The organism is Bacteroides sp. AF39-11AC (genome assembly GCF_003474285.1).
In the GTDB taxonomy this organism is placed as follows: domain Bacteria; phylum Bacteroidota; class Bacteroidia; order Bacteroidales; family Bacteroidaceae; genus Bacteroides.
Genome location: NZ_QROH01000003.1, coordinates 115344 through 173014, shown reverse-complemented (window position 1 = coordinate 173014; position 57671 = coordinate 115344). Strand labels below are relative to the sequence as shown.

Here is a 57671-nt window from a genome sequence, read left to right as displayed (position 1 = left end):
TCGTCGGAGATCATATAACGCCAGTTGCGTCCGGGGAATCCCATAACGAACGTGAAGTCACCTTCCTTGTAGCCGGCAAGGCTGATCGTAAGGTGTTTCTTTACCTTCAAGGGTACATTATCTTTGGAGTATTCCGCAGGTTTTCCATCCTTGTCGGCATAAATGCGGAACAGGGAGAAGTCACCTGTATGGCGCGGCCACATCCAGTTGTCGGTATCTGCACCAAACTTACCTATGGAAGAAGGAGGTGCACCTACCATGCGGATATCACTATACGTAGTCTTGATGAACAGATAGTAACGGTTTCCGCCATAGAAAGCTTTCAGCTCCAGTTTGCGTCCCGGAGTCAGGGCAATGCCTTGTTCGGAAGAAAAACGTTCGGCCACTTCTTTCAGGTACTTGGGAGAGAGATAATTGGTACCATTCGGGTCCGGATCTATCTTCAACTGTTCGTTGACGTAATCAGTCACATCCAGTATCTCATCAATATAAGTGATGGTAAGTCCCTTGCAGGGAAGTTCTTCTTCACGGCTCATGGCCCAGAAACCATCCGTCAGATAGTCGTGTTCCACCGTGCTGTGCTGTTGGATAGAACCATAGCCACAGTGGTGGTTGGTCAATACCAATCCTTCGGCAGAGATGACTTCACCTGTACACCCTCCGCCGAAGTGGATCACTGCGTCTTTCAGTGCGATGCCGTCGGGGTTATAAATCTGGTTAGCCGGAATCAGTAATCCCAGTTCTGTCATAGCCACTTCGTTCTGCTTTTGCAGGTCGGTCAGCATCCACATACCTTCGTCGGCGTGTGCTGATAGCACTGTGAATGTCAGGAATAATGATAGTATATTCTTTTTCATATAAAGGAGCGTTAGAGATAGTTCAGAAAGGGGTAGAATCACTATACGACTGAATAGGGTTAAGTATACGACTGAACCCTATTCAGTCGTATACTCATCTATGTTCAGTTGCAGAGGCATCTTTCCACAGGGTGGTTGATTACTCTACAATGTTCATTTCCTTTATCAGATGCTCGCATCCTCCCAGTTTTTCGAGGATGAACAGTACATAACGGATATCCAGATTGATACAACGTTGCAAGTTGTTATCGAAATTGATGTCCCCACTCAGAGACTCCCAGTTACCGTCGAAAGCACATCCGATCAATTCACCGTTTGCATTCAGTACCGGGCTACCGGAGTTACCACCGGTAATATCGTTCGTGCTCAGGAAGCAAACCGGCATATCACCGTTTGGCAACGCATAGCGTCCGAAGTCTTTCTTCTGAATCAGTTCCTTCAATTTGGCAGGAACTACGAATTCACGGTCTTCGGGGTTTTCTTTTTCCAGAATACCGTCTGTAGTGGTATAGTATTTATAGTGTACGGCATCACGCGGATTGTAAGATTTTACATTACCGTAGGTCAGACGGATGGTGAAGTTGGCATCCGGATAAGATGGAACAGGCTCTTTCATTTCGCCCAGACCACGGATATATGCTTTGTGCAGCAAGGCCAGTTCTTTGGAAGTGCTGTTCAAATCTTTTGCCAGTGCCATCAACTTTTCAATCTTGGCACGTGAATATTGGGTTGCAATATCCTTCTCGATAGCTTTTACCGTAGGCTTCTTTAAGAACTTATCGAAGTTAGCCTGATTGGCCAGGATGGAGTTGTCATACATAGCATCGATGTAAGCATTGTAATCACCTTTGAATTCCTTTTCGATAGTCTGATAGAAAGCCGGACGCTGTTCTGCCGGAATGATTTCGGCATATACCGGGAAGATAGCTTTAGCCACTTTACGGTCTACTTCATGGTCATAGTCTTTGTTGTGGATATCAGCAAAAACTTCTTTCAACTGCTCTATGGATTTGTTGATAAGAGAGTCATTCTTCTCTTCCAGGCCTTTTTTCAGATTGTCCATAACCATGTACGGGCTACCGAATTCAATGGCACCGCTGAATGCTTCTGTCAGGTAGTAATACTGACCGGTCACCGGCATTGTCTGGCTCACAATCGCATCGATTTTTTCTACTACACCTTCGTATTCCGGCTTGCCTTTGGCGAACTCAGCGAATTTCTTCTCCTGTTCTGCTTTCGTACCCAGCACATCATTATCAATGATAGCCTTATTCATACCGATAGAGTTCTTCCAGTAGTTGCTGCTACCGGCATACTTGTTGGCATACTGAATACGAGTTTTGTCGCTGGCGGCCATCACTTCTTTCAGTACGGCAAGACGTGCGCCACGAATGGTGATGCGTGGCTGGTTCTGTGCCTCCATACGTTCTTTTACTTCCGATACGGTGAGGTAGCGGCTTGTACTTCCGGGGAATCCCATAATCATGGCATAGTCACCTTCTTCCAGTCCTTTGATGGAGATGGGCAGGTATTTCGGAGTTTTCAGGGGCACGTTTGATGCTGAATATTCTGCGGGATCACCATTAGCGTCAGCATAAATGCGGAACATGGAGAAGTCTCCCGTGTGGCGTGGCCACATCCAGTTGTCTGTCTCTCCACCGAATTTACCGATAGAGGAGGGGGGAGCAGCTACCATGCGTACGTCTGTGTATACTTTCTTGTAGAACAGGTAGTATTTGTTACCGGCATAGAATGGCAATGCTTGTACTTCGATGCCCTTCTTGTCCTTCAGATCGCTTTTTTCGAATAATTCCTTAGCCAGTTTGTTGAGGAACGGGCGAGTCATTGCATTCACTTCCGTCACTTCGCCGGCAGCGATTTTCTGGTTTACGATATCCGTGATATCTTCAATACGGTCCACGAACTGGAACTTCAATCCCGGAGTAGGCAATTCCTCGCTACGGTTTTTGGCCCAGAAACCATCTGTCAGATAGTCGTGTTCCACACTACTGTGTTGTTGGATAGAAGCATAACCACAATGGTGGTTTGTCAGAATCAAGCCTTCCGGTGAAATGATTTCACCCGTACAGCCTCCACCGAAGATGCCTACCGCATCTTTCAGTGAAACTCCACCTGGATTGTACAAATCATCCGCTTCCAGTTTCAGTCCTTGTTTTTTCATTAACTCAATGGAATTCTGCTGTTTCATCAACTGCAGCAACCACATTCCTTCGTCGGCACGCATTGCAGAGCCGAACGCCAGCGCAGAAAGCGCCACTAAATAGGTTCTAATTTTCATTCTTACTTGATTATTATGAGTTCGATTTTATGAAATCCATTACATTGGCGGGCGGGCGTTGATTCATCAACTCGTTCTTCATGAAGTCCATATACGGAGCCACATGACTGAAGAAGCGATGATACCCCTTGCAGAGATAGTTTAATCCCGGTTCGCCGGTTGCCGTCCGTGCAAAACGGTTCTTGGGGCATTCGCCATTGCAGGCAAACAGCCACTCACATTCACGGCACTGAGTAGGCAACGATTGCTGTTTCATCTGCCCGAAAGCCTGTTGCTTTTCACTGTACATCATTTCCACCAGTGTCTTCTGGTAAATGTTTCCCAGCTTGTATTCGGGGAATACAAAATGGTCGCAGGAATATACATCTCCGTTGAATTCCATTACTCCGGCATGTCCGCAGGTCTTTGCCATGGTGCATACCCCCGGCTGTTCGCCTATCCAGTTGGCCAGGGTAGAGTCAAACAACTGAATGTAATATGTGCCTACATCCTTTTTCACCCATTCGTCGAAGAGGGTACAGAGGAAATTGCCCCATTGCTCCGGGCTGACGGAAAAGTCCGCCAGTTCGGCCACCTCTTCACGATCGGCCAGTGAGGCCAGATGTCGTCCGTCCTGATGTCCGAATACGCGCTCTACGATGGGGGCAAACTGTATGTAGTGGCAGCCTATTTCCTTGAAGAAGTTGTAAAATTCCAGCGGATAATCGGCATTGTAGTCATTCACTACTGCCATTCCGTTCCATTCTACACCGTGCTTCTTCAATAAATTGATGCCTTGCATCACCTTTACGAAAGAGGGTTTTCCCTGCTTGTTTTTTCGATATTCGTCATGAAACTCCTGCGGCCCGTCGATAGAGACTCCCACCAGCCAGTTGTTTTCACGGAAGAATTCGCACCATTCATCCGTCAGCATGGTTCCGTTGGTCTGTATGCTGTTGTCTATGGTGCGTCCGCGTGCATATTTTTTTTGCAGCTCCATCGCCTTTTTGTAGAAAGACAACGGGCGCATCAGGGTTTCCCCGCCATGCCAGGTAAACATTACCTGCGGCATGGTTTGCGAATTAATATACTCTTCAATAAACTTTTCCAGCAACTCTTCGCTCATTACATGCTTTGGGTTGTTCTGGTATAGTTTGCTCTTTTCCAGGTAGTAACAGTAGTCGCATGCAAGGTTGCATACGGCGCCTACCGGTTTCAGCATGACGTAGAGTGGCTTGGCAAAAGGAGCATAAGTTGACATAGGAGACTATCTTGTTTCAGTAATAGGGTTTACATTTTGTTACTTATCACTGCAAAAATAAGTAAACTAAATGAAATATCCTTTCTTTTCTCCCTCCTTATAAGGATTATTAATGGAAAAAAGAGAGCAAAATTTAAATATTGATAAAAAGTTTCTTTACAGCGCGAATAGGTTGTACCTTTGTATCGTGTTTCATAAAAATCGTTTCCTGCATGATTAGAATGAATGTGAACCGTATTTTGCCCTTAATGCTTTTGCTCGTGCTTTTTGCTTCGTGCAGTCGCAAGTATAAAGTGGAGGGTGTGTCATCGGTGACCAGTCTCGACGGTAAGATGTTATACCTGAAAACGCTCCGCGACGGGCAATGGATAACAATTGACTCTGCCGAAGTGGTACACGGTTTGTTCTCAACGAGTGGCCCGTCAGACTCTGTAATGATGGTGACGCTCTACATGAATGATGAGGCTATCATGCCTCTTGTACTCGAAAACGGTAAAGTTGAAGTCTCCATATCCAACTCTCAACTCACCGCTAAAGGTACGCCGCTAAACAATGCTTTGTATGAATTCATCGAAAAGCGCAATGCGCTTGAGCTGAAGATTGAAGAACTGGAAAAGAAAGAGGCACGTATGGTTCTGGATGGCGCCGCATTGGATGACATCCACGAGCAACTGACTCAGGAGGGAGAGGCCTTGATAAAAGAAATGAATGACTATATAAAGGAATTTATTTCTGCCAATTATGAGAATGTCCTTGGTCCCAGTGTATTCATGATGATGTGCAGCACGCTGCCTTATCCTATCATGACCCCACAGATAGAGGATATCATCCGTACGGCTCCCCAGTCTTTCAAGAGTACTCCTTTGGTGAGGGAATTCCTCGATAAAGCCAAAGAGAATATGAAATTAATAGAGGAACATCGACGCATGGAGGAGAGCAATCATTGATCCTCGTTTTTTACCATTCCCTTGTATTCTTCCGGTAAAGCACTTTCTACGGCGGCGTAGGCTTCGGCCATCGTCGCCTTGATGTTTTCTATACCTTGCCCTTTGGGAGGGATAGGATCATGGATAGTGAGTATCATACGGTATGGGTGTATCCACTTGCCCGTGCGGGGGAGGATTTGGAATGATCCGTCGATAGTGACGGGCACCACTTCTAGCTGTAACTCGTCTGCCAATTGAAATGCACCTTTCTTGAAGTATCCCATGTGTCCTGTAAAAGTACGTGCACCTTCCGGAAATACCACCAATGATACGCCATCTTTCAGTGAAGCCTTTGCCTGACGAATGGTTTCCAGTACTTTCTTAGGTCCAGAACGGTCTACAAAGATGTGTCCTGCGCTTTCGCAGGCTTTTCCTACGAAAGGTAATTTCCGCAGGCTCTTCTTCATCATCCACTTGAAGTTGCGTCCCAGGAATCCGTAGATCAGGAAGATATCGAATGCACCCTGATGATTGGGTACGAATACGTACGACGTATGTTTATGTATCTTTTCCCGGCCGCGCACCTTTACAGGGATCAGCAGGAAAATGCAAATTAGTTGTGACCATATTTTTCCGGGATAATATCCCCAGATGTGTGCACCGCCTATCAGTGAGCCGACAATCGTGACCAAAGCCGTAAGAATAGTCAATACCAGCAGAATTGGCAATGCAAAACATATTTGGTAAATATAATAGAGTATCTTCATAGGTGTTGGATTTTTATTGCTGCAAAGATATGCATTTTGATTTAGATATACTACCCGGCAATGGCACTTTTAGTTTGCCCCGATAATACTCTTTCTGACAGGGCTACACCCTTTGCCCCGGATGGTGTAGCTATCTGCCCCAAAGGGTGTAGCCATCCGGAGTAAAGGGTGTAACCCTTTTTAATACCCTCTAAAAGGGGCTCCTGATGGGGTGATGCGGATGTTCAGGCAACGTTTGGTTGTGAATTTCTGATTTGTGAAAAACGAAAAAGGGAACAGTTATTCTTCCCTTATATCTCCTTACAGGAAATGTCTAACTAAATGTGTGGGATATTATGAAAAATGGAAACTTGAAAGGTATGAAATTAGTGTTAGGGCGCAAAATAAATGACTTGTGTTATGGTGGAGAGAATAAACGAATCATTATGAATTTGGATAGTGAATAGCAATTTGCTTATCTTGATATTGAAAAATACTTTAATGATTAATATGTGGTTAGTTTGTTAATGAAGTGATATCTTTCTGGTAATGTCATTTTTAATACTACAAACGATGTCATAATGTAAAACAAGTAATGTTGTGATACGAAACATTCTTTGTTTTGTATCATAACATTGCTTGTTGTCACCTCTCCTTTAAGGTAATTGAGGCTTAGAGGTTTTATACCTTACTGTATAATGGTCGTTTCTTTTATTGCCGGTTGTTTGTTTGCTATATTAAAAGAATGGAACAGTGAAAAGCTTTATAAAGACTTTGAGACGTCTTGCTGGGGGTCAAGTTAGGGTCAGGGTCACCTATAACCCCACTCGTAGATGAAAATATTCTTTTGATATTGGTATGTTGTTGTTGTACAGCGAGATGGATATTTGCTTGTGTGCTGAATATCGCTTTGGAATCTATTTTGATATATTGGCAATCTACATAGTTTTGATGATTCTTTATGGGTAAAAAAACGATATTGTGTGGCCTTGGTATATGTAAAAGTTTTTGGGAAGAATAAGGCTTATTTTATAGATTAGTTTTCTGTTTTATCTGTCTGCCTGTTGAGCGTTTATTTAGTAGGTACTTCTATACGGAATATTTCTTGACATGGGATGCAATCACTCTTTCCATTTGAGTAAAATGCGGGGGTATAGGTGACCCTGACCCCTGAATTGACCTCTTGGTTTCTTCTTTGTTGACTTTTAATATGTTGATAATCAGTGGGTAATAGCTGTTTTGAACTCCTATTTATTAAATTAAATGATGTATGTCTTTCAGGGGATATTGGACTGGATTCTTTAGATTTGCTGACTGAAAAAACTTTATTGTTGTAGTCTGAAAGGAGATTCTTTGAGTACATATAGATTATACCTGCCTATATCAGAAGATGTTTTTAAATGTGAAGCGATTTTATGATATAATTGCTTGATGATGGGTTTCTTTTTATGTACTTTTGTGGCATACACATTTATAAATGCCATGAAATACTATAAACAAACATTATACATATTGTGCGGATTGTTGTTGACTACTGTAGGCTTGCTTGTGTACTCACTGTACCTAAGCGGGGTGGAAAATCAGGGGAAAGATAAAATGACTGCTGAAATGTTATTAAAGGATGCAGCAACAGCCTGGGTGAGTCAGGAGCTTGAGCAACAGAGAATACCATTTTATTCGGCAGGCGGTAATAATGAAGAGAAGATTTCCAAACGTCGCATTGTAACAGCAACAGGACCACTAATTGTAGAAATTGATTCTGTAAAAGAAACGAAGAGATTACTTTCCTCGGATTTTTTGGCTTCTATGGCTCGTTATTTACTTATGTCTGGTGTTTCGTCTATTGATGGATTGAATGAACAATGGCAAAAGAAATTGAATGCGAGTTTACCTCATTATTATTCAGCTTTTGAATTCATACCTCAAATGTCCAATAATGAAGAGAATCTGAAACAAACTCTTGCTGGAAATCAAGCCTTTTGTCTGCCTGAAAATAAACTCGGAGATTATTATTTGGATAATATGTATTTTCTTGAAGTGAAGGCCTATTTGTCTGCACCATCTGTGTGGTGGTGTGCAGACTGGAGGCGTATGGATATTGTTTTATACATTGGAGGGTTAATATTAGGAATATGCATCTTGGCATTTCTACTTATATATAATAGGGATAGAATTCCAAATAATAAAGTGGATGTTCTGCCATCCGCTGTTCTTCTTCAGTATGATGATTTTTTATCTACTGATAAAATAGTATCAGAAGATGAAGTAGTCTGTAGCCTTGGTAATGCTAAATACCAACTACGTGAAATTCTTTTTAATGAAAAGGAAATGACCATAACTTATAAAGGGCAGATGAAACAATGTTCTAAGCAGCCGTATAAGTTGTTATCTGCTTTTATCCATGCTAAAGACCATTTTTTGTCGGATGGTAGAATCGCTGAAATTTGTGATTGGAATTTGGATGATATTGGTTTGGAAGGTAAAAGAAAAACTGCTATATCCAAGCTTCGGAGATTACTTGAAAGTGATAATTCGCGCGTGAATATTGTCCGTATGCGAAATGAAAAAGATGAAGTTGGCTTTGTTTTGTTATTGACAAAATAAATAAATCCTTAATTTTTAATTAAAAAAGGCGTTTTAAGGGGGTAAGAATTTTCTTACCCCCTTAAGGCGTTATAAAATCAATGAAACATATATGAAATATTTGTGTAATCTTTATATTTGCCACATTGAAAAATCAATAAAAAGTATGATTTATGAAAAACAGAATTAAAAAAAATCTGGTAATTGTATTAATAGTAGTTGCTATTGTAAGTGGATATATTGTAAAAAGTCAGCCATCATCGGAGGTGTCTCCTTTATTATTAGAAAATGTAGAAGCTTTGGCGAGGGGAGAGTATGATGGAGTTTATTGTTTCGGTATTGGAACTGTCGATTGTCCGTTTAATAATATCAAAGTAGATTCTTATTATGCTCCGTATAGCTTACTTTATTAGTATCCTCTTTTTTCTTCTTTCCTGTACTTCCCAATCAACTGTCTCTATGAATAATGGATATGTTGATTTCCCTGAAGTCCGGGAACTAAAAGCAAAGACGATACAACTGGATACAGCCTTATTTCGCTACCCCTTTCGGGTACATGCTTGGGACAATAAAGCTGTGGTGCTGGATTTGCATGGAACGGATCATTATTTTCATGCATTCAGTTATCCGGAATTTCGGTATCTGTCTTCCTTTGGTAAGAAGGGAGATGCCCCCGAAGAGATGCTTTCAGCAGAAAACTTCCGATGGAGTGAAAAAGGCTTGTGGATATTGGATGCAAATAAGTCGGAACTGACAGAGTTGGGTTTTACTTTATCCAGTGACACGTTGTTTTGTCAGGAAGTAGTGAAGTTAGATAAAGCAATCCTCCGAGCTTTAGATTTTGTAATATATGAGGACTCCACTTTTATCATTCCTGACTATACAGGTGATAACCGTTTCTGTCAGGTCAGTTCAGAGGGAAGGTTGTTACGGAAGTTCGGGGTAATCCCTTCTGCCAACGAAGAAGCTTTGGCAAATTCTCGTCCTGCATTGGCGCAGGCTTGGCGTAGTTTTATTGACTACAACCCTCGTAAGGGTGTGTTGGTTGCTGCTACCCAGTTGGGTGAGGTTCTGGAAATCTATAACTTGAAAGACAGTACGCATGTTGCCTGTATCGGTCCGCATGGCGAGCCGGAGTTTCAGGTCGCAGAGGGTTATGGCATACCGACAGGTATTATGGGCTTTGGCGATGTACAAGTGACGGACAATGCTATTTATGCTGTTTTCCAAGGGAAAAGTTTCAAGGATATTATGGAGAGTGCCAAACAGGGAAACAAATTACCGGATGGAGGACAATCTATTTATGTGTTTAGCCTGAAAGGTGAACCGCTTCGGAAATATGTGTTGGACCATTATGTTCATGGCATTTTTGTTGATGAACAGAGAGGTGTTATTACAGCTTTGGATGTGAATATGGATGAGCCGATATTGGAATACAGTATTAACTGTATGTTTTAATTGTGAATTGGTATGTTTTTGATTCTGTGCTAAATATAATTTTATCGGTGTATTATGTCTGTAATCTATTTTGTAGGAAAATGAATATTTTGCGTAAAATGAAGCTATTATTTACTGTAAGATAAACTCTATATCGGAATTGGTCTGAGTAGAGAATGTTTAATTTTAATATTTTATGATTATGAGAAGATTTTTTAAGTTTCTTGTGGTGGTAGTTGTTGTAGCTGTTAGCGCAAGTTTAGGTGTTTCAAAGAATGATGTTCAACATCCTGTTCTTCCATCACCTCTTGTTGAAGTAGAAGCAAGTGCAGCTTGTGAAACAAGTTCTAGTAGTTCGTTGAATTATGGACATTGTGTTTCAGACGTTAACAACAAACAAGAGTATTGTGCATCGGGGAAGGGTACGCCTGAGTGTAATGCGACGATTTAATCGTCCGATGAGAACTTTAAAGAAAGTGGTTGACATATATTTTCTTTAAAGTTCTTGTTTGGATGCAGAAACATGTAAGTTACTGAAGATTCTAAACCATTAATTTGTCTTTAGAATTTTTGCTCAGAGTCAGTCATTAGAAAATTAGAATCCTCTTTTAGCATATATTGCCAAAATAAGAATATGTGATATATATTGCAACTGACTTATAAAGGTTTGGTAATAGAGGACTCTAATGGCTGATTTACATTAACGGTTAATTGAATTAGAATATGATAAAGTGTGTAGCATTATGTTTAGGGTTGGGATTGTTGTATTCCTGCTCTTCTGGGAATAAGAAGCAGTTCTTAGTTCCCGATATTAATATTGAAGAAGCCGATGACATTGTTTTCGCATTGGATGATTCTACGGTGCAGAATATGGAATATTTACAATTATTCCAACGTAATGATTCTGACATATTAGCTTTTACAAATGAATATGACAATGCAATAGTCTTTTATGATTATAAGACAAGAAAATATCTAGGACGAACAGAGTTTGCTAAAGAAGGGAATAATGGGATTGGAACTATTTTTTCTTTTTATTATTTAAATCAGGATTCTATATATCTGTATAATTTTACTACTTATTCTTTATTTTTAGCGAATGCAAAGGGTGAGGTTGTGATGAAGAAGGATTTACATACAGTCCCTAATTTGTCGAAGGACTCCTTATTTTTCGCTCCACAATTATTTCCGCGAACGAATTCACCATTAAGAAAAATAGGAGATGAACTACTGATCGCAGGCTTTTTCATGAATGAACAGGCTGGTGAAAATTCTGTAAACCGTCCTGTTATGGCGTATTATAATTTATCCAAAAATACTTTGAGATTTTCTGATAGTTATCCTTCCATGTATCATAAAGGAAACTGGGGAGGCGATTTTACTTATCGAAATCCTTTTTATACGTTGTCTCCAAAGAATGAGATCGTATTGGGATTTGCTGCCGACCATAACATCCGGGTACATGGGAAGGATGAAATGGAGTATCATGAATATTATGCAGGGGTAGGTGGAGACTTCGAAATTACTCCAATAGCAAAGGATATTGCGATGAATACAATAGCACGAGAAATTGTTAATCGACATTATACCAGAACTTTGAGTTATCAGGCTATAGTGTATGATAAATACCGAAAAGTTTATTATAGGTTAGCTCTTCTTCCTGATCCGGATATAGATATTAAAGTTGGACTTATCAGGAAACCTATTGAAATTGTAGTCTTAAATGAGCATTTTGAATTAATAGGAAAAAGCGCTATAAAGAGGGAGCGTTATTGGATAAATCAATGCTTTGTAAGTCCAGATGGATTTCATATTCAAATAGAGGCTGATAATGATGATGAATTACGGTTTAAAACCTTTGTTTTGGGAGATTATGAAAAATAGAAGTTTTGTGTGTTTATTATTTATAATGAGTATAATACTATGCAATTGCTCTACAGAAGAGAAAGAATATGCGGAAACCGTTGTTACAACTTTGAAAAAGAATGATGTAAATCTTACAGAATATTCTCATGTAGTTGTTATTCCAAATGTAGGATGTGGAGGCTGTATTTCGGAAGCAGAACATTTTTTTCGTGAGAATAAAGCGCAAGATATATTATTTGTCTTTACTAAAATATCTTCAGAGAAAAGTCTGCGATTAAGATTGGGTAATATGATAAATCAAAAAAACGTTCTGATAGATTCAGAATGCATATATGCTTCTCAAAAGGAGGAAATAAACGTATATCCGGTTATTATTGATATAAGAAATGAGAATAAATATACATGGTGTTTTTTGGACCCTGGTGTTAGTTATGAGACAATTTTAACTTATTAATTACATGGAAAGGAGATAAATGCAATATTTGTATGATATAATGTATTCATCTCTCCCATTTATAGTTAAACTACTGCCATGAGAAAAAGTGTCAATTTGATCCTACTGTTTTTATTCGTTTGTTCTTGTTCTAATCGACATAGCAAGAACATTGATGTCCTATCAATGGCATCGGTTGAGTTGAAAACCGAAAGAGTTAATCATTCGGAAATCATAGCAAGAGGAGCTTTTCCGTTTGTTATGGTCGATTCTATGTTTTTCCTGTTTAATGGAGACCCGTCTTCCGGTGCAGTTGTTTTAAGGGAGTCGGATGCATCAGAAATTGCGCAGTTCCTGACGAAAGGAAATGGATTTGGAGAGTGTATAAATGCTGGCTATATGGGGCGCAGCAAAGATACTCTTTTCATCTACGAAGCATCAACTGTGAGGAAGATGACTTATTTGTTTTCCCTTTCAGGTGATAGCCTGAAATATAAATGTATAGAAGATGTTCGTCCCCAAAATGGTTCTGAATTTTGTTATGCTGTGCATCGTTTAGATAACGGTTTATCTGTGGGAGGCCGATTAATAGGTAAAGATCATTTGTTTGTACTGTTAGATGAAAATTTGGATACAATTACTACTTTTGGAAAAATACCTGTCGAATATACAGGCTCTAATATTATAACATTTACAGGTGATTTGCTGGTAGATGGCAATACGGTTTATTATGCAAGTAATAATTTCACTTATATGGCGGCTTATGAAATATCTAACAGAAAACCTATAGTGAAGTTTGAAAAGATGTTCGTTCCTCCCGTTCTTCTGACTTCAGGAGATAGAATATCTTTTAATAAAAACAAACATTTGGATGGTTTCCTTGCTCTAAAATCCTATAAAGATTATCTATTTGCAACTTATTCAGGGAAACCAAAAGCGGAATTAGATTTGAATGGATCTTCTGCCTTAGTTCCTACCACGATATTAGTATTTGATAAATCGGGTAATCCTTTAGTCAAGTTTACAACTCCATATAAAATTAGGAGCATTGCTTTTACAGATGAAAAGATGTATTTATTGGATTTGGATTGCAATATTGAATCCATTAATATGGATGAAGTGCTGAAATATTTATAGGTGAAAAGTGTCTGTCGCATTTGCTTAATATTGAAATTCATTGCTAATAATAAACGCTGAAATTGCGAATCGTTTTAAGATTATGAAAATTTCTTTTAGTGCATACATGGTTATTCTTATTCTATTTAGTTCTTGTCAAAATAGTAATAAGAACGAAATCATTTCATTGGTGAAGGAGTGGGAAGGTAAAGAAATTCTTTTTCCGACTGGTTCTGTCTTTACTATATTGGAAAGGGATACCGTAGAGCATGCCAAAAATGATGTAGACTACAAAATTGTAACTTATGTGGATTCTACGGGCTGTATGAGTTGTAAACTGCAATTGTCACGTTGGAAAGAGTTTATTCTGGAATTGGATACAATTAGTCCCAAGAAAATTCCTTTTCTGTTTTACTTTTATCCGAAGAATAAGTCAGAACTGAATTTTATTGTTTATCGTAATACTTTTAATTATCCTATTTGCATTGATGAAAAAGATTCCTTCAATAAGTTAAACCATTTCCCTGCAAATATGATGTTTCAAACATTTCTATTGGATAGGGATAATAGGGTACTTGCCATCGGCAATCCCATTCATAGCTCTAAAGTGAAAGAACTTTATCTGAAGATCATTCAAGGTGATAAAGTGCAGCCTAACAATAAGAAGAACATCATTCAAACAGAAGTGAGTGTTGATAAAACCACCATGTTTTTGGATCATTTTGATTGGCATAAGGAACAGCATGCAAAATTTATACTGACGAATACAGGAAAGGAACTTTTGATGATATATGATGTAACGACTTCATGTGGCTGTACTGAAGTGGCTTATTCAAAGGAACCTACGCGTCCGGGCGCTTCTGTATCATTGAATGTCACTTATAAAGCAGAGCATCCCGAACGGTTTGATAAATCCATTACCGTATATTGTAATGCAACATCTTCACCGTTGCAACTGAGGGTAAAGGGAGAAGCTGAATAATCTTTTTGCAAGAACCGGTAAACGAACAGAGTGAAAATGACGAAGAATAAACCCCATAAGAAAAAGAACTTAGGTTGGTATCTGGATCAGGCACTGAACCTGATACTGCTATTTGGGGGATTGGCATTGATTTGGATATTGCTTCAAGTGACCTGTATTGTTACATTCAAGATTCCTTCTGATTCGATGGAGCCTGCCCTACTTGCCGGAGACAATATTCTGGTGAATAAATGCGTGATGGGAGGGCGTCTGTTCAATGTATGGGATGCTTTGGGAGACAAGGAAGTAGACATATACCGTTTACCCGGATTAGGCAAGGTGAAAAGAAATGATGTGTTGGTTTTCAATTTCCCCTACTTGGAACAACGTTGGGACAGTGTCGCATTTAGGGTAATGAAATATTATGTGAAGCGTTGTGTTGCTTTGCCCGGTGATACATTTGAAATAAGTAGGGGGCATTATAAAGTACATGGCTATACCTCAGAATTGGGCAATGTGAAGTCACAGGATGATTTGATGCGGATTATTGAGCGTGGCCGGGAAGTGGACTGTGGAATTGTGATGAGGGGTTATCCTTATAGTGATATTGTGGATTGGGATATAATGAATTTTGGTCCTTTATATCTTCCGGCAAAAGGTGATGTGATAGAGATGACTTCCAAGCATGTTGCCTTGTATCGGAATGTAATAGAATGGGAACAAAAAAAGAAACTTTTGTTACGTGGAGATACGGCTTTGTTGAACGATAGTGTAATACACACATACCGTTTCAAGGAGAATTATTATTTTGTGGCAGGTGATAAGGTGATGAACTCTCAGGATTCCCGCTATTGGGGCTTGTTGCCCGAATCTTTTATTGTAGGGAAGGCTGTCAGGATATGGAAGTCTGTAGATAGAAATACGGATAAAATAAGGTGGAACAGGATATTTAAAAAGATAGAATGATAAAGTAAAGGAGGTGTTATCGAATGAAAAAGTAATATATTTCGGATGAGCAAGTAATATATTTGTTCATTCTGCGGAAGTCCTTTCCGAAAATAGAGGATGAATAATAAATTTGTTAATATTAAAGAGAAAATTATGAAAAAAGTACTTGTTGGTATTATTGCTGTTGTTGCAGCTGTTAATGTGTTTTTTAATTTGTACAATAGGAATGAAATTATAGGTTTGTCTTCTCTAAAAATAGAAGCATTGGCTTTTGATGAATCTCATGGCAGTAATCTGGGTCCTCTTTATCAATATGGATGTACAATAATAGAAAAAACGATAATGGGATATGATTCGGATGGCAATCCTGTAATTCAGGAGGTTCCATATCCAGGAGAAAGTGGTTATTGTGCTGGTTCAATAGGAGATTGTACTCCGTACGATTGCACTAGATATTATTAATAGGAATGGGGCTGAATAAAGAACAGCCCCACTTCTTAAATTTGAATATTACTATGAAATATTTGCTTTTGCTTTTAATTGTTTATACTTTTTGTGGGTGCTACACAGGGACCCAAAAAGTCGCTCATACTAATGAGATAAGAGAAATTTTAATTGACCCTGATAAATTTGAAACTTTTCTGGACTTATCAGAGATCCTGGATGATTCGGTAGAAGTGATTCCTTTGGAAATGAAAGAAGAATGTTTGATATCCCAAATTGTTCGAATTGAGTTTTATAAAGATAAGATATTGGTCTCTGATAAAGCGAATGCAAAGATTTTTGTATTTACTTCCGAAGGAAAGTATTTGAAAAGTATTGGAAAACAAGGACAAGGACCTGGTGAATACTCTTTTTTGGGTGATTTTACATTAAAAGGAGATTCTGTTGTTGTTCAAGATCGTTCTCGCAATAAATACATTGTTTATGATTTATATAGTAATGCATTTAGAGAAATCTCATATGATATGCTTCATTTGGAAGTAGTATCATTTGATGAGATAGCTTATTTTATTTCTAATTATTCACACTCGAAATACGGAGATTATAATCTTTTTCGATTCAATTTAAATACCTCTGAAGTGCTTTCTTTGGAAGTACCTTTTGGAGAAGACGGAATTGATAAATCTAGTTATGGTTTAAAGAGATATGCAAGTAAAAGTGATAGCACAGCTATGCTTATTTATCCATTGAATGATACTGTCTATACGTTGAATAAAGAAACAGTGTTTCCTTCTTATGTAATACATTATACTTCAAGGAATCTTCCAAGTGAAGTGAATGTTAGTAAGGAAAATATCTATAGGTATGTTCATGAAAATAAATATCTGAAAGGATGGGAGTTTATGCAAAATTCTCAAAATTATATGCTGGGCTATTATATTGATAATGGCTTTAAATATTTTGTATACAATAAACAAAATTCCAATATCCGTGTTGGGCAATGGTTGAAAATAGGTTCACTTAGTGAATTAATTTTTAGTGACTTTTATACTACTACTGATAATCAACTTTATTTTATTCAGTATGCAGCTGTATTATCATCTAATTGGAAGTTAACGCGGGCAAAAAGTACGAATGAACATTTTAAAAATAAAATGGATGCGATAGTTGCCTCTTTAAATGAAGATGCTAATCCTGTATTATTTAAATGTCATTTTAAAAATAAGTAGAATATGAAAAAGATTGAATATATATTGTTTGGCTTATTCACTATATTTTTAGTTTTTAGTACCTTTTATAGTTATATGCAATCACAAAAAATGTGTGAGTTTCGACTATTTCTTAATGAATTAAAGCAAAAATATAATACTCAGATTGGACGGATAGAAGCATTGAAGGAATATAGATTTAACGAGGTCATTTTGAGTGGTACCAAAATGAGTGCAGATTTTAACGTGGTGGACATTGGGGAAAATAAGAAAAAAATATCTGAAGTTATTTCGGATAATACCTTGATATTACGTTACTCAGAAATGCATTGTGAAGTTTGTGTTGATAGTATAGTGAAGCGGTTGAATGTTTATAAAGATTCTATAGGATTACAAAATATAGTGTTGCTTACTACTTCACAGAATTTTGGCTATATGAGAAGATTTAAGAAAATAAATAGGATTCCATTTGGCATCTATAATATTGATGAAGCTTTAGATTCTGTATTGGTTGATATTGGAATGCCATATCTATTTGTCTATTCTACTTTAAGTAAAAGAATAAATAATATGTTTATTCCACAAAAAGAGGATCCACAATTGACTGATGAATATTTGCATTCTATTTTGATGAAATATTATATGGATTAGTATTTTATGTTGTTAGTAGTGGATATTGTAAATAAAACATTTTTTTTTATAGCACTTGTTTTGTTATTGAGTGTAGTATGTATAACCACGCCCGAACTTCCGGCTGAAGAGAATGTGGGGCAGTGGGTATGGTTGGGAAAAGCACTATTGCTTTCGGGCAGCTGTATTCTTATTGCAGTCTTGTTACAGTTGATGGTAAAGGATAGCCGAAAACATGTATTATGGTTTTCTGGTTTTTCCGTTTATGTTTCATGGGGGATTTTATTCTGCGGTGCTGTTGAGGCTATTTGGGGATTGCGTCAGCTGTATGGTTTTGCTGCTTCCGGTCATTCCCGCTATGCACTTACGGGCTCTTTTTTCAATCCGGGACCGTATGCGGGGTATCTGGCAATGGTGTTGCCGCTCTGCCTGCATTTGTACTTATGCACTTATAAAGAAAAAACAGTGATTCGCAATTTGAAGAGAGGGATTGCTGCCATAATTGGTATCCTTATACTTTGTGTACTACCTGCTACAATGAGCCGCTCTGCTTGGATTGCAGCGGTTATGGGATGCGGCTGGGTGTCGTATATGCATCGTGATAGGCGGAAATGGCGTATTTTGTGGAAAAGGTATAGGAAACGTTATGTTTTATGGAGCATGGGAGTACTTTTTATAGTGGCATTAGGAGGGGGCGGAGCCTTTATTCTGAAACCTGATTCTGCATTGGGACGTTTGTTTATGTGGAAAATAACCTGTCAGGCGATAATGAACCATCCTTGGGGCAGTGATAAGGGATTTGTCTCTGCTTATGGAGAGGCACAGGAAAATTATTTTGCACAAGGGAATTACGCTAAATGGGAAGAACGAGTAGCGGGTAGTCCGGAGTATGCGTTTAATGAATATCTGTCACTGGCACTGATGGAAGGGATTATAGTTTGTGTCGTGGTTTTGGTAATCATTGGAATATGTTTATGGATGGGAGTAAAGCGTGGGCGCTATGGCATTTGCGGCGCTATCTTGTCTTTACTTGTTTTCTCTTTCTCTTCTTATCCAATGCATTTCCCGGCATTTGTGGTGGCTGGTCTAGGTCTGCTTCTTGCTTGTGGAGTAGGAGATATTATAGGTAAACCTCTTGTTTTATGTATCTGTCTTATTGTGTGGGCAAGTGGTTGTATGGAAAAGTGGCAACAGACGGAGAATGCCTGCCAAAAGTGGACGTATGCGCGGATGTTTTATCATTCGGGTGCATATAAAGCTGCCAATGAGGCTTATGGGAAACTCTATCCAATATTGAAAGACCGAGGGGTATTTCTGTTTGAGTATGGTCACAGTTTGCATAAGTCGTTTCTGTACAGTGAGTCCAATAAATATTTAAAAGAGGCTTGTCAACATAGCGTTGATCCCATGATACTGAACGTCATGGGTAAAAACAGTCAGGAGTTGCATTGTTATGAACAAGCAGAACTATCTTTTTATCGGGCTGTTCATCGCTTGCCAAGTAGGATTTACCCCTATTATCTATTAGCTAAACTTTATGCAGAACCGGATTTTTATAAACCCGACAAGCTGAAAGAAGTGGCAGACAGCGTACTGACTAAAGAACCTAAGGTGCACTCAACTGCCATAGATGAAATGCGTAGTGAAGTCAGGGAGATATTAGAAAAGATAAAAGTGAAATAATAAAAATGAGATAAGCTATGGATACATATAACGATAACTGGTGCTCTTGCCTGTTGTTCAGAAATAAACAACTGACTAAAGAATTAAAACGTTTTGAAGACTTTTCCGCTTTGTCCGGTTCTTCTTCGCGTATGTTGGCTTTGAGTCAACTACTCAAGCTACATCTGACTCCTGCCTATGGAATTATAAGGAATGAATACGAATGGCAGAATTTATTTGCAGTGATTGATTTGCTTTATGGTGATGATTGGCTTCCGGCTGATCTGGAGACAAACCATCTGAGCCAGCAAGAATTGAAGTTGTGCTATCTGGTGCGTGCCCGGTTAACCAATAAGGCTATTTCTCTTCTTTTTAATATTACTCCGAAGTCTGTACTGAAAGCAAAGCAGCGTATCAAGATAAAGTTGTCTTTATCGGGTACAGATAGTTTTGATGAATATATACGGCGGCATTGAGACTTTTATATCGATTGAAACCTCTATATTATTATCTAAATAATGACAGAATTATGCATAGGAACTTTTTTCTGATAGTTGTGGCTTTATTTCTCTTTTCATGTATGGATACCCAAGATCGCTTGGAACGGGCTTTGACCTTGGCCGGTGAAAATAGAACAGAGTTGGAAAAGGTACTCCAATACTATAAAGATGATAGTCTTAAGTATAAAGCAGCATGCTTTTTGATTGAGAATATGCCTTACCATTATGGTTATGAGGATGCGCGGCTGGACAGTGTGAAGGCGGTACTGGGTACTGCTCCATTGGGAGATGGTTATATTCCGGATAGTGAAAGAAAAAGAAAGTGGAAGTCTTTTAATTATAAATCATTGCCTATGTTGCAGGATGTGCAGCGAATGACAGCAGCTCTTTTAATAGAGAATATAGACGTGGCCTTCGAAACTTGGAATAGGGTGCCTTGGGCCAAATACTATTCGTTTGATGATTTTTGTGAATGGATATTACCATATCGTGTGGGTGATGAACCTTTGGAAAGTTGGCGGAAGGCTTATTATGATCATTACCATCCTATACTGGATTCTCTTTATCAGGGGGAGAATATCCTCGAAGCTGCCGATGCTTTGAATAAATACTTGAAGTATGAAACCCCTTTTTCTCCTAATTCAGATTTTGATTTACCGCATTTGGGTGCTAAATATCTGTTGAAATACAGGTTGGGCACTTGTAAGGAGACGACGGATCATACAGTATATATATTCCGGTCGTTGGGTTTTCCTGTGGGGATAGATGAATATCTGTATTCTCCTTCCAATCAAAATTCACATGTCTGGAATATACTTAAAAACACGGATGGAAAACCCCTTTCCTTTTGGTACATGGATTCCCGGGATCTGGCAGTCGGGATGACTGATGGGCGTAAAAAGGGAAAGGTTTATCGTATGCAGTATGGAGTTCAAGAGGAAAAATATCAGGGAGTATATAAGGATAATAATACTCCTCCGGTGGTTCGGAACCCTTTATTGAAAGATGTGACAGAGGAATATTTCGGGAGCAATGAGTATCCAGTCGGGATAGACGGGAAGGTTAAAGGTAGATTTGTGGCTTTAGGAATTTTTACACCGTTCGGTTATGTTCCGGTGGACGTAGCTTTACGGGATGGTGATCAGGCTATTGTGAGGAATATTGAGCCGGAGGTCATCTATCAGCCTTTGTGCAATGAGAAAGGACTTTTCCAACCATGCGGTTATCCGTTTATGATAAAGGATGATACGGTACGGACTTTTGTCCCGGATATGGACAAGAATGTTTCTCTGTCTATTAAACGAAAGTATCCATTGCAGAATCATATTCTTGAGTATATGTCGTGGATGACCGGTTCTAAAATAGAAGGAAGCAATGATGTCAATTTCCGCAATAAGGAAATTTTGTATTGTATTACGGATACACCGCGGGTGAATGTGAACTTTTATCCATCTCATCCTTCACGCCCTTACCGTTATGTACGTTTTGTTCCCCGTGATGGTTGGCGTGCGGAGGTTGCAGAGTTGGCTTTTTATGAGAATCTTCATGATGATGTGGCAATTTCTTCGAAGGCTATATTAAGTTGTCCTCCTGTTGATGGCAATCCTGCACATGCTATGGATAAAGCGAATGATGGTGACTGGCTTACATTTTTCTTTTCTGAGGAAGCAAATGGCACAGTAACGTTTGATTTACAAAATCCTACTTGGATCAGGAAAATATTGTTTGTTCCCCGTAATGACGATAATTTTATTACGCCCGGTAATAGCTATGAACTTTTTTATCAAGATGGTGTGATGGGCTGGAAATCACTTGGCAAACAGACAGCTACTACCTATGAATTGATTTATACGAATATACCGGATGGAGCTTTATTGTGGTTGCGTAATCTTACTCGGGGCAAAGAAGAACAAGTCTTCTATATTGAAGAAGGTAAGCAACGTTTTGTTGGGTATGAATGAAAATCTTATTATGTATTAGTTACGCAACGTCAGCACCGTAATTTCGGGCCATGCTCCAAAGCGGAATGGCAATCCGACATAACCGATACCTATATTGACGTATAGTCCCCGGTCACCTTCTGTATACATTCCTCCCCATTCGGGATAAATCAGTGACGCGAGTGAATGGCCGAACATAATGGCCTGCATTGCATGAGTATGTCCGGCAAGCATTAGCTCAATGTCTGTGTTCGGCAATACTTCCCGCCGCCAATGGGTAGGATTGTGGCTCAACAAAACACGAAACATACCGTCTGTTCCTTCAGCAGCCTTCTTTAAGTCGGCAAATTGGGAAAAGGGTGGTTCTCCATCATTTTCCACACCAATAAGGGCTATACTATCTCCCTGATGGTATAATGTAGTATGTTCATTATTCAGTAGTTTCCATCCCATTGCCTTTTCCATATGCACCAGGTTGTCGAGGTTATTCACCTGTTCTTTCAGGTCTTTCCAACGGTAGTAACTTCCGTAGTCATGGTTACCCAGAATAGAATATACTCCATCTTTGGCATGCAGTTGCGACAGAATATTTTGAAAACCTTCCAGCTCACAGCTTCGTTGATTCACCAAGTCACCGGTGAACACAATTAAATCTGGTTCTTGTTCATTGACCAATTTTACCAGTTCATGGACAGGCTTTTCATTCTCTATCCAGCTGCCGATATGTATATCCGATAACTGTACGATGCGGTATCCATCGAATGCTTTGGGCAGGTTCGGGTGATGGAACTCTATTTCTTTTACTTCAAACTTACTGATGCCTACCAGTGTGCCATAAAGGATATTGAAGAAACTGACTACTCCCAGCACCAATCCTACAGCTGTAAATGGCGAACGGGGCCAGCGCAGTAGATAATGGAAAGGTAATCCCACCAGCGAGCATATCATAAATATCGTTTTGGGTATGGCAAACAGGAAAATAGCAATAGCCAGCCTTCCAATGGCCTGGGCATGGTGTGCCATTGCATTTTCACCTATGCCTTGCATCAACAGAAAGTAACCTGCAATTAATAAGAGGGTGGGTATCCAGTGGGCAATACGTAACCAGATGTTTTTGGTTTTCCGGATAATGTACATAAAATAGATGTACGCATCAGGAATCAGTAGAAAAAGGATAAGGAGTAAGGTTATTCTGTGCATATATCTTCTAATTCTTCTATATTCTTCTTGATATCGTTAAGATGTTTATAAGCTACTTTCTTGTATAACAGGTAAATGATGGCAACGTCGCAGAGCACAAAGAATGCGATCAAGGTAGCCTGGACGCCAAAGGATGCCTTATAATATCCCATCACCCAATAATTAAGAACATTGAATATAATTACCCATACGGTAATGGCGATAATCTCATACCTTGTCCATCGACGGAAACTGGCCATACGCTTACTGACAATAGCTACGGGCATTTCGTCAATCCTTGTGTTCCTTATCCAGCGATAGTTTTTATGATCCCACCAGATACCTATCAGAATACTGATTCCAACAAAGATTACGAGTGTATTAATCTTAGGTTGCCATTCTTCGGTGATTTGAAAAATGGATGGCAATAACCAAATAACCAGAAGGAGAGCAAGCCCTACTACTCCGATGCCTATGGAGAAGCGCTGCCAACCCGTAAGACGCCCTATGCTTTTGCGTGCGTTTGCCTTGTATTCGGCAATCATGCCTGCAATCTGCTTTTCGTCGGCAATCGGCTCTTTCTTCAATTGCTCGTCCAGCGCGTTCCAAGATTTCTTCAGTTCATCCAGTTCCATATTATTCCTCCTTGTTCATTTTTCTAAGTTTGTCCTTAATCCGGCTGATTTTGGTAGCGACGTTTGTTATTGTCAGACCGGTAATTTCAGCAATTTCCTCGTAGCTTTTTTCTTCCAGGTAAAGCAGAATTATGGATTTTTCCAGTTGTCCCAGTCGGTTGATCATCCGATAGAGTTGCTTTAACATGTTTTGTGTCTCGTCCAATTCTTCCATCCGGTCGGAATCTTGACTCAAGGTCACGATTTCGGGGATGTTCTTTTCTTTACGGATAAAGCTGATGCAAGTATTTAAAGCGATGCGGTAAATCCATGTGGAGACTTTACACTCCCGTCGGAACTTGGGATAGGCCCTCCACAGATTGAGCACAACGTCCTGGTATAGATCGTTCAGGGTAGCATTCGGCGTAGTATACAAATAGCACACTTTGTATATGACACGTTCATACTCCCGTATTACGGACAGGAACTCTTGTTCTACATTCTCCATCGTCTTTTTCTTGCTTCTTGAATTGCTTTTGTACTGTTAGTCGCAAAGGGAGTCGGATAATCACAGGTTTGCAGCCAAAAATTTTCTGATTTCCTCTACGGACATCTTCTTGCGTCGTGCATAATCTTCCAGTTGGTCATTACCTATCTTGCCAACAGCGAAATAGCGTGCAGCCGGATGTGCCAATATCAGTCCACAGACTGTGGCATGCGGACGCATAGCTCCATTTTCAGTCAGAGTAATACCTATTTGCTCCATATGAAGCAAGTCGTTCAATAGGAAATTGACAGACTGGTCGGGCAGGGAGGGGTAGCCTACGGCAGGTCGTATGCCCTGGAACTTTTCTCTCAACAAATCCGGAATAGAAAGGTTCTCATCTTTAGCATATCCCCAGGCAACCTTGCGTACGTATTCATGCATCTTCTCTGTTGCTGCTTCGGCAAGCCGGTCGGCAAGTGTCTGCACCAACATGCGTTTGTAGGGATCGTTTTCATATAGAAGTTCCACTTCTCCGTCACACGATGCAGCGAAAATACCTACCGTATCAGGAATACCTGAAGATAGCGGACGGACAAAGTCGCTAAGACAAAGAAAGGGACTACCATCGGGATGTGGGATCTGCTGGCGGAGTAAAGGAAAAAGCTTTCCATCCAGTATCAGGTTATCTCCATCGGCATTGGCTTCACATAGACGGAAAATGGTGTGGACATGGTAATTTTCATCCAGTTGGTTCAGCATCCGGTTCGCTTCCTTAAATAGCTGCATGGCTTCAGCCGCTTTGGCACGTTCCTCTTCAGGAAAGGTGGTGAGCCAGTAGGCACGGCAGGAGTCGCATCCGTGAATATCGGCAATGGCTGCATAACGGGGTTGGAAACCCCATGCGTGAAAGAAATATATCCAGTTGATATATGGAGCAACCTCGTGAATGGTATACGTCAATACCTTATCCACTGAATTATTCATCGCTAAATTTTAGTATTAATAATCGAATCTCAGTTCTTCACCGCGGTAAGTATCATCTACTTGACCGTCACTATATATCAGATGTCCGTTCGCAAATGTCTTTTCTACTTTCCAACGGAAAGAATTACCTTCGAGCGGACTCCAGCCGCATTTGCTGAGTATATTCTCAGTATTGACTTCCCAACGTTCGCCATGACTGACAAGTACGAGGTCGGCCTGATAGCCTTCGCGAATATAACCGCGATTGCAGATACCATATATCTGGGCAGGGGCATGACACATCTTCTCAACAATGGTTTCGATAGAAAAAATGCCTTTCTCCGCCAGTTCAAGCATACTGACCAAGGAGAATTGAATCATTGGCATACCCGACATTGCTTTCAGGGCACCACCTTCTTTCTCACTGAGCAGGTGGGGTGCATGGTCGGTAGCAATGACATCGATAACTCCGGTGTTGACTGCATTCCGTAAGGCATCGCGGTCAGCTTGTTTCTTAATGGAAGGATTACATTTGATGCGGGTTCCCAGTTCTTTATAATCCTGTTGGCGGTATAGCAGATGTGCAATGCAGGCTTCGGCTGTAATATGTTTATCTTCCAATGGAGCATCGCTGAACAGTTGCAATTCTTTTGCAGTAGAAACATGCAGCACATGCAAGCGTGCACCGGCCAAACTTGCCATACGTATAGCAAGTTGCGATGAGGAATAACACGCTGCTGCAGAACGTATGTTAGGATGTTTACTGATTGGGATTTCCGGTGCGTTACTGAACATTTCTTTGTAATATTCAGTATTCTTTTTGATAATTTCCTGGCTCTCACAATGAGTTGCGATCAGCATATCTGTTCCGTTGAAAATGTTCAGCAGACTGTTACTTTTGTCTACCAACATATTACCGGTGCTGGAACCCATAAAGAGTTTGATGCCGCATACCCGATGCTTGTCCAGCTTGCTGAACTCAGTGTAATTATTATTGGTGGCACCGAAGTAGCAGGAATGGTTGACAATACACTTCTCATTCAGAAGATCGAATTTCTGTTCAAGTGCATCGAGAGTGGTAGTCAATGGCTGTGTGTTCGGCATGTCCATGATGGAAGTGACACCACCGGCAGCAGCTGCACGGCTTTCGGTAAAGATATCCGCTTTATGGGTCAGTCCCGGATCACGGAAATGTACATGGTCGTCAATGATACCCGGAAGCAGACAGCAGCCGGTGGCATCTATTGTTTCATCACAAGGGGCGGACAGTTCTTTGCCATAAGTCAATACCTCGGCAATCTTTCCGTTTTCAATTACTACGGAACCTTGCACGGAACGTCCCTCGTTAACTATTGTAGCGTTATGTATCAGAGTTCTTTTCATCTTCTATTAATCATTTTTCGTTAATCACTAACCGTTTTTCACAGCTTTCGGGTACTTGTGGAACCAGCTATGTACTTTCAATTTGATAACCCCGAAGACAGCTTCTCCAAAGATACTACTGTTCATCTTTGAAGTACCCAGTTCACGGTTGATAAAGATAACCGGGACTTCTACTATCTTGAAGCCGCATTTATAGGCAGTGAATTTCATTTCAATCTGGAAAGCATAACCTTTGAAACGGATACCGTCGAGATCAATCGTTTCCAGAACCCTGCGGCGGTAGCATTTGAACCCGGCAGTTGTATCTTGTACAGGGATACCCGTAATAAGGCGCACATACTTGGAGGCAAAATAAGACATCAACACGCGTCCCATGGGCCAATTTACCACATTGACTCCGCTGATATACCGCGAACCGATAGCAACATCGGCACCTTCTTCGGCACAAGCTTTATATAGACGGGGAAGGTCGGCCGGATTGTGGCTGAAATCAGCATCCATTTCGAAGATGTATTCGTAATTATGTTCCAGAGACCATTTGAACCCGGCAATGTAGGCGGTACCTAATCCTAATTTTCCTTTCCGCTCTATCATGAATAAGCGTTCGGGAAACTCTTGCTGCAACGTTTTGACGATGCTGGCGGTGCCGTCAGGCGAGCCATCTTCAATGATAAGGATATGGAATACTTTTTCCAAGGCGAAAACGGCGCGGATAATGTTCTCGATGTTTTCCCGTTCGTTGTATGTGGGAATGATAACGATGCTGTCCGATGTCTGCATATTCATAAAAGGGGGTTCTAATTTGGAACAAAGTTAAGTGTTTTCTGCCACATACGAATAAATCTAAGGATTATTTAGTAATTTCGCGCCCGTTATGATGACAATTACCGAGCTACAACAACGATATGCCACTCACCCCAATGTGGAAGCTATAAGTGGCCTGCTGAAGAATCCGTCTGTCCGCACCCTTTTTTGCGGGGGGCTGTGTGCCTCTGCCGCTTCATTATTTTCGTCCGTGCTGGTGCAACGCGGAGAGTTTCCTTTTGTTTTTATTCTGGGCGATCTGGAAGAGGCGGGATATTTTTACCATGATTTAACACAAGTATTGGGGACTGAGAAAGTTTTGTTCTTTCCTTCTTCATTTCGTAGGGCAATAAAATACGGACAGAAAGATGCGGCCAATGAAATTCTGCGTACAGAAGTGTTGAGCCGCTTACAAAAAGGGGAGAAAGGACTTTGTGTTGTGACTTATCCCGATGCTTTGGCAGAAAAGGTGGTTTCCCGGAAGGAACTGGGAGATAAAACTCTGAAATTGCATACAGGGGAAAATGTGGATACGAATTTTATTACGGAAGTCTTGCGTAGCTATGGTTTTGAGTATGTGGACTATGTCTATGAGCCGGGACAGTATGCTGTACGTGGTAGTATCATCGATGTATTTTCTTTCTCTTCCGAATTTCCATATCGTATAGACTTTTTTGGTGATGAAGTAGAAAGTATCCGTACGTTTGAAGTAGAAACGCAACTTTCTAAAGAAAAGAAAGACAGTATTGTTATCGTGCCGGATTTGAGCCGTAGTTTGGAACAGGGGGATGCAAGCGGTATGGTTTCCTTCCTGGATTTTCTCTCGGCGAATACTGTATTGGCAATGCGTGATCTGCTTTGGCTGCGTGAACGTATCCAGACTGTACACGATGAAACACTTACCCCACAAGCGATTGCAGCCCGCGAAGCGGAAGAAAGTGGTTGTATTACTTTGGATGGAAAGCTGATTGATGGAAGTGAGTTTACGCTTCGTGCATTGGACTTTTGCCGTATGGAGTTCGGTAACAAACCAACTGGAACTCCGGATGCTACGGTGACATTCGATACGTCTGCCCAGCCTATATTCCATAAAAACTTTGATATGGTGGCCGAAAGCTTCAAAGAGTATATGGAGAAAGGGTATACGCTTTACATTTGTAGTGACAGCATGAAGCAGACTGACCGTATTCGTGCCATTTTTGAAGACAGGGGAGAAGAGATTGCTTTTACAGCTGTAGAGCGCACGTTGCATGAAGGTTTTGCCGATAATGCCTTGCGGCTTTGCATTTTTACGGATCATCAGTTATTCGACCGTTTTCATAAATATAATCTCAAAAGTGATAAAGCACGTAGTGGCAAGGTTGCTCTGAGTCTGAAAGAGTTGAATCAGTTTACACCGGGAGATTACGTGGTACATACCGATCATGGTGTGGGGCGCTTTTCCGGATTGGTGCGTATTCCTAACGGTGATACAACGCAGGAAGTGATGAAACTGGTTTATCAGAATGAAGATGTCGTTTTTGTTTCTATCCATTCATTACATAAAGTTTCAAAGTATAAAGGAAAAGATGGTGAGGCTCCCCGTTTGAATAAATTGGGTACGGGAGCCTGGGAGAAACTTAAAGAGCGTACTAAGACCAAAATTAAGGATATTGCACGTGACCTCATAAAATTGTATTCTCAACGTCGTGAGGAAAAAGGTTTTCAGTTCAGTGTGGATAGTTTCTTGCAACGGGAACTGGAAGCATCTTTTATTTACGAAGATACACCAGACCAAAGTAAAGCAACGGCGGATGTAAAAGCGGATATGGAAAGTAACCGTCCTATGGACCGTCTGGTTTGTGGAGACGTGGGGTTTGGTAAAACAGAAGTGGCAGTTCGTGCTGCTTTTAAAGCTGTGGCGGACAATAAACAGGTAGCGGTTCTGGTACCTACCACCGTGTTGGCTTACCAACATTTCCAGACGTTTAAAGAGCGTTTGAAAGATTTGCCTTGTAGGGTGGAGTACCTGAGTCGTGCCCGTACGGCAGCTCAGGCAAAAGCGGTCGTAAAAGGATTGGCGGCAGGTGATGTGAATATACTTATCGGTACACATCGGATTTTGGGTAAGGACATACAATTCAAGGACTTGGGGTTGCTGATTATTGATGAAGAACAGAAGTTCGGTGTATCCGTTAAGGAGAAGTTGCGCCAGTTGAAGGTCAATGTAGACACCTTGACCATGACGGCCACGCCTATTCCGCGTACATTGCAGTTCTCATTAATGGGGGCGCGTGACCTGAGCGTTATTCAAACGCCTCCTCCAAACCGTTATCCTATTCAGACTGAAGTGCATACCTTTAATGAGGAAGTTATAGTGGATGCTATTAACTTTGAAATGAGCCGGAACGGACAGGTCTTTCTTGTAAACAACCGTATTTCTAATTTGCCTGAATTAAAAGCGATGATTGAACGGCATATTCCGGATTGCCGTATAGCCATCGGGCATGGACAAATGGAGCCGACCGAATTGGAAAAGATTATTTTCGGCTTTGTCAATTATGATTATGATGTGCTGATAGCCACTACAATTATAGAGAGCGGCATTGATATTCCGAATGCCAATACCATTATCATCAATCAGGCACAGAATTTCGGACTGAGTGATTTGCATCAGATGCGTGGTCGTGTAGGACGAAGCAATAAGAAAGCATTCTGCTATTTGTTGGCTCCTCCGCTTTCTTCCCTGACTCCTGAAGCAAGGCGTCGTCTGCAAGCTATTGAGAATTTCAGTGACTTGGGCAGTGGAATTCACATAGCCATGCAGGATCTTGATATTCGTGGTGCAGGCAATATGCTCGGTGCGGAACAGAGTGGCTTTATTGCCGATCTGGGTTATGAAACCTATCAGAAGATACTGTCGGAAGCTGTGCATGAACTGAAGACGGACGAATTTGCAGATCTTTATGCCGAAGAACTGAAAGCGGAGGGTGGCGTTATCAGTGGAGAGCAATTTGTAGATGAATGTCAGGTAGAGAGTGACCTGGAATTGTTGCTTCCTGCCACTTATGTTACAGGTAGTAGCGAACGTATGTTGCTTTACCGCGAATTAGATAGTCTGACGTTGGATAAAGATGTGGAGGATTTCCGTACCCGTCTTATAGACCGGTTTGGTCCTATCCCGTCAGAAACGGAAGAACTACTACGGATTGTACCTTTACGCCGCCTTGCTGCACGGCTTGGTGCAGAGAAGGTTTTTCTCAAGGGAGGACGTATGTCATTGTTCTTTGTTTCTAATCCGGATAGTCCGTACTATCAGAGCCAAGCGTTTGGTAAAGTCATTGCTTATATGATGAAATATACCCGCCGTTGCGATCTGCGTGAGCAGAATACCCGTCGCAGTATGCTGGTAAAAGATGTGAAGAATGTAGAAACGGCTGTTAGCGTTTTACAGGAGATTGTGGCGATGCAGGTGGAGGAAGGATAATTTGCTATGCTGTGCCATTCTCATTTATCTTTTGCTTGTACTGATTAGGTGTCATTCCGGAAAATTCTTTAAATCGTTTGATGAAATAGCTGGTAGAACTGAATCCCAATTGCATAGCGAGTTCTGTAATAGAGATATCCGGTTGTTGTTCAATACTCCGGTAAGCTAATTTAAGTTTGATGTTTATTATAAATTCGTTAGGTGTCATACCTGTGATTGCTTTTATCTTCGTGAAGTATTTGGTACGTCCTATACAGAGCTCTTGTGCCAGGAAATCAACACTGAACACGGGATTCTCTAGGTTATTTTCTATTAACTCGATAGATTTATCTAATAAAACCTGATCTAATGTAGATGTGGCAATTAATTCACTGCTGGAATTACTTTCTTTAGCATATTTTTGTTGTAATGTTCTGCGTAGATTGATTAAGTTATTACATCTGACAATCAGTTGTTTAATGCTGAAAGGCTTGCAGATATAGTCGTCTGCTCCAATTTTCAGACCTTCAATAATGTATTCAGAAGCTGTTTGTGATGTTAATAAAATGATGGGAATGTGAGAAGTCTTTATATTGTTTTTTAGTTTCTGACATAACTCTGTTCCGGACATCTCCGGCATAACAACATCACTGATAATGATGTCGGGTATAACAGAGAGAGCTTTTTCATATCCTTTTTTACCATTTTCTGCTGTTTCGACATTGTAGAGGTCAGAAAATACTTCTGTGAGTAGTTGCCTGAGCTCCTGGTTATCTTCTATAATTAATAGCTTATAATACTTTTCACTATTTTCCTTTCTTTCTTCTTCTGCTCCTTCCAGTGTATCTGTGGAGATGAAACCAACTGCATTGAGGTTGTAATCTTCTATGATAGGCAAATTTTCCTGAATATTGCTGGGAGGATATTGTATATCAGTAGGCAGTTGTATAGTGAAACAACTACCTTTTCCTTTAATACTTTTAACTGTGATTACTCCTTTATGGGCTTCTACTATATTTTTTGTGTAGGCCAAGCCGATTCCAGTTCCGATATTATTAGTGAAACAAGTATTATCTGTTTGGTAAAACCGGATGAATATATTTTCTAGCTCTCTGGTATTAATGCCTACACCTGTATCTGAGATTTCCAATGAAACTTTCATGCTTTCATATTTTACTCGTACGAAAATACTGCCATTTTCTGGAGTAAATTTGAAAGCATTGGATAACAAATTAAACAGTGCTTTTTCAATTAACTGCTTATCAAAATAAAAAGAAATATCATCTTGTCCGGCAAGTAAAGTTAGGTTTATTTTTCTTGTTTGTGCATACTCTTTGAAAGAGTCTACCACATTATTTACTATGTCTATTAAATTATAACAGTTTACTTTTAAAGGAGTGAAACCCTGTTCTTGTTTTCTGAATTCCATCAGCTCTATGATGAGTTGATTTAATCTGGTGATGTTTCTCCAAATATTTAGTAACTTAGAATTTAGCTTTGGAGGAATATTTTTACTCTGTAATAATAGTTCGACTTGATTGGATATAAGTGTTAAGGGTGTTTTGAATTCATGAGATATGTTAGTGAAGAAACGTAGTTTGCTTTGATTGAGTTGTTCCATATTCCGCTTCTGTTCCTTTGCTATTTTTAGAGATGAACGTAAGATGATTACTTGGTATGCTTCGTATAGTAATAGAATGGTTAATAGAATATATAATATGTAAGCAAGAGGGGTCTGATAAAAAGGAGGATTTATTATGATATCGAGTTTGCGCTCCGGAAATTCTCCGTTGGCCAAGGCTACATCTCCTTGAATATGTAATATGTATTTATCTGGTGATAAATTGGTATAACTTATTTCATTTAAACTATTGGTGCGTTTCCATTCTTTGTCAAAAGGTTCCAGTTTATATTTAATGCCACAGGTAAAAGAGGCGGCATAGTTATTGGTATATGCTCTGATTCCTATGGCATGCTGATCGTAAGGCAATTCAATCCTGTTAGTGTAAAGAATGGATTGCTTAAGTGTTTTTCCGGCTGAGTCTACCTCCAAAGGAGTATCATTGACGGAGAATTCAGATATACCTACTTGATAATGTTCTGGTTTGTTGAAAATTTGCTTTAAAGGGAATGAACAGAACATATTGATTCCTCCTAAATAGACATTATTGTTTCGGTCCAGAAATAAGCAGTTGCTATTTACCTGGAAAGTAGATAAGAATCGGTTTTTATCAATATTGGTAATTTCTTCTTCATTATCTATATAAATGAGTCCTTCATTGGTAACAATAAGAATACCACCATACTTATCTTCACACATATCTATAATGTCTTTCATCAAGATGGCATCTGTGGCAAAAGGTTCTAATTCTGCTTCTCCTTTTCTTTTCCGAAATATTCCATGTCTGGAGGTTCCTATTAAGATATCTCCATTCCGATTCTCAATAATCTTGTTGACTATACAGTTCTCTGATTTACGAATACAAATATGCTGCCATGATTTATTGAGTAGGTTATAGCAAAGTAATTGATTCTGAACAGCAATCCATAGTTGTTTTTGGGAGTCTAATAGGATGGTTGTCACAGACATTCTCTGTAAGTCTATCTGTTCAGAAGAGAGGATAGTACTTTTATTTGTATGAGTATCAAATATACTGATACCGTTATGCGTAGCTATTATTAGGGAATCATTATAAGGGATAATTTCTCTGATGCTATTATTGTGTAATACGTTTCTGAGAAATACCTGAGTAGATTGACTTTGCAGATCATATTTTTTTAGTCCGCCAAGTAATGTTCCGATCCATAGGATGTTTTTTTGTTTATCCAGATATAAGGTTTGCACGTTGTCTGTGAACGGCAGCTTTTTCAAAGCTTTGGTATGTGTATTGAAAAAATATAATCCGTCTCGTTCTGTTGCCATCCATAAATTCCCTTCATTATCTTCTACTGTTTTTCCGAAGATTGCATGTTTAGATGGGGAGGATGGCATTATATCTTTAGTGACAAAATGATAGGAAAAAGTACTGTGCTCCGGGTGAAAGCAATTTATTTCACCATAAAACGAGCCACTCCAAATAGTTCCTTGCTGATCTTTCATTAAGCAATAGATAGATGCGTCATTTAGAGTATAGGCATTTTCGTTAATAAACTCATATTGGAGGAACTTTCTTTCTTTTTTATCATATTTATTTAATCCATTGAAAGTGGCAATCCATAAGTTACCTGCATTGTCTTCGCATATGGATCGTACAATGTCACTTGATATGCAATTATTGCTGTTTTCTGAATAAATAAAATTTTTGATATTTTCATCACTATCTATGAGGAATAATCCGTTCCTTCGGGTAGCGACCCATATCTTTTGTTCTGAATCAATGTATAATTGGCGTATCTGGTTGATATTAGCCAACATCTGTTTTGTGTCTTTATTCCTTCTGATGAGGAATATACCGTTGTCTCTGGTGCCTATGTACAGATTTCCTTTGGATGTTTCAGTGATGCAATCTATAATGCAAGATTCCTTTGGTAACTGCAAATGCAGTTTTAATATATTGTTCTTCCATTGGTAGATTGTATTTTTATACCCTATCCATAAGCAAGAGTCCGAATAGTACATGCATTGTGAATAAGGGGTTATTTTACGGAAATGATCTTTTTTTATGTTATACTCTATAATGCCTGAACGTGTCTCTATATAAATATTGCCATTTTGATCTCCCGTAATGGAACGTACCAACTCTTCTGCATCAGGAATGTTATTATAAAGTTTTTGTATGAATTTCATTTGAGTTCCATCATATCTTACTAATCCTCTTTTGGTACCAAACCATATCATTCCGAACTCATCCTGATACATGGCATGAATTGTCGACTGATGCATTCCTTTATTAATGGATATATGCGATGCATGTAATTTTATGCTGTTATTTGCATAAAGAGATGTACCGGATATATTTCCTATTAGTATGTAAAGTGTTAACAGTATGACGTTTCTCATAGTATATTTATTACTGATTGCGGTACAAAAATAATGCTTCGCTTTTAGATTCGATAATACAATCGTTCAAATAATAGCAATATTGTCCTTTTTAGTGGAGGAGGGATTTTGTGGATGAAATGGATATATATTAGAATTTCTATCTTATTTGAAATTTGTTTTTTTCCATAGTTTTGCAACCACGAGTTATAATCTAAAAATAAAGCTATGACACATCAACTGATTAAATTTGCATCAGCTCTTTTTTTTTCTTTTATGGCAATTTCTGCTGTACAAGGGCAAGGTGCTCCCCAAAGTGATAGAGAATATTGGGTACATACGCTATTAAAGATAGCAGATCCGGTTTTGAGTAATTTGAGTAAAGACCAGTTAAAAAAGAATATTCCTGTTGGACGTTCTTCATCTGCGAAAGCTAGTAGTAGGGAGTTTGTTACACATATGGAGTCGGTGGGACGAACAATAGCAGGAATAGCACCATGGTTGGAATTGGGACCGGATAAAACAGCAGAAGGAAAATTGCGTGATAAATATATTAAAATGGTCTGTAAGGGGTTGAAGAATTCTGTAGACCCTCATGCTGATGATTACTTTAATAGTACAGCTACACGGCAGATTTTGGTGAATAGTGCCTTTTTGATACAAGGATTGTTACAGGCACCCACTCAGTTATGGGGAAATCTTGATGATAAGACTCAACAACGTTTAATAGAACAATGGAAATCGACACGTACAATGAAGCCGGGAAATAATAATTGGCTATTGTTTTCTGCGATGGTGGAATGTGGATTGAAAAGTTTCGGTAATGAATGGAATTTTGAAGTAATAGAGAAGGCTATTTCATCACATGAACAATGGTATAAAGGAGACGGAGTTTATGGAGATGGGGAGAATTTTCATTTGGATTATTACAATAGTTATGTCATTCATCCTATGTTATTACAGGTTTTAAAGGTTGTAGTGAAATATGATTCATCTTATCAGACACTTTTAGACAAAGAGTGGAAACGTTTCGTCAGATATGCGGAAATTCAGGAACGCATGATTGCACCGGATGGGAGTTATCCGGTATTGGGACGTTCAGTAAGTTATCGTTCGGCAGCTTTTCAAGTTCTGGGAGCCAGTGCATTATTTCATCAACTTCCATCAAGTTTAAAAGCAGGCCAAGTACGGGGGGCAATGACTGCCATGCTGAAGCGTTTATTTGAACAGCCGGGTACCTTTGATAAAAATGGTTGGTTAACGATTGGAGTGTGTGGTGAACAGCCGGAATTAGGTGATTCTTATTTATCAACTCCTTGTGTCTATCTCTGTTCTTTAGGTTTTCTTCCTTTAGGTTTGCCGGCAGATGATGTTTTCTGGATAGCTCCTCTTTCCCCGTGGACCAGCATTAAAGCCTTTTCCGGGGAAGAGTTTCCCATTGATAAATTTATGAAACCATAATCAATATACTATAGAATCATGAAAAAGAATATTCTTACCTGTGCATTGTTCCTGTTAATAAGCTTATGTGGTTATTCACAAAATCCATCAGGTTTGGAGGATCGTGCTTATTGGGTTACTGTATTGACAAAAATAGCGGACCCGGTATTGGAAAATATGAGTAAGGGAGAACTGAAGAAGAATATGCCGGTAGAAACTATATCCGGTGCATTGAATCCTCCCAATACACGTACTACTCATTTAGAAGCTTTGGGGCGTTTGTTAGTTGGTATGGCTCCCTGGCTGGAACTTGGTCCTGATGAAACAGAAGAAGGAAGATTGAGAAATAAGTATATACGTCTGATGCTTCTCTCCATAGATAATGGTTTCAATCCCGAGTCTCCTGATTATTTAAACTTTGTGGTGACACGACAACCGTTGGTGGACGCTGCTTTCTTCTGCCAGGGGATATTACGTGCCCCTAAACAAATTTGGGGAAATCTTTCTGACAAGACTCGACAGAATGTATTGGACGCATTGCAGCAGATACGCAAGATAAAACCGATAGAGAGTAATTGGTTATTATTTTCAGCCATGGTAGAAGCTACTTTACTGGAATTAACAGGAGAATGTAATATGGAACCTGTTAATTATGCTATTATGCGTTTCAAGGAATGGTATAAAGGTGATGGATGGTATGGAGATGGGGTAGATTTACATATGGATTATTATAATAGCTATGTGATTCATCCTATGTTATTGGATGTGTTGGAAGTAATGCAAAAGTATGCAAAAGGTGAAGAAGAATTTTATCAGTTGGAGAAAAAGCGCTTTTCCAGATATGCAGAACAACAAGAAAGAATGATTTCTCCGGATGGAGCTTATCCGGTGATAGGCCGGTCAATAGCTTATAGGTTCGGGACGTTTCATGTACTATCCCAAGCTGCATTGAAAGATTTGTTGCCGGTATCGGTTACAAAGGCACAGGTTAGATGTGCTCTGACAGCTGTTATAAAGAAACATATGTCGGTTAAGGGGAATTTTGATGCAGATGGATGGCTGACATTAGGATTTGCAGGTCATCAACCACAGATTGCTGAAAGATATATATCTACGGGAAGTCTCTATCTGTGTACAGCAGCTTTTGCGGCATTGGGGCTTTCTACTATTGATGAATTTTGGAATACTTCGTATGCCGAATGGACTGGAAAGAAGATATGGTGTGGAAATCCAGATGTGAAACTTGATAAAGCTATAAAACCATGAAAACGGAGCTTTTACATAAAATCATTTGGGGCAGTTTATGCCTTTTGATATTCGCATCGAAGGTAGATGCTGGTTCATTAAGAGATATAAATAATATATTATTGGCTGAACAAAATATTCGGGAAGATAATCCTCAATTAGGGCAATTGGTAGAAACTTTTTTAAAGAACCAGAAGCAGGTAGTTGATTTTCAATCATCAGGATTAGATAATAATGAATATTTGAGATTGATAGAATGCCAGGTTCGTGCATTTGCGTCTTGTCAGGATAAAGTGACGGGAGCAATTATTGATCCGGTCTATAAAATCGAATGGCAATACTCGACTCCTTGCTATGCTCTGTCTATAGGGTTACTGGTTCAAACGGGATACTTGAAAGATGATGCTTTGGTAAAGAGTGGAATAAAGGCTTTGGATTGTTCAGTGAGTGAGATGCATGAGAACAGGTGTGCCCATCACCATGGTGAATTCTTTATTCAGCCTATCATGCTGGCGATGGATCTTTATAAAGGATTGGTTTCTGAAGCGCAAATGATTGTCTGGCACGAAAAAATGGCTGAAATTGATCCGTATGTGCTATATCGGGATAACTTGAAGCGTAAGAAAATCTGTTATAATCACAATGTTGTGGCTTTGGCTGGTGAATATTTACGGTTAAAGAAAGGGATCAACGATCACAAAGATTTCTTTCATATTCATCTGGAACACCAGCAGCAATATATGTCTGATTTTGGCTTGTATGTAGATAATAAGACTAATCCGCCAATGGTGTATGATGAGTTTACGAGGCAGTTTATGGCTTCTATTTTGGCGGAAGGATATAACGGAACGTTTTTTGATTTTTATTCCCGCAAATTATGTTTGGGAGCATGGACTTCTCTTTTCATGCAATCGCCTTATGGAGAGGTGCCGACAGGCGGCAGAAGTGCTCAACATATCTGGAATGAAGCAGCGGCAGCCGTGACTTATGAGATTTACGCTTCACAATATGCAGCTTTAGGAAAAAAGCAGGAAGCAGGCGCCTTTAAACGAGCTGCGCATTTAGCACTTAGGAGCATCGGAAGATGGATAAGAGAAGATGGAAGCGGATTTATTGTGAAAAACCGTTTTCCTATCGAAGTGATGCATGGGTATGAAAGTTATTCAGCGCAATCACAGTATAATCTGTTGGCATGCTGGCTAATGTGTGTTGCCTATTTATATGCTGATAATTCTATTAAAGAATCTCCGTCTCCAGCTGATATCGGTGGATATGTTTTGGTTATGAAAGACGTGTTCCATAAGGTTTTTGCTAATTCTGGCGGAAACTATGTAGAGTATGAACTCAGTGGAGATCCTCGTTATAATGCAACAGGACTCATCAGAATTCATCTGAAGAATTCAAACCCACAGTTAGGTCCTTCGGATGGAATTCCCCATAAATGGGATAACAAGAAGAAGCAGGATTTAGGTGGAGAACTGTATGCAGTTGGACCTGAATGGCATGATGCTACGGGGGGAATACACCGCTTAGCGGAATATACTAACATATTATTTCCAAATACATCTTGTTTTTCTGCATATGGAGGTAGTAAGCTTCCTGAAATAGATGTGAGGAATATTAGACAATCTGTAGGCGGAGTTGCATTTGAAGTTATCTATACTGGTAGATTTGATGGGGTTACTCAGATTTCACAACGTGTTTATATTGACCATACCGGAATTACTGTGCGTGATATTCTGAAAGGGAATGTAAAGAAGGTGCGGGCATGTTACCCCATGTTAATAAATGATGGTATGGAAGAAACTAAAATTGATTTTCAAAATGGGAAAGTGATATTGCAGTCTCGTGATGGTCAAATTTGTTTTCAGGCCATATCACCTCGAAATGCTACCATACAGAGGAAGCAGAAACGAATTCCCTATAGAAATGGATATGCGGATATCGCTTATTTTGAATCTGACAAGAATGTGATACAGTATAAAATAACCACAGGGTTTTAGTATTAACCATTTAAATATTAATAACTATGCATGTGAAACACAAATTGTTTATGAAATTGTGCCTGTTTTTTAGCTTAATCAGTTGGTCAACAGGTGCCTATGCGCAAAATTTTGTAGTTACCGGAAAAGTAACATCCAATGGCGAAAGCGTCATAGGAGCAACTGTGCAAGTGAAAGGGAAAATAGCTGGTACTATCACTGATATTGATGGTAATTATCGGTTAACATTGGAAAATTCCAAAGAGACTCTCGTTTTTTCATTTATTGGTTATCAGTCTAAAGAGGTTACGGTTAATGGAAAGAATGTGATTAATGTGGAATTGGAAGAAGATGTCGCTCAATTGGAAGAGGTTGTTGTTGTTGGTTATGGAACGATGAGAAAAAAAGATCTCACAGGAGCAATAACCCGCATCTCTACAGAAAATACGACGCAGTCGGTAACTAGTGTAGCTGAAATGCTGCGTGGTACGGTAGCAGGATTTTCTGCAGGGTTCGGAACTTCTGCCAAAGGGGGTGGTTCTATGCTGATTCGTGGTGAGAAATCCATTAATGCCAGTAATTCTCCTCTGATTGTATTGGACGGAGTTATCTTTAATGGCGATTTGGTGGATATCAATCCCAGTGATATTGAAACGATTGATATTTTGAAAGATGGTAGTTCTGCAGCTGTTTACGGATCACGTGCGGCTTCGGGAGTGGTCGTCATATCAACGAAACAGGGTAATGAAGGAAAGCCTGTCATCAATTTTGATATGAAGATAGGTATGCAGAATTTGACTCGTAATCAGCGTCCTTTTAATGGGCAGGAATATATGGTTATGAGAAGGGATGAAAAAATCCGGAGTAATCCATCTCGTCCTTTGGGATACTTCCATAATCCGGACAATTTGCCGCAAGGAGTTGATCTGAATACCTGGTTATCGTATACAGGGGCTTCGGCAGATTCAAATCCGGCAGAGATTTGGCTGAATCGTTTAGCCTTTTCTACTACAGAAATAGATAATTATCTGGCAGGTAGGGAAACGGATTGGTATGATGCCTCTTTTCAAAACGCTTTGCGTCAGGATTACAATGTAAGTATCTCTGGAAAGAATGATAAAGTTTCTTACTATTGGTCATTAGGAAGCATTAATAATCAAGGTATTGTAGTAGGAGACCAATATAAGACTATCCGTTCGCGTTTAAATTTGAAAGTAAATGTTACAGATTGGCTTCAGGTCGGCTTTCAAGCACATTATGCCACTCGTAATGAAAGTGTAGATGAAGTTGATTGGGAAGAAGCTATCCAGGCTAGTCCCTGGGGGGGTAAATATGAAGAAGACGGTTCTTTGAAGTTCTATCCTAATGATGATAATATGAGCACGAATCCTTTTGCAAGCTATGAACAACGTGATCGTTTCAATGTGACTCAGACATTCAATGCTACATTGAATGCAAAGATTACATTGCCATGGGGATTCGTTTATGAAATGAGCTATTCGGACTATAACAATTGGCAAAAGAATCATTATTTTGATCCATCTACCAGTATGGCTGGTGAAAAGTATAAGGGGCATGCCGTCAGGCGTAATAATAGTGCTCATTCCTGGATGTTTGATAATATTTTGAGATGGAACCGTACATTCAATAAAATTCATAAGCTTGATTTGACCCTTTTGTTTAATCTTGAAAAAAATGAAACTTGGTCTGATAAAGCAGAGAATTCCAATCTTACTCCTTCTGAAGTACTTGGTTGGCATGCTGTTGCAAATGGTACGAATCCGGTTGTAGGGAGTGATGATACAGTGGATACGGGAAATGCTATGATGGCAAGACTGAACTATAATTTAATGGATCGCTATTTGTTTACTGCTTCTTTCCGGCGTGATGGTTATTCGGCTTTTGGTTCTAATAATCCATATGCTAATTTCCCTGCATTTGCATTTGGTTGGAGAATGAATGAGGAAAATTTCATGAGAGCGATTTCGTGGATTGATAATTTGAAATTTCGTTTATCTTGGGGTATCAATGGAAACCGGAGCATCGGACGTTATGCTGCTTTGGCAAATTTGGATTCGGAGAAATATCTGCATAACGGAAGTACAGTTATTGGGATTTATGCCACTCGTCTTCCCAATGAAAACCTGAAATGGGAGAAGACTGAAGCATATAATATAGGCTTTGACTTTGCAATTCTGGGTAATCGTTTGAATGGAACAGTGGAGGCTTATTATATGTCTACAAAAGATTTGCTGTTAACTCGCTCTTTGCCGGACATTATTGGTTTTTCCGGAGTAACAACTAATTTGGGAGAAGTTCGTAATAAGGGTTTTGAATTGTCTTTAAATTCAGTTAATATCGATCATAAGAATTTCAGATGGTCTTCTTCTTTCATTGCTTCTCTTAACCGGAATGAAATTGCCCATCTGTATGGGGAAATGGTAGATGTGCTGGATAAAGATGGAAATGTAATAGGACAGAGAGAAGATGATGATATTCAGAATGGATGGTATATTGGACATGCTTTAGATGAAATTTATGATTATAAAATTTTGGGAGTATGGCAAGAGGATGAACGTGAAGAGGCTGCCAAGTATGGTAAAGAACCGGGTGATTTTAAGATATGGGATGTAAATAATGACGGAGAATATCTACCGGAAGATGATAAAGTATTTCAAGGACATAAGCGTCCTCGTTTTTCATTCGGTATTGGTAATACGATGGAGTTCTTTAAATGCGTGGACTTTTCATTCTTTATTCGCTCAGATCTTGGACATAAGTCTTCTAATAGTCATTATACTCATCCCACGGATTATTATTATGACCGCGTAAATGCTTATAAATATGATTATTGGACTCCGGAGAACCCTACAAATGAATTTGCACGTTTAGGTTCGAATACGAAATCTCCGTCATTCAATGTTTATAAAAACCGTTCGTATGTACGTTTACAAGAAGTTTCGTTAGCTTATAGAATACCTAATAAAATATCTTCTAAATGGAGCGTCTCCAATGCTCGTGTTTATATAAACATTTCTAATCCTTTATTGATAACAGGATGGAATTATTGGGATCCGGAATCCTTATCTCCGGCACCGCGTACGTTTACTTTTGGTATTAATTTCTCATTATAAAAGTATAGATATGAAAACACAAATAATATTAAGGAAGGTACATTATGCATTCTCTGCATTTTTGTGTACTGCATGTTTGGTTTCTTGTAATGATTGGCTAAAACCGGAACCTTTGTCATTCTATTCTCCTGAAAATACCTATGTGACGAAAGAAGGATTAGAAGGTGCTTTGGTTTCTTGTCGCGCAATGATACGTCCGGAGTTTATAGGTAATAATTCTTATGCCTGCACAGAATTGATGACTTCTGATGTTGCTGTAGCTGGCAATATCGTTGCTCAAACTTTAAAAAACTTTGAGATTCAGCTAAAGCCGGGTGCTTATGGAGATTCTCAGATTGGTACTTTCTGGAGTAAAGGCTATAGTGCTATTCAGAAAGCAAATACAATAATATCTCGTGTACAGGCTGCGGATGAGATTACCGAAAATGATAAAAATACAATTCTGGCTGAAGGGTATTTTCATAGGTCTTATTGGTATTATAAACTGGTGAATCAGTTTGGAGATGTACCTTTTATTGATAAAGAAGTCACAACTCCTAAATTAGATTTCTATTCACATACACGTAGTAGCATTTTGAAACGTTTACGAGAAGATATGATGTTTGCCACCCGCTATCTGCCGGAGAGTGCTCCTCATGGTGCTGTCTCCAAGGCAGCAGGAAATCATCTGCTGGCTAAAATATGTTTGGCATGTTGTGATTTTGACGGAGCTGTCACTGCTACTACTGCTGTCATAGATCATAGTCAACATAAACTAATGGAAAAAAGATTCGGGGTCAATATATCAGATGCTCAATATAATATAATAAGTGATCTTTTTAATCGGGAGAATATCAATTCTTCTGAAAATCTGGAAGGCATCTTTCTGGTTGAGGATAAACAATTGACAGAAGGAGGGACTTCTACCGGGTCTTATCGGATGAGAGATCTTGTACCTTGCTGGTGGAATGCAAATACCAACAATGATCCGGATGGTAAGCGCGGCACAATGGACAAAGCGGCGGGACAGCCCCAAATAGGACAAGTGGGACGTGGTATCGGTAGAGTCAGAACGACTAATTATTTTAATTATGAAGTTTGGGATTCCAAAGACGATTATCGTCATACAGCTCCTAATTGGTTGAATATGGAGGATATGGTCTATAATAATCCGGCATCTAAATATTATGGTCAACCTTTACAAAAAAAGTATTGTGTAGATACTATCTATGCTTGGAGTCCGATGATGCATTACAAGACTTTTGTACCTGAAGATAATAAACCTGATACTCCTCAGGGAGGATATACAGATTGGTATGTATTCCGTTTGGCTGAGACTTATTTACTGAGAGCTGAAGCTTATTATTGGAAAGGAAATCTGGATGCAGCCATGAATGATATTAATAAAATCCGGATGCGTGCTAATGCAGCAGAGTTAACAAACTCTCAGCAAGTAACCATTGAATATATACTGGATGAGCGTGCTAGGGAATTGTTTTTTGAAGAACCTCGAAAGACGGAATTGACTCGTGTGGCTTTTATCATGGCAGAAAAGGGATTGAATGGGTATTCACTTAGCGATATTTCAGAGAAGAATTATTACTATGACCGAATGATGAGATATAATAACTTCTTCCGTGAAAAGATCAATCATAATGGCATCAATATTTATACCATTAAGCCTTATCATATATTATGGCCTGTACCGGAGAATGCGATTGCTTCTAACTCCAGAGGTCGTATTAATCAGAATTTAGGATATCCGGGAGCCGATCAGAATGTACCGGCCCTCGAAGTTGAATAATAAATTATTTAAAACCATGAAGAAAATTTTAGTTCTGTTTTTGTTTTCAGTAGGTTGTAGCTTATATGCTCAGCAGTTTTCAGCTGACATGAAGAAAACTGATATTATGAAAGTCTGCGATGCAGTAGCCAAATGGCAGATCAATCATCAAAAAGAGGTGAAACATCATCCCTTGGATTGGACAAACGGTGCATTATACCGGGGGATGACGGAATGGGGGAAGGTCTCCGGCAATGAGACATGTTATGACTTTGTACGTGAAATTGGTGAGAAATACAATTGGAATATGTGGGATCGTGTTTATCATGCAGACGATATCTGTGTGGGACAGGCATTTATTGAAATGTACCGCAAACTGGGAGATAAACGGATGTTGCAGCCGGTGATGGAGCGGGCATATTATGTGGCAACTCATCCTTCGAAAGCCCCTTTGTTGAAAACGGATGCAGTGGGAACTTTGGAACGCTGGTCTTGGGCGGATGCATTGTTCATGGCACCGCCGGTATATGCGGCTCTGTATACAATGACGGGAGATGATGTTTATTTGAATTATATGAATAGTGAATATAAAGAATGTGTAGATTCATTGTATGATGAAGAATGTTCACTTTTTTATAGGGACAATAAGCGAATTCCTCTGCGTGAGAAGAACGGAGCCAAACAATTTTGGGGACGTGGTAACGGTTGGGTATTTGCCGGACTTCCTTTGATTATAGATAATCTCCCAATAGATTGTGGCTCGCGTAACTACTATATTCAACTGTTTGTGAAAATGGCTGAGGCCCTACGTAAAACCCAATGCGAGGGCGGTGACTGGCGTACAAGCTTGCTGGATCCGGATTCTTACGATATGCCTGAGAATAGTTGTTCTGCTTTTATGTGCTATGGAATTGCGTGGGGACTCAGAAATGAATACCTGGCAAAACGTACTTATAAGCCTGTGCTTGAAAAAGGTTGGAAGTCACTGGTCAAAGCCGTACATACAGACGGTAAGTTGGGATATATACAACCTGTAGGGGCTGCTCCCAAGGCTGCAGGACGTGATGCTACTGATGTATATGGTGTAGGTGCTTTCTTGTTGGCTGGTAGCGAATTATACAAACTGATTAAGTAATAGAATCCCCCTTCCATACCCATACGTTTCTCTATTAATAGAACTTTATGGATGTGGAAGGGGATATTTTTCTTATGGGTTGGCGGGAAATTCTGTTATCGTCCGAACTGTATGGCAAAACCTATATTGAAGAACGTAATATTGTTCTTAAACCAGCTGTGATCTATTCCGTCATCATAATCATCCGGATTGTAAAGTCGGGCATCAGGATTGGCAAACCAGTCGGCCGTCAGAATGTCGGCACGAAATACTCCGGATATTTTTTTCGAAATATAGAATTCGTAACCCATGCCGATTGACAGGCCGCAATATCCTCTATTGAAAAGAAATCCTTTCTTGGTATTTCTCTGGTATGTACGCTCCTCGTAGTTCATATAACCGATACCGAATGATAGGAAAGCACCTTGATTGCCATTGCTCCATAAGTAACGGTAGGTGATATTGGGATGTATGTAATGTAAATGCATCTTATCCGGAGAATGAGCAATTCTCAGGTAATCATACTGAAGTCCCAAAGCGAAATTCGGCATGAAGTAATAGCGTCCTTCAGTCGTCAGGTTATATCCCGCACGGTTTCCGTTCTTGTTAAAGAAGTCATTACGATTTCCATCTACATACGGCAAGGTCAGTCCTCCTCCCAATGATACACTAAAGTCTTGCGGTAAACGATCTTGTGCTTGTAAGAGTGAGTTTGTGCAACTCAGGGAGACAATAAGGAAAATGATTAATTTTTTCATGCCTGATTCGTATTTATCGTTTTACATATAGTTTGTCAATCAAATCTTGCCGTCCGATGCGTCGCAATTCGTTGATGATATTCTTCCGTTCTTCCGGTTTGTACCAGAAGAAGAACTGACGTTGAGCTAACTTTTCCCGTGGAGTCTTGGCACTAAATACAGGTTCCAGGGTATAGGGGTGGAAACCGGTGTACCATGCTTCGGTGGCCACAGTCATTGGGGTAGGGGTAAAGTCTTGTACCTGTTCCAGTTGGAAGTCAAGACGTTTGGTAATGACGGCCAGTTCTGCCATATCTTCTTCTCGGCAGCCGGGATGGCTGGAGATAAAGTAGGGGATAAGCTGTTGCCGCAATCCTTCTTCGCGGTTGATGCGGTCGAATATCTTTTTGAATTCTTGGAACTGACTGAATGAAGGTTTGCGCATGATGCTCAACACTCGTTCGCTGGTATGCTCCGGAGCTACTTTCAGACGTCCACTGACGTGTCGGGCTATCAACTCACGGGTATATTCAGCAGTGCTTTTATTGGTTTCCGGATCTTTGCTCCGGTGCAATAATAAGTCATAGCGTACACCACTTCCGATAAATGACTTTTTGATGCCGGGCAGTGCATCCACAGCATGGTAAATATCAAGCAATGGGCGATGACTACTGTTCAGATTCGGGCATACTTTGGGATGAATGCATGACGGGCGCTTGCACTTCTTACAAAGAGCTTCATCATTTCCCCTCATGTGGTACATGTTGGCCGAAGGGCCTCCAAGGTCGCTCAGGTATCCCTTAAAGTCAGGGAGCTCCATTAATGCTTTCACCTCTTTCAAGATGCTTTCTTTACTACGGCTGACAATGAATTTTCCCTGATGCGCCGAGATGGTACAGAAAGCACAGCCACCGAAACAGCCGCGGTGGATATTAACGGAAAACTTAATCATGTCATAAGCCGGAATACGTTTGCCTTTGTATTTGGGATGAGGCAACCGGGTATAGGGCAAGTCGAAGGAGTGGTCAAGTTCTGCTTCCGTCAGCGGAGGATAAGGCGGATTGACAACGATGGTCAGGTCATCCACTTCCTGTGTGATGCGTGAGGCCGCATATTTATTGCTCTCTTCTTCAATATGGCGGAAGTTGGCAGCTTGTTTTTTCTTATCTTTCAGGCACTCTTCGTGAGAGTAAAGGCGGATATCTCCTTCTTCCGGCACAAATTCCGCTGTCTTGCAAAGATAAGCTATTTGTGGGATGTCACGTTGCAGGGGCAAGCCGGTATCAGCCTGCTGCTGCATTCTTTTTGCCAGTTCCACAAGTGGCTTTTCTCCCATTCCATAGATCAGTAAGTCGGCTCCACTATCTACGAGGATGCTTTTGCGTACTTTATCCTGCCAGTAATCGTAGTGCGTCAATCGGCGCATACTTGCCTCAATGCCTCCCAAAACAACCGGAATGTCGGGATAGAGTTTCTTCAAGATTTGGGTATAAACGATGGACGGATATTCCGGTCGCATATCCGGGCGGGCATCCGGTGTATAGGCATCATCACTACGAAGACGCTTGTTTGCTGTATATTTATTGACCATAGAGTCCATGCAGCCGGCACTGATACCGAAGAATAGGCGGGGACGTCCCAACTTTTTAAAGTCACGTAAATCGTCTCGCCAATTGGGTTGAGGCACAATCGCTATGCGCAAGCCTTCCGCTTCGAGGATGCGTCCCACGACGGCAGCCCCGAAAGAAGGATGGTCCACATAAGCATCTCCGCTGAACAGAATAACGTCCAGTTCGTTCCATCCACGCAACTCTACTTCTTTTTTGGTTGTGGGCAACCAATCAGTCAGTCGATATTCTTTCATGCTGCAAAGATACGCATAAAATGAGGTTCAGCCAGAAAATGTGCAATTTTTGCATTCATAATCTATGCTTGTCGTATCTTTCATATTTCCGATTTTGCTTTTTATAGGTCTGTAAGGGATATAGCTTCTTAGAGTAGTATAGATTATAGAAGAACTTAGTACCTTTGCCTGCGAATGTTAATGCGTTCCACCATGGGGAACATTTCGTCCCCTTATAAGGAACATTGCGTTCCTCTATAAGGGGACGCAATGTTCCTTATAAGGGGACGAATAGATTTTCGTTGTCTTAGTCTTTAGTCCTTACGGAAAAGCGCCTTAGCCTTCACTGGTAACTTGGCAAAGTATGGGATGGGCACAAATAAAAATGCCAAAGAATCGTCTGGTTTATCCAGATATTTTATATTTTTGTACGCTAATGGCACAAATCAAAATATAAATCAATCAATTATGGAAACATCTCCGTATGAAGAATCAGGTTCAAAAGATACGCTACAAAGCAAACTTGACCGGGCAACTTTGGTTTTACAAAATATTAATGCCTATTTTTTACTGATTGATAAAGATTTTATTGTCTGCGACACTAATTACTACTCCTTGAATAAGCTTCCTGCTCCTGAGACTGGTGTGATGAAAAGGGTCGGTGACTTGTTGCATTGCCGGAATGCTGCCGAAGCCGGTGAGTGTGGCATGCACCAGCAGTGTAAACTTTGTGGTATCCGCGCAGCTATTGGAAGAGCTTTTCAGAAGAAAGAGAGTTTCAAAAAAGTAAATGCTTCTATGAATCTTCTGAATGAAGAAGAAGACAAAGTGATCCCCTGTGATGTTTCAGTATCGGGTGCTTATGTTGTTATTGAAGGAGAAGAGCATATGGTATTGACGGTTTATGATGTAACGGAACTGCAGAATGTTCAGAGGTTGCTGAACATAGAGAGAAAGAACTCGATATCTGCAGAGAGGTTGAAATCTACTTTTATTGCGAATATAAGTCATGAAGTCCGTACACCACTGAATGCGATTGTTGGCTTTTCCGGATTAATAGCTACTGCTTCCGATGAAGAGGAGAAGAAACTGTATATGGATATTATTTCAGAGAACAATGAGCGTTTGCTGCGTTTGATAAATGATATCTTTGATCTTTCGCAGATAGAGGCCGGGACTTTGAGTTTCGAGTATTCGGAGTTTGATGCCAATGACTTGTTGAGAGAACTGGAAGGCATGTTTCAAGTGAAACTGTTCAATAACCCTTCAGTTGATTTGATCTGTGAAGCATCCTTGCAACCTATTATCATGTATTCTGAACATCAGCGCATCATTCAGGTAATGGCAAATCTGATTCATAATGCGATTAAGTTTACCAAATCTGGTGAAATACGCTTTGGTTGCTACATGAAGGAAACGGATACCGTTCATTTTTATGTGTCCGACACCGGGATTGGGATACCGGAAGAAGAGCAACAAGAAATATTTACCAGCTTTAAGAAGTTGGATCGGGAAGTGCCGGGAACAGGTTTAGGGCTGACGCTTTCGCAAACTATCATTCGGAGTCTGGGAGGCAAGGCGGGTTTGGAATCTGAGGTAAACAAAGGGTCTACATTCTGGTTTGAAGTGCCTTTGAATATGAATAGGTACGCGAATTAAGCGTACCTATTCTATTTACATCTTGAACTGCAAGATCATCCGTTCTCCGTCGTATATTTCTCGGAAACCAATGCTCTGTTCCGCGAGGTATTCCTTCAAATCCTGGAAAGCCTCAGCGTTATTCATAATAATTTCCAACTTCTCACCCGACGCGGTTTCGCACATAGCTTTGACTGCGGGGATGAGAGGACTGTAAAGTTTTTGACCACAGGTGTCGATTGTTTTCATTTCATGATTCCTCTTCTATGGGTTCCTGCTTGGAAAGCCATTCCAGATAGAGCTTGATCAACTGTTGTAATCCGAAGGCCTTCATGTTGTTGTGGTATATCACGTCGATGCATAGGTCGAGCAGATCTTTGCTGTCCTCCTCTTGTGATGCGATGAGGGAGCGGATATTCAGTCTCAGTTTTTCCAGAACAGACTCGTCTACAATACCGTTACTGTCAATAAGATGGCGGAAAAGTCCGTATTTTTCAATAGTAGCCAGATTCTCTTCGGATATTTCTAAACTGCGGGTACCGCTGGGGTTTGCTTGTATAGTGTACATAGTTTTTTTATGTTTTAAAGGTTTATACTCTGAGAGCAAAGATAAGTTTTTCACCACAGATTATGCATACTTTCATTGATTATTCTTCCTTTTTTATTTTTATTTGCGTGAATCTGTGGTGAGGAATTGCAGGATAGAGGCCATGATAGCATTACGATCCGTTTCCTTTTCGATACTTTCAAAAGGAAATCCCATGACGAAGGTACGGTAATTGCCTTGATAAGCAATGGCAGCACTTTGATTGCCGGAATTATACGTTAGTACGGGGAAAGCACCACCTGTAGGAAGAATACATTCCGGAGCAGTTACGGGATAAGCATATTCGTTGGGTAGGCGGGGAATACTGAATGTACGTCCCAGCCCACTGATATTTCCTGAATAGCTGTCAGTGATAGACTGTCCGTAGGCGTATTTCAAAAGATTCTGTGTAAACTCCCGATCGCCTTGCGAGTTATTCATATCGCTGCCGATGTAGGAACCGCTAATAAGCAGATTACCACCGGATTGACAGTATGATGTCAATGCGCGTTGCATAGGGGAAGAAAAGGTTTTGTAATATGTGTTACGAGCCGGGTTACTTTGACGATCTTCTTTCTCCAGTCCAAGAATGTAATCCACAATATTATAAACCTCCAATGGGACGCGTCCGTTTTCTACAGCCTCATCGCTGCATGATACAAAACTATAATTGCCGGCTGCCTGTATTGCTTTTCCGTGTATGAAGGAGTAGTCGAAGGTATTTCCGGCAATTTTTAATCCTTCCCACTCGTCACTGCTGCGTCCCAGTTCCTTTCCCGTTTGCTTGCGGGAGAATTCGGTTTGAGCGCCGCAAAGTGAAATGTCATACAGATAAGGTACGCCCGGATCTTTTGTTAAATCAAATCCGGCTTCAATAGGGGTATCGATGACTGCCGGTCCACTGATACGGTCGAAGCCGTTGACAATCAGGATACGTCCTTTTTCCTTCTTGGCTTTATAAGCAGCAAGAATCTCGGACGGAAAACTTTCTCCCCCCCGATTGGCTGCGGTTACTTTAAAAGAGTAGACAATACCCGGTTCTATTTTGGCTGTATAAGAAGGGCTGCTGACACGTACGCCATTATCAAATCCTCCGCGTCCGATGCGGGTATAAACAATGTACTCACGTGGTTTGGCTGTAGGTTCCAGTTGATCCTCCTCACCCTTCCAGGAGAGTTCCAATGTATTCTTTTTATCGCCGAAGCGGATGGAAAAGTTGCTTACGGGAAGTGGTTGCACTACATAATCTTTGCCATGCTGATTGCAAAGGTATTGCAGAATAGCTTTATAAATGGAACGTCCTACGGTGAACTTAAAATTGGGGTCATGACCGAGGCGCATATCAGCAAAGTTCTGATGTGAAAGTAATTCAATGATAGTAGAAGGAATGGCAGGAAGTCGTGTTTCGCTGTAATTACGATCCCACATGCTTCGACGTGTCCAGTCTATGGCATAGTTGGAACGGATATCCCGCTGGAGTTGGGTGAGCAGGATGTCGGATAAGTCACGGGAAGCATAACGGCTGGTGCCTGCTCCGAGTTGTCCGCTATTGAAATCAGTAGTGTATATACCGAGTGAGCCTATGATTTTATCTTCCTTGTTGGCACCGGCATCACTGTGCAATGCCATAGAAATTTCAAAGGGTATCCCTAACCCTTTTTCTTTGGGATTGAATATGGAACCACCGGAAAGATAATTGATCATACGGGAGCGCACATTAATGTCGTCGGACATGTCATCCTTGCCTTCCCGTCCACCATAGACCGGATAAGGCATACCTGCCCATTGTGCAGAATAACGGGCACCTTCCAGATAACGCGGCAGCCCACTGGTTACTCCGCCACGTTCAATATTACCCATACCTCCACCGAAACGTACAGCATCGGCGCAGACCACTCCTTTCTGCTTACTTTCATTACTGAGTACTACCATACCATAATCATTCTTTCCTTTATCAAAGGTAAAGGTTCCAAGGTAGACCCATGTACCGCCACCTATCTGTTGGTTTACCTTGAATTCTGTAGTTCCACCATTATGAAACACAATGTATTTGGCATCACTTACACTATTAGGCAAGGTCTGATAAGAGACGTATACAGCGTATTCTCCTGTTTCAGGAATATCGGGTATCCACTCAGCAAAAGCTTTGTTTTTTTTCTTCTCGGTACGAGCAAATCGTGCCGTACCGAGAAGAAATGGGTTTTCATCATCCCGATAGACTGATTTATGCTGGGCGAAACCGGGAAGTCCTGTTTGTTCCCACTTGGCTTTGCGGCTTTTCATATCCAGATAAAGGGAATTTTGCGGAGTATCATTATCCACAATGACTTCCTGTTTCTGGGTATCCCGTTCTCGGGGAGTAAACACGTTGGCACCGGCATTCTCCAACATTGGGATGACGTAGGGAAGAATAAAGGATTGGGTGAATTGATCTTCTGTTGTACAGAACAGGCGGGGGCGTTGCCATCCCCATTTTCCGGTTTTGTTGATGAAGTACTTCCCATGACTTTGCCATAAAGCGATATGTTTACCTTCCAATCCCCGGCTGATTTCATAAGGACGCGAAACGCGCGTTACCCACGGCTCGCCTTTATACTCTAATCCGCTGTACAAACGGGATTTATCTTTTTTGCCTTTTCGGTAAAGATTAGGAATCAGGTCTTCGATGGGTTGTCCGTCCGTTATCACAGTTATATCATAATAGTTTACGGGACCCGGAAGTACTTGCTTCAGGTACCGGTATATGGCATCTACCGTTTTCTGGCGAAACGGTTGATAGGAGAATTTATCGTCCGCATAAATCGTTAATCTTTTTTTCTGATGATTTATGCGGAAGCTATCCAGTTTGCAAGTACCGATATTTACTGTGGTAGTGGTATATTCCCGAAAGAAAGATTGAAGACGATCTTGTACATTCGCTTCGGTATCTTGGGCTGCCAGTTTTCCATTAAGGGCGAAAGCGCAGCAACAAATGGCTAATAATATTCTTTTTCTCATATTCTCATAACGGATAAGCTCTGTGAGACTCTGTGCCTCTTTGCAGTGAAGTCCCTCCACAAAAGTACGTAAAAAAAGAGTGGAAAACCTTGGCTTCCCACTCTTCTTATTTCTATTTAGCAAACATTTACAACGGAATATATTCCACGAATGCCTCCATTGCTTCGTAAGATGCCAGACCAAGGCTGTCATACAATGCAGCAGTACCACGGTTGCGGTCTTCGCTGCGTTGCCAGAACAGACGTTCGTCGTTGCCCAGAAACGGTGCACTTTCCATCTGAGACTGGTGTTTCAGGATAGAGTTACGTTTGGCACGGAGTTCTTCAGGACTGATAGGCACTGCCATTTCAATGTTCTCAATTTCCCATTCAGCCCATGCACCACGATACATCCAGATGCGGCAATCTTTCAGCCATTTTGCACCTTCTTCTTTTTCCAGATCGATAGCTGCAAATACAGCATCGGTGCAGACACGGTGTGTGCCATGTGGGTCGGCAAGGTCGCCGGCAACGAATATCTGGTGAGGTTTCACTTCACGCAACAGATTACGTACGATTTCCACATCAGCTTCAGTCAACGGACCTTTCTGAATACGACCGGTTTCATAGAACGGCAGATCAAGGAAATGACAATGATCCAGTGGGATGTTATTGTATGTACAGGCGGTGCGTGCTTCACCACGACGTATCAAACCTTTAATGGTAAGAATATCGCGTGTATCGATGTCACCGTCTTTTTTCTCTTTCAGGAACTTACGGATTTCTGCATACTTATCGGTAATCACTTTGTCTTCGCTGTTATTGAAGATTTGATTGAAACCGTTGATAAAGTGCAGGAAACGGATTACTTCTTCGTCGCCTACGGCAATGTTACCGGAGGTTTCGTAAGCCACGTGTACATCATGCTTTTGCTCTACCAGACGACGGATGGTACCTCCCATAGAGATAACGTCATCATCGGGATGCGGAGAGAATACAACGACCCGTTTCGGATACGGTTTTGCGCGTTCGGGACGATAAGTGTCGTCTGCATTCGGTTTGCCACCCGGCCACCCGGTAATGGTATGTTGCAGATCGTTGAATATCTTGATATTTACATTATATGCAGAACCGAACAATGCCAACAATTCACTTAAACCATTTTCATTGTAATCTTTATTGGTAAGTTTCAGGATGGGCTTTCCCGTTAATTGGCACAACCATACGATGGCACTGCGGATCAGTTTGTCGTTCCATTCGCATGAAGTCACTAGCCATGGACGGTGAATGCGTGTCAGGTTGCCGGCAGCAGAAAGATCAATAATTACATGGGCATTATTGTGAGTTTGCAGGTAAGATGCCGGAATAGTATCTGTTACTGCACCTTCTACACACTCTTTTACCATTTTGGCCTTATCATCACCCCATGCCATCAAGAAGATTTTCTTGGCAGCCAGAATGGTGGATACACCCATTGTGATAGAGCTGATCGGTGTGCTTTCAATGCTTCCGAACATTTTGGATGCCTCGTTGCGTGAGTCATTATCCAGCAAAATCAAGCGAGTGGTGGAGTTCAGACGGGAACCCGGTTCGTTAAAACCGATGTTACCTACACGACCGATACCGAGTAACACGGCATCCAGTCCACCAAAGCTTTCGATGCGCTGCTCGTATAAACGGCAATATTCGAAAATCGTATCTTTGGGGATAGTACCGTCCGGACTGAAAATATTCTGCTTGTCGATGTCTACATGATCGAGGAACATTTCTTTCAGGGCATTCAGATTGCTGTTGATGGCATCTGCTGTAAGTGGATAATATTCGTAAAGGTTGAATATGATAACATTGCGGAAACTCAGACCTTCTTCCTTATGCATCCGGATAAGGGCTGAATATACATTGCGGGGAGAATTACCGCCTGGCAATGCCAATACGCAAAAACGTCCGGCTTTTTGTTTGTCGCGAATCAGTTGAGCTATTTCGCAGGCAATGTGGTTTGCACCTTCCTCTGCTGATTCGTAGATGTCAGCGGGGATTTTTTCCAGTCGGGTCAATACCGACCTTTCAAATGCATTCTCAGGCCTGTAATACCTGGGGGAGACTCTGTTGAGAGTGATTTGAGAACTAAGATTGGTTTTCATAACTAAATTGGTATTAATAAATTGATTAAAGCTTGTCGCTTCTATGATTTAACAAATATACGAAAAACAAAGTTCACTCATTTAATAGTGTTGGGGCTGTTTTTCGGAACAAGGTGTTTTTTTCTGACACTGTTTCGGGATACAAATGTAGGCACTTTTTGGTAACTATGTACTCACTTCTTTTAGGTATTTTCATTAAAAAGACTAAAATGGAATCTTTTTGTACAAATACATCACCTGTTCAGAGGGAGGTTGGGGACGTGTCGTTTGCGTACCTGTCTTTTAGTAACAGGTAATCCTAATTAATATAAAATGTAGTAGTTACTGTATTTCCTGTACTATCTACCGCTGTCAGCGAGTGTTTTCCGGGTGTAGGTTGCAAGGAGATCTTATGGAAATCCTGTGTCTGCGTCAGATAAGTATTATCAAGATGCCAAAAGATGGTGGTAGCGGGATTACCATGGGCCAGTTCGGCAGTCATATATCCTAGGCTTCCATCCATCTGTTTGGGTAATACAATCCGTGCATTCATGGGGGGGTAGATGAACTGCATCGGTTGGAGGGCATCTTCTCCGCAACCCGGCTTAAAAGGAGGAAGCGGACTGTATTCCGGATGATGCTGTTTGTAATACCATTCCCAGACGGGCGGCAAAGTGAACCAGGATTTCTGGATGGTAGGTTCCAGATTAGCACAATTCTCATAGATACGGTGAGTTTCATCGGCTGAGAGAGTGATGAGGTGATGATAAGGGCAAGCTTCCGTCTTTAATCCGGCGGGAAGAATCAATAAGGTGTCTGTTTCTTCGCAAAATCGGCCTTTCAGATGCCCGGATTTCCGGCATACTTTAGCCTTAACAAAGACATTTTCCGGACGTTTGAACCATTGTGTAGGAGGAAGCAGGCTGAATACATCAAACAGAACCGGACCGGCTGTCCGTGCTCCTACAAGACCGGGCTTGCCTTCTCCGGTAGCATTACCCACCCATACACCTACGGCATAGTGAGGAGTGACGCCTACAGCCCAGGCATCGCGGAATCCATGACTCGTTCCGGTCTTCCATGCGATGGGATGCATGGAAGGGATGGATTTCCAGTCTATTTCTTCGGGACGGTTCACTTCGGTTAGAGCATTGAATGTTTGCCATACGGCTCCCGGTTGAAAAATATCCGTTGTCTTTGCAGAAGTGACTGCCTCGGAATTTTCAGAATCTTCAGAATCTGAAAGCAGTAAACTACATTCCGTTTGTGGAAGTTGCAATAGACTCCGTCCCATATGTGCGTATGTATTGGTTACATCCCATAGGGTGGCTTCCGCTCCACCCAAGATAAGGGATAAACCATAATGGGAGGCGGGCCGATTGATTGTCTTCAAACCTATTTGCCTCAGGAAAGTGTGAAACTTGGGAACACCATATTTTTGCAGCATCGTTACTGCCGGAATGTTTAGTGAACGGGCAAGTGCTTCTGAAGCAGGAACAGCACCTTCGAACTGCAAACTGAAGTTTTGAGGCGTAAAGCCATTAATATTAATTGGTATATCAGGTAGTAATGTATGAGGTAGCAGGCTGCCTTCCTGCAACATGGCATAATATAGAAATGGTTTCAGAATACTTCCCGTGCTTCTGGGTGCCTGAATTACATCTACCTGGTTACCGCTTTGTTTCCGTTCGAAGTTTACATTGCCGCAATAAGCTACCACCTGATTGGTCCGGATATCAATCACCAGAATAGCCAGGTTGCGTATATCACTCCGGTTAAATTCGTTACTCCAACGTTCGGCTGCATTCTCTATTTGGCTTTGAATACCTCTGTCGATGGTTGACACGGAATATTTCCCATTCCGTTCCTGATAGAAGCGACTGACCAGATGAGGGGCTATTTGGGGGAGAGGATGAGGCTCATCGGGTAGTGGTTCACTGATGGCCAGTTCGTAAGTGGAACTATCTATAATCTTTCGTTCATACAATTGTTTCAATAGACGGTTTCTCTTATTGAGCAATGATTGTCGTGATTTGGAAAGGTGAATCATGGCGGGTGCGTTTGGAAGTACCGCCAACATAGCTGCTTCCGCCCAGGAAAGTTCTTCGGCCGAATGTCCGAAATATCGCCAGGCGGCGGCATCGAGTCCTACTACATTTCCTCCGAAAGGAGCGTGTGAAACGTACATGGACAGGATTTTTTCTTTTGAAGCACGAAATTCCAGTCGGGTAGCCAGGATCATTTCTATGAACTTTTCTCCAAAAGTACGCGATTCGTTTCTTGCCAGACGGATTGTTTGCATGGTGAGGGTACTTCCTCCACTTACAATGCGTTTATTCTTTAGGTTTTGGTAGGCGGCTCTGCCCGTGGAGACAGGATTGACTCCCCAATGGTGATAGAAATGCCTGTCTTCGAAAGTGATGAGACATTGCTTTATTTTCTTCG

At 40.6% G+C, this 57671-nt stretch carries 42 protein-coding genes (2 of these 42 cut by a window edge); 24 read left to right on the top strand and 18 right to left on the bottom strand.

The window, feature by feature from the left end:
- The 3 genes from DW036_RS06380 to DW036_RS06370 form a co-directional block, all read right to left on the bottom strand.
- Positions 1-857, bottom strand: the 5' portion of a protein-coding gene (locus tag DW036_RS06380) for a S46 family peptidase (RefSeq protein WP_118462213.1). Its footprint begins 1306 nt before the window's first position; the window shows 857 of its 2163 coding nt (coding positions 1-857); it begins with the start codon at positions 855-857; the stop codon falls past the left edge of the window.
- Between the two features lie 139 nt (positions 858-996).
- Positions 997-3156: a S46 family peptidase gene (locus DW036_RS06375; protein ID WP_022392612.1), complete on the bottom strand. Its 2160-nt coding sequence runs from the start codon at positions 3154-3156 to the stop codon at positions 997-999.
- Between the two features lie 13 nt (positions 3157-3169).
- The gene (locus tag DW036_RS06370) at positions 3170-4396 is read right to left on the bottom strand and encodes an anaerobic sulfatase-maturation protein (RefSeq protein ID WP_118220669.1); all 1227 of its coding nucleotides are present in this window, start codon (positions 4394-4396) and stop codon (positions 3170-3172) included.
- A 212-nt stretch (positions 4397-4608) separates the two neighbouring features.
- On the opposite strand from DW036_RS06370, the gene DW036_RS06365 reads away from it, so the two are divergent.
- On the top strand, positions 4609-5343 hold the full coding sequence (locus DW036_RS06365; protein WP_118462211.1) for a DUF4369 domain-containing protein: 735 nt from the start codon (positions 4609-4611) through the stop codon (positions 5341-5343).
- Here the strand turns inward: DW036_RS06365 and DW036_RS06360 are convergent.
- Positions 5337-6089, bottom strand: coding sequence for a 1-acyl-sn-glycerol-3-phosphate acyltransferase (locus DW036_RS06360; protein WP_118462210.1), 753 nt, complete (start codon positions 6087-6089; stop codon positions 5337-5339). The genes DW036_RS06365 and DW036_RS06360 overlap by 7 nt on opposite strands.
- Positions 6090-7550: 1461 nt before the next feature.
- On the opposite strand from DW036_RS06360, the gene DW036_RS06355 reads away from it, so the two are divergent.
- The 15 genes from DW036_RS06355 (at position 7551) to DW036_RS06290 (ending at position 21817) form a co-directional block, all read left to right on the top strand.
- Positions 7551-8672: a hypothetical protein gene (locus DW036_RS06355; protein WP_233560331.1), complete on the top strand. Its 1122-nt coding sequence runs from the start codon at positions 7551-7553 to the stop codon at positions 8670-8672.
- 152 nt (positions 8673-8824) lie between these two features.
- A complete protein-coding gene (locus DW036_RS06350; protein ID WP_118462206.1) occupies positions 8825-9064 on the top strand; it encodes an NVEALA domain-containing protein in 240 nt (79 codons plus the stop codon).
- Complete coding sequence (locus DW036_RS06345; protein ID WP_118462205.1) at positions 9039-10109, top strand: BF3164 family lipoprotein; 1071 nt, start codon at positions 9039-9041, stop codon at positions 10107-10109. Before DW036_RS06350 ends, DW036_RS06345 begins: the two co-directional genes overlap by 26 nt.
- A gap of 181 nt (positions 10110-10290) precedes the next feature.
- Complete coding sequence (locus DW036_RS25395) at positions 10291-10539, top strand: hypothetical protein (protein WP_147401437.1); 249 nt, start codon at positions 10291-10293, stop codon at positions 10537-10539.
- Positions 10540-10811: 272 nt separating this feature from the next.
- The gene (locus DW036_RS06340) at positions 10812-11972 is read left to right on the top strand and encodes a DUF4221 family protein (protein WP_118462203.1); all 1161 of its coding nucleotides are present in this window, start codon (positions 10812-10814) and stop codon (positions 11970-11972) included.
- Positions 11920-12408 carry a hypothetical protein gene (locus tag DW036_RS06335; protein ID WP_147401436.1) on the top strand — a complete coding sequence of 163 codons (489 nt, stop codon included), beginning with the start codon at positions 11920-11922 and terminating at the stop codon, positions 12406-12408. Before DW036_RS06340 ends, DW036_RS06335 begins: the two co-directional genes overlap by 53 nt.
- 78 nt (positions 12409-12486) lie before the next feature.
- On the top strand, positions 12487-13524 hold the full coding sequence (locus tag DW036_RS06330; RefSeq protein WP_022392600.1) for a hypothetical protein: 1038 nt from the start codon (positions 12487-12489) through the stop codon (positions 13522-13524).
- 82 nt (positions 13525-13606) lie between these two features.
- Complete coding sequence (locus DW036_RS06325; RefSeq protein WP_022392599.1) at positions 13607-14485, top strand: DUF1573 domain-containing protein; 879 nt, start codon at positions 13607-13609, stop codon at positions 14483-14485.
- A gap of 36 nt (positions 14486-14521) precedes the next feature.
- Positions 14522-15430 carry a signal peptidase I gene (gene lepB / locus DW036_RS06320; RefSeq protein ID WP_118462199.1) on the top strand — a complete coding sequence of 303 codons (909 nt, stop codon included), beginning with the start codon at positions 14522-14524 and terminating at the stop codon, positions 15428-15430.
- Between the two features lie 135 nt (positions 15431-15565).
- Positions 15566-15874, top strand: a complete 309-nt coding sequence (locus DW036_RS06315) for a hypothetical protein (protein ID WP_138291150.1) — start codon at positions 15566-15568, stop codon at positions 15872-15874.
- Positions 15875-15879: 5 nt separating this feature from the next.
- Positions 15880-17085: a 6-bladed beta-propeller gene (locus tag DW036_RS06310; protein WP_233560330.1), complete on the top strand. Its 1206-nt coding sequence runs from the start codon at positions 15880-15882 to the stop codon at positions 17083-17085.
- A 3-nt stretch (positions 17086-17088) separates the two neighbouring features.
- Positions 17089-17715 carry a hypothetical protein gene (locus DW036_RS06305; protein WP_022392595.1) on the top strand — a complete coding sequence of 209 codons (627 nt, stop codon included), beginning with the start codon at positions 17089-17091 and terminating at the stop codon, positions 17713-17715.
- A gap of 6 nt (positions 17716-17721) precedes the next feature.
- On the top strand, positions 17722-19377 hold the full coding sequence (locus DW036_RS06300) for an O-antigen ligase (RefSeq protein WP_118462196.1): 1656 nt from the start codon (positions 17722-17724) through the stop codon (positions 19375-19377).
- 17 nt (positions 19378-19394) lie between these two features.
- Entirely contained in the window at positions 19395-19832 is a 438-nt protein-coding gene (locus DW036_RS06295; protein WP_118220660.1) for a helix-turn-helix transcriptional regulator, read from the top strand.
- A gap of 104 nt (positions 19833-19936) precedes the next feature.
- A complete protein-coding gene (locus DW036_RS06290) occupies positions 19937-21817 on the top strand; it encodes a hypothetical protein (protein ID WP_118463125.1) in 1881 nt (626 codons plus the stop codon).
- 15 nt (positions 21818-21832) lie between these two features.
- On the opposite strand, the gene DW036_RS06285 is transcribed toward DW036_RS06290, so the two are convergent.
- Genes DW036_RS06285 through DW036_RS06260 form a run of 6 tightly spaced genes read right to left on the bottom strand, consistent with a single transcriptional unit; the run spans position 21833 to position 27202 of the window.
- Positions 21833-22996 (bottom strand): metallophosphoesterase, encoded by a 1164-nt coding sequence (locus DW036_RS06285; RefSeq protein WP_118462194.1) that lies wholly within the window; start codon positions 22994-22996, stop codon positions 21833-21835.
- Positions 22984-23610: a hypothetical protein gene (locus DW036_RS06280; RefSeq protein ID WP_007663983.1), complete on the bottom strand. Its 627-nt coding sequence runs from the start codon at positions 23608-23610 to the stop codon at positions 22984-22986. Before DW036_RS06280 ends, DW036_RS06285 begins: the two co-directional genes overlap by 13 nt.
- 1 nt (position 23611) lies before the next feature.
- Positions 23612-24097 carry an RNA polymerase sigma factor gene (locus DW036_RS06275; RefSeq protein WP_007663982.1) on the bottom strand — a complete coding sequence of 162 codons (486 nt, stop codon included), beginning with the start codon at positions 24095-24097 and terminating at the stop codon, positions 23612-23614.
- A gap of 60 nt (positions 24098-24157) precedes the next feature.
- On the bottom strand, positions 24158-25060 hold the full coding sequence (locus DW036_RS06270; RefSeq protein WP_118220657.1) for a vitamin B12 dependent-methionine synthase activation domain-containing protein: 903 nt from the start codon (positions 25058-25060) through the stop codon (positions 24158-24160).
- A 15-nt stretch (positions 25061-25075) separates the two neighbouring features.
- On the bottom strand, positions 25076-26422 hold the full coding sequence (locus DW036_RS06265) for a dihydroorotase (protein ID WP_022392588.1): 1347 nt from the start codon (positions 26420-26422) through the stop codon (positions 25076-25078).
- 27 nt (positions 26423-26449) lie between these two features.
- A complete protein-coding gene (locus DW036_RS06260; protein ID WP_022392587.1) occupies positions 26450-27202 on the bottom strand; it encodes a polyprenol monophosphomannose synthase in 753 nt (250 codons plus the stop codon).
- 97 nt (positions 27203-27299) lie between these two features.
- Here DW036_RS06260 and mfd point away from each other — a divergent pair, with 97 nt between their 5' ends.
- Positions 27300-30692, top strand: coding sequence for a transcription-repair coupling factor (mfd, locus tag DW036_RS06255; protein WP_118463122.1), 3393 nt, complete (start codon positions 27300-27302; stop codon positions 30690-30692).
- 4 nt (positions 30693-30696) lie between these two features.
- Here the strand turns inward: mfd and DW036_RS06250 are convergent, their stop codons facing one another.
- Positions 30697-34671 (bottom strand): two-component regulator propeller domain-containing protein, encoded by a 3975-nt coding sequence (locus tag DW036_RS06250; protein WP_118462192.1) that lies wholly within the window; start codon positions 34669-34671, stop codon positions 30697-30699.
- A gap of 255 nt (positions 34672-34926) precedes the next feature.
- On the opposite strand from DW036_RS06250, the gene DW036_RS06245 reads away from it, so the two are divergent.
- From DW036_RS06245 to DW036_RS06220, 6 genes are read left to right on the top strand one after another with little or no spacing between them, the layout of a single operon-like run.
- Complete coding sequence (locus DW036_RS06245; RefSeq protein ID WP_118463120.1) at positions 34927-36111, top strand: DUF2264 domain-containing protein; 1185 nt, start codon at positions 34927-34929, stop codon at positions 36109-36111.
- Positions 36112-36129: 18 nt separating this feature from the next.
- Entirely contained in the window at positions 36130-37356 is a 1227-nt protein-coding gene (locus tag DW036_RS06240) for a DUF2264 domain-containing protein (protein ID WP_118462190.1), read from the top strand.
- Complete coding sequence (locus DW036_RS06235) at positions 37353-39338, top strand: hypothetical protein (RefSeq protein ID WP_118462188.1); 1986 nt, start codon at positions 37353-37355, stop codon at positions 39336-39338. Before DW036_RS06240 ends, DW036_RS06235 begins: the two co-directional genes overlap by 4 nt.
- Before the next feature lie 50 nt (positions 39339-39388).
- The gene (locus tag DW036_RS06230; RefSeq protein ID WP_233560328.1) at positions 39389-42451 is read left to right on the top strand and encodes a TonB-dependent receptor; all 3063 of its coding nucleotides are present in this window, start codon (positions 39389-39391) and stop codon (positions 42449-42451) included.
- 10 nt (positions 42452-42461) lie between these two features.
- Positions 42462-44234, top strand: a complete 1773-nt coding sequence (locus DW036_RS06225; RefSeq protein WP_118463117.1) for a RagB/SusD family nutrient uptake outer membrane protein — start codon at positions 42462-42464, stop codon at positions 44232-44234.
- 16 nt (positions 44235-44250) lie between these two features.
- Positions 44251-45348: a glycoside hydrolase family 105 protein gene (locus DW036_RS06220; RefSeq protein WP_118462184.1), complete on the top strand. Its 1098-nt coding sequence runs from the start codon at positions 44251-44253 to the stop codon at positions 45346-45348.
- A gap of 95 nt (positions 45349-45443) precedes the next feature.
- Here the strand turns inward: DW036_RS06220 and DW036_RS06215 are convergent, their stop codons facing one another.
- Positions 45444-46085 (bottom strand): outer membrane beta-barrel protein, encoded by a 642-nt coding sequence (locus tag DW036_RS06215; RefSeq protein ID WP_118462182.1) that lies wholly within the window; start codon positions 46083-46085, stop codon positions 45444-45446.
- A gap of 13 nt (positions 46086-46098) precedes the next feature.
- Entirely contained in the window at positions 46099-47928 is a 1830-nt protein-coding gene (locus DW036_RS06210) for a YgiQ family radical SAM protein (RefSeq protein ID WP_022392577.1), read from the bottom strand.
- A 447-nt stretch (positions 47929-48375) separates the two neighbouring features.
- Here DW036_RS06210 and DW036_RS06205 point away from each other — a divergent pair, with 447 nt between their 5' ends.
- Entirely contained in the window at positions 48376-49566 is a 1191-nt protein-coding gene (locus tag DW036_RS06205) for a HAMP domain-containing sensor histidine kinase (protein WP_118462180.1), read from the top strand.
- A 15-nt stretch (positions 49567-49581) separates the two neighbouring features.
- Here the strand turns inward: DW036_RS06205 and DW036_RS06200 are convergent, their stop codons facing one another.
- The 5 genes from DW036_RS06200 to pbpC form a co-directional block, all read right to left on the bottom strand.
- The gene (locus DW036_RS06200) at positions 49582-49794 is read right to left on the bottom strand and encodes a sulfurtransferase TusA family protein (RefSeq protein WP_118462179.1); all 213 of its coding nucleotides are present in this window, start codon (positions 49792-49794) and stop codon (positions 49582-49584) included.
- 1 nt (position 49795) lies between these two features.
- Positions 49796-50113: a hypothetical protein gene (locus DW036_RS06195; protein WP_007663951.1), complete on the bottom strand. Its 318-nt coding sequence runs from the start codon at positions 50111-50113 to the stop codon at positions 49796-49798.
- Positions 50114-50212: 99 nt separating this feature from the next.
- The gene (locus DW036_RS06190; RefSeq protein WP_118463115.1) at positions 50213-53128 is read right to left on the bottom strand and encodes a xanthan lyase; all 2916 of its coding nucleotides are present in this window, start codon (positions 53126-53128) and stop codon (positions 50213-50215) included.
- Positions 53129-53255: 127 nt separating this feature from the next.
- On the bottom strand, positions 53256-55247 hold the full coding sequence (locus tag DW036_RS06185; protein ID WP_007663923.1) for a glucosamine-6-phosphate deaminase: 1992 nt from the start codon (positions 55245-55247) through the stop codon (positions 53256-53258).
- 298 nt (positions 55248-55545) lie between these two features.
- A protein-coding gene (gene pbpC / locus DW036_RS06180; RefSeq protein WP_118462177.1) for a penicillin-binding protein 1C crosses the window boundary here: on the bottom strand, positions 55546-57671 show its 3' portion. Its footprint extends 220 nt past the window's final position; only the last 2126 of its 2346 coding nucleotides appear in the window; its start codon lies beyond the right edge, outside the window; its stop codon occupies positions 55546-55548.

Excerpts from the sequence above, each read along its gene's own strand:
- DW036_RS06375 (WP_022392612.1), bottom strand. The coding sequence starts at position 3,156 with ATGAAAATTAGAACCTATTTAGTGGCGCTTTCTGCGCTGGCGTTCGGC.
- DW036_RS06370 (WP_118220669.1), bottom strand. The coding sequence starts at position 4,396 with ATGTCAACTTATGCTCCTTTTGCCAAGCCACTCTACGTCATGCTGAAA.
- DW036_RS06365 (WP_118462211.1), top strand. The coding sequence starts at position 4,609 with ATGATTAGAATGAATGTGAACCGTATTTTGCCCTTAATGCTTTTGCTC.
- DW036_RS06360 (WP_118462210.1), bottom strand. The coding sequence starts at position 6,089 with ATGAAGATACTCTATTATATTTACCAAATATGTTTTGCATTGCCAATT.
- DW036_RS06355 (WP_233560331.1), top strand. The coding sequence starts at position 7,551 with ATGAAATACTATAAACAAACATTATACATATTGTGCGGATTGTTGTTG.
- DW036_RS06350 (WP_118462206.1), top strand. The coding sequence starts at position 8,825 with ATGAAAAACAGAATTAAAAAAAATCTGGTAATTGTATTAATAGTAGTT.
- DW036_RS06345 (WP_118462205.1), top strand. The coding sequence starts at position 9,039 with ATGCTCCGTATAGCTTACTTTATTAGTATCCTCTTTTTTCTTCTTTCC.
- DW036_RS25395 (WP_147401437.1), top strand. The coding sequence starts at position 10,291 with ATGAGAAGATTTTTTAAGTTTCTTGTGGTGGTAGTTGTTGTAGCTGTT.
- DW036_RS06340 (WP_118462203.1), top strand. The coding sequence starts at position 10,812 with ATGATAAAGTGTGTAGCATTATGTTTAGGGTTGGGATTGTTGTATTCC.
- DW036_RS06335 (WP_147401436.1), top strand. The coding sequence starts at position 11,920 with ATGATGATGAATTACGGTTTAAAACCTTTGTTTTGGGAGATTATGAAA.
- DW036_RS06330 (WP_022392600.1), top strand. The coding sequence starts at position 12,487 with ATGAGAAAAAGTGTCAATTTGATCCTACTGTTTTTATTCGTTTGTTCT.
- DW036_RS06325 (WP_022392599.1), top strand. The coding sequence starts at position 13,607 with ATGAAAATTTCTTTTAGTGCATACATGGTTATTCTTATTCTATTTAGT.
- lepB (WP_118462199.1), top strand. The coding sequence starts at position 14,522 with ATGACGAAGAATAAACCCCATAAGAAAAAGAACTTAGGTTGGTATCTG.
- DW036_RS06315 (WP_138291150.1), top strand. The coding sequence starts at position 15,566 with ATGAAAAAAGTACTTGTTGGTATTATTGCTGTTGTTGCAGCTGTTAAT.
- DW036_RS06310 (WP_233560330.1), top strand. The coding sequence starts at position 15,880 with ATGGGGCTGAATAAAGAACAGCCCCACTTCTTAAATTTGAATATTACT.
- DW036_RS06305 (WP_022392595.1), top strand. The coding sequence starts at position 17,089 with ATGAAAAAGATTGAATATATATTGTTTGGCTTATTCACTATATTTTTA.
- DW036_RS06300 (WP_118462196.1), top strand. The coding sequence starts at position 17,722 with ATGTTGTTAGTAGTGGATATTGTAAATAAAACATTTTTTTTTATAGCA.
- DW036_RS06295 (WP_118220660.1), top strand. The coding sequence starts at position 19,395 with ATGGATACATATAACGATAACTGGTGCTCTTGCCTGTTGTTCAGAAAT.
- DW036_RS06290 (WP_118463125.1), top strand. The coding sequence starts at position 19,937 with ATGGATACCCAAGATCGCTTGGAACGGGCTTTGACCTTGGCCGGTGAA.
- DW036_RS06285 (WP_118462194.1), bottom strand. The coding sequence starts at position 22,996 with ATGCACAGAATAACCTTACTCCTTATCCTTTTTCTACTGATTCCTGAT.
- DW036_RS06280 (WP_007663983.1), bottom strand. The coding sequence starts at position 23,610 with ATGGAACTGGATGAACTGAAGAAATCTTGGAACGCGCTGGACGAGCAA.
- DW036_RS06275 (WP_007663982.1), bottom strand. The coding sequence starts at position 24,097 with ATGGAGAATGTAGAACAAGAGTTCCTGTCCGTAATACGGGAGTATGAA.
- DW036_RS06270 (WP_118220657.1), bottom strand. The coding sequence starts at position 25,060 with ATGAATAATTCAGTGGATAAGGTATTGACGTATACCATTCACGAGGTT.
- DW036_RS06265 (WP_022392588.1), bottom strand. The coding sequence starts at position 26,422 with ATGAAAAGAACTCTGATACATAACGCTACAATAGTTAACGAGGGACGT.
- DW036_RS06260 (WP_022392587.1), bottom strand. The coding sequence starts at position 27,202 with ATGCAGACATCGGACAGCATCGTTATCATTCCCACATACAACGAACGG.
- mfd (WP_118463122.1), top strand. The coding sequence starts at position 27,300 with ATGACAATTACCGAGCTACAACAACGATATGCCACTCACCCCAATGTG.
- DW036_RS06250 (WP_118462192.1), bottom strand. The coding sequence starts at position 34,671 with ATGAGAAACGTCATACTGTTAACACTTTACATACTAATAGGAAATATA.
- DW036_RS06245 (WP_118463120.1), top strand. The coding sequence starts at position 34,927 with ATGGCAATTTCTGCTGTACAAGGGCAAGGTGCTCCCCAAAGTGATAGA.
- DW036_RS06240 (WP_118462190.1), top strand. The coding sequence starts at position 36,130 with ATGAAAAAGAATATTCTTACCTGTGCATTGTTCCTGTTAATAAGCTTA.
- DW036_RS06235 (WP_118462188.1), top strand. The coding sequence starts at position 37,353 with ATGAAAACGGAGCTTTTACATAAAATCATTTGGGGCAGTTTATGCCTT.
- DW036_RS06230 (WP_233560328.1), top strand. The coding sequence starts at position 39,389 with ATGAAATTGTGCCTGTTTTTTAGCTTAATCAGTTGGTCAACAGGTGCC.
- DW036_RS06225 (WP_118463117.1), top strand. The coding sequence starts at position 42,462 with ATGAAAACACAAATAATATTAAGGAAGGTACATTATGCATTCTCTGCA.
- DW036_RS06220 (WP_118462184.1), top strand. The coding sequence starts at position 44,251 with ATGAAGAAAATTTTAGTTCTGTTTTTGTTTTCAGTAGGTTGTAGCTTA.
- DW036_RS06215 (WP_118462182.1), bottom strand. The coding sequence starts at position 46,085 with ATGAAAAAATTAATCATTTTCCTTATTGTCTCCCTGAGTTGCACAAAC.
- DW036_RS06210 (WP_022392577.1), bottom strand. The coding sequence starts at position 47,928 with ATGAAAGAATATCGACTGACTGATTGGTTGCCCACAACCAAAAAAGAA.
- DW036_RS06205 (WP_118462180.1), top strand. The coding sequence starts at position 48,376 with ATGGAAACATCTCCGTATGAAGAATCAGGTTCAAAAGATACGCTACAA.
- DW036_RS06200 (WP_118462179.1), bottom strand. The coding sequence starts at position 49,794 with ATGAAAACAATCGACACCTGTGGTCAAAAACTTTACAGTCCTCTCATC.
- DW036_RS06195 (WP_007663951.1), bottom strand. The coding sequence starts at position 50,113 with ATGTACACTATACAAGCAAACCCCAGCGGTACCCGCAGTTTAGAAATA.
- DW036_RS06190 (WP_118463115.1), bottom strand. The coding sequence starts at position 53,128 with ATGAGAAAAAGAATATTATTAGCCATTTGTTGCTGCGCTTTCGCCCTT.
- DW036_RS06185 (WP_007663923.1), bottom strand. The coding sequence starts at position 55,247 with ATGAAAACCAATCTTAGTTCTCAAATCACTCTCAACAGAGTCTCCCCC.